The organism is Dorea chungnamensis, assembly GCF_039832125.1.
In the GTDB taxonomy this organism is placed as follows: domain Bacteria; phylum Bacillota; class Clostridia; order Lachnospirales; family Lachnospiraceae; genus JAFBIX01.
In genome coordinates, this window is the sequence record NZ_JBDOHT010000011.1 from 56,896 (window position 1) to 110,799 (window position 53,904).

Sequence of the window (53,904 nt, forward strand, 5' to 3'; positions counted from 1 at the left end):
CAGGACAGGCTGGCGTAGAGTGGAAGGGAATCGCATATGAACCATTTAAAGTAAACGATAAGATTAAAAAATAGTATTTTAACGTAAAGGAGAATAATTATGAATTTAGCATTTGTTGGAATGGCAGCTGCACTCGGTTTGTCCGCTTCAGGATCAGCATTCGGTGCAGGCTTTGCCGGAATGGCATCAGTTGGAGCATGGAAAAAATGTTATGCAAGTGGAAAACCAGCACCGTTCATTATGATCGCATTCTCTGGTGCGCCTCTTACACAGACAATCTACGGATTCCTTCTTATGAACTTTATTAAATCTGCAGTAGCAGGCGGCGGAGATGCCGGTCTTGCTTTTGGAGTTGGTGTTTTTGGCGGTCTTGCAATTGGTCTTTCAGGATTGTTCCAGGGGAAATGTGCTGCAGCAGCTGCAGATGCATTGGGAGCAACAGGAAAAGGTACAGCGAACTACTTTATCGTAGTAGGTATCGTAGAGACAGTAGCCCTCTTCACACTGGTATTCAGTTTGTTGCTTTTGGGCTAAGAATGAATTTGAAAAAGATCATTGATAGAAATGAAAAAGGCATCTTTCATCATGAAAGATGCCTTTTCCATTAACCCATTGCCTAATCAAATAATAGGTACCGGAATATTGTTTGACAGGAACAAATAACGGGAGGAATTATGAAAACAAATTGTGGGAAGAAAAATATTACATGTATAGCACTGGATCTGGATCAGACTACATTAAATCATCAGGGCAGACTGAGTGAAAAGAACCGACAGGCGATTGAGTCTGCAATTCGAAAAGGAGTTCAGATTGTGGTAGCAAGTGGACGGGCGATATCTGCACTTCCAGATGATATCTGTAGTATCAGGGGGATTCGCTATGCGGTTACATCCAATGGGGCGGCGGTTTATGATATACATACGAAAGAATGCCTGCAGCAATATAAGATGACGGAGCAATCTATTGAAAAGATATTGGATTATGCAAAAGACTTGGAAGTGGCATTCGAGACCTTTATTGACGGTAAAGCATATGCACAAAGAGAATATGTGGAAGATCCGGTTTCATTTGGGGCAAGCCCAAGGGCAATTTCCTATATTCAGACAACCAGAGAACCGGTGGATGATATCAGGAGTTTTTTAATGGATCATAAGAAATGTATCGAAAGTGTAGATGTTGTGGTAAAAGAAGAAAATCTTAAGAAAGAATTGTGGAAAACCTTTGAAGAGAATATACCCCAGGTATATGTGACATCTTCCGTGCAGCAGTTATTGGAACTCTCTTACGAAAAGTCAGGTAAACATTCCGGAATAGCATATATTCTGGAGCACCTTGGACTATCAAGGGATGGACTGGCAGCCTTCGGGGATGGAGATAATGATGCAGAGCTTTTAAAATATGCAGGGATAGGGATTGCTGTGGAGAATGCTTCTAAAGCCTGCAGGGAAGCAGCGGATGTTGTAACATTATCTAATGATGAAGACGGTGTTGCGTATGGGATTGAGAAGCTTTTGGGATTGTAGTTTTGAAAATATAAGAAAGGCAGATATAGTTTTAGTAGACAAAAGTGATATATTCAAGTAAAATAAAAGAAATATGATTAAAAAAACAGAGTATGCTCTATAATTACTGGACGAATGATATCTCGATCAGCATACAATTTCAAAGAGAAAGGAAGATAGAAGGAAGATGAGTAACCATACAGAAATCAGATGGCATGGCCGCGGCGGTCAGGGTGCCAAAACTGCTGCTTTGCTTCTTGCAGATGTAGCATTCAAGACAGGAAAATATGTCCAGGGCTTTCCAGAGTACGGCCCGGAACGTATGGGAGCGCCAATTACGGCATACAATCGAATCAGTGACACACCGATTCGTGTACATTCAAATATTTATGACCCACAGTATGTAGTCGTTGTGGATGAATCCCTCCTGGAATCGGTAGATGTTACCAGCGGATTGAAGGAAGATGGAGCAATCCTGGTGAATACACAGAGGGCAAAAGAAGAGATTATTCCGCATTTAAAAGGATATAAAGGAAAGGTATATACGATTGATGCTTATAAAGTATCCATGGCAACAATGGGAAAGTATTTCCCGAATACACCGCTTCTCGCAGCAATTGTGAAGGTTGCAGGTATCATGGATGAAGAGACATTTTTACGAGAGATGAAAGCGTCATTCTCTCACAAATTTGCCAGCAAGCCGGAGGTCATTGACGGTAACATGGCTGCGCTTGAGATGGCACTGAAGGAGGTACAGTAATGGCAACAGATATCACAAAATTAGGAGTAAAGACCAAGTGGCAGGATCTGACAGAAGGTATGATCGTTGCCGGAGCAGGAACCTCCAAAGACTTTAACACTGGAGAATGGTCGACACATAAGCCGGAATTTATGGAAGAAAAATGTAAGCAGTGCTTGCTCTGCGTGCCGGTATGCCCGGACAGCTGTATTCCGGTAAAGGATATGAAAAGAGGCGCATTCGATTATGATCACTGTAAAGGATGCGGTATTTGTGTAAAAGCATGTCCATTTGGGGCAATTACGATGGAAGGGGTGAAGTAAGATGGCAAAGAGAGATCGTTTATCAGGAAATGAGGCAGTAGCAATTGCCTTAAGACAGATTAATCCGGATGTATTCCCGGCATTCCCAATTACACCATCTACAGAGATCCCACAGTATTTTGCTTCTTTTGTGGCAAATGGACAGGTAGATACAGAGTTTATTCCGGTAGAAAGTGAGCACAGTTCTATGAGTGCGGCAATCGGAGCTTCTGCAGCAGGTGCACGAAGCCTTACTGCAACTTCCTCCTGTGGCCTTGCTTATATGTGGGAGGAATTATACATAGCAGCATCGAACAGACTTCCGCTGGCACTGGCATTGGTGAACCGTGCGTTATCTGGTCCGATCAATATCAACTGTGACCATTCTGACAGTATGGGAGCAAGAGATGCAGGATGGATTCAGATCTATGCAGAGAACAATCAGGAAGCCTACGATAACATGGTACAGGCTTATCGAATCTCAGAACATAAGGATGTAAGACTTCCGATCATGATCTGTCAGGATGGTTTTATCACCAGCCATGCAGTGGAGAATATTGAACTTCTGGAAGACGAAGAAGTCAAGAATTTTGTGGGAGAATACGAGCCGGAGAATTATCTCCTGAATCCAGAGTGCCCGATGGCAGTCGGCCCTTATTCTATCACCGATTATTATATGGAAGCAAAACGGAATCAGGCAGAAGGAATGAAGCATGTAAGCCAGGTAGTACTGGATGTGGCAAAGGAATTTGCAGAGCTTTCAGGAAGAGAATATGGCCTGTTTGAAGAGTATTGCATGGAAGATGCAGAAAGAGCAGTCATTATAATCGGTTCCGCGGCAGGTACAACAAAGGATGCCATTGATAAACTGCGCGCACAGGGAGAAAAAGTCGGAATGATCAAGATTCGTCTGTTCCGTCCATTCCCGGCAGATGAGATTGCAGAAGCATTAAAAGATGTAAAGGCGGTTGCAATCATGGATCGTGCAGAGAGTTATACCAATCACGGCGGTCCATTGGGAGCAGATGTGATGGCAGCATTGTTCCGCGCAAGATCACAGGCTCTGGCGATCAATTATATCTATGGACTTGGTGGAAGAGACGTACGTGTGGAAGATATGGAAGCAGTCTATGAGACCCTGAAGCAGATTATTGCAGACGGTGATGCAGGCGAGACTTATCGTTATATGGGAATCAGAGAATAGGGGGCGAAGAAGATGAGTTATAATTTTAAAGAGACAATGAATAAACCGGAACGTCTGGCTCCGGGCCACAGAATGTGTGCCGGCTGTGGCGGAACGATTGCAGTAAGAAATGTACTTCGCGGCCTTCATGAAGGAGATAAGGCGGTCATCGGTAATGCGACAGGATGTCTGGAAGTATCTACTTTTACTTATCCATATACGGCCTGGGAAGACAGTTACATTCACAATGCATTTGAAAATGCAGGTGCGACCTTAAGTGGTGTAGAAGGTGCCTACAAGGCATTAAAGAGAAAAGGAAAATTAGACGAGACCTACAAATTCATCACATTCGGCGGTGACGGCGGTACTTATGATATTGGTCTTCAGTCCTTATCTGGTGCGATGGAGAGAAATCAGGACATGGTCTATGTGTGCTATGATAACGGCGCGTATATGAACACCGGTATTCAGCGTTCTTCTGCGACACCGATGTATGCCGATACTACAACAACTCCGGTTGGAAGCCAGAGTAACGGAAAACCGCAGAACAGAAAAGATTTGGCGGCAGTGATTGCAGCACACGATATTCCGTATGTTGCACAGACTACATTTGTACAGAATTTTAAAGATCTGCATATAAAATCTGAAAAGGCTATTTACACACCTGGTGCTGCTTTCCTTAATATTATGGCTCCGTGTCCTCGTGGATGGAGATATAACACACCAGATATTATGGAGATCTGCAAACTGGGTGTTGAGACATGTTATTGGCCGTTATTCGAAGTAGTGGAAGGAAAATGGATCTTGAATTATGAGCCGAAGAAAAAACTTCCAATTGAAGATTTTCTGAGACCACAGGGAAGATTCAAACATCTATTTAAAAAAGAAAATGAATATCTGATCGAAGCGTTCCAGAAAGAAGTTGACAGACGATGGGAAGAACTTCAGTTCAGATGTTCCAGATAAAGGAGAGTTAACAAGTGAAACGAGAAAAGTTTGGTTCCCGTCTGGGGTTCATACTTGTATCGGCAGGATGTGCCATTGGGATTGGTAATGTGTGGAAGTTCCCTTATATGTGCGGGGAGTTTGGAGGAGCAGCATTTATCCTGATCTATCTGGTATTCCTTCTTATTCTTGGTATTCCTGTATTAGTATGCGAATTTGCAGTGGGACGAGGCAGCCGTCACAGCGTGGCAGCTGGTTTTGAAGCACTGGAGCCGGAAGGAACACGATGGCATGTGATGAAATGGATCGGTATTATCGGCAGTTATCTGTTGATGATGTTCTACACAACGGTCGGTGGCTGGATGATGTACTATTGTTATCGTAGTATCAAAGGTGAATTTTCCGGTGCTTCCTCAGAAGCAGTCACGGAAGGTTTTACAGACATGTTGGGCAATGTATCAACGATGACCTTCTGGACGATTCTTATCTGTATCATTGGTTTTGCGGTTTGTATTTTTGGAATTCAAAATGGTATAGAAAAAGTATCGAAGGTCATGATGTCTTCACTCCTTCTGATCATGATCGTGTTGGCAGTACATTCTGTATTCCTGGAAGGTGCAGGAGAAGGAATCCGGTTTTACCTGGTTCCTGATTTTAAACAGATGCAGGAGATTGGGATTGGCAATGTGATTTTTGGAGCCATGAGTCAGGCGTTCTTTACTCTTTCTATTGGAATTGGTGCTATGCTGATCTTCGGGAGTTACATTGGAAAAGAAAGAAGCCTTACCGGAGAGGCAATCAGTATCACAGTATTAGACACCTTTGTTGCATTGATGGCTGGATTTATTATTATTCCATCCTGCTTTGCGTTTGGAATTGAACCGGGAGCAGGTCCCAGTCTGATATTCATTACCATTCCGAATATATTTGCGCAGATGCCAGGAGGACGGTTGTGGAGTGCATTATTCTTTTTGTTCCTGACATTTGCAGCATTTACAACAATCGTGGCAGTATTTGAGAATATTATATCTTTTGATATAGATTTGTTTGGATGGTCTCGCAGAAAAAGTGTATTGACAAGTGCTGTGCTAATTATTCTGCTGAGTATGCCATGTGTATTAGGATTCAATCTTCTGGCAGGATTCGAGCCATTAGGAGCAGGAACGAATATTATGGATCTGGAAGACTTTATCGTATCCAACAATCTTCTTCCGCTTGGAAGTCTGGGTTATGTATTGTTCTGTACAAGAAAGAATGGCTGGGGCTGGGATCATTTCCTGAAAGAAGTAAATACAGGAAAAGGAATCAAATTTCCGACCATGTTAAAAGGATATGTATCTTATGTACTTCCACTGATTATTATCGTGATTTATCTTAAGGGGTATTATGATAAGTTCGTCAGTCTTGGAAAGACTGCGTTGGCAGGATGGATGGCAGCAGCCATACTATTCCTTGGTTTTGTATTATTCTGTGCATTGACACACAAAAAAGAAAAATAAAAGAAGTTTGTGAGATGAACTGGTGTAATAACGAAAATCAAGCTGTTACACCAGTTTTTAATATGCGATTTGTTCTAATTTATCAACATGCTTTTCAAGATTAGAAATCCGAATCTCATGAAGAGGGATGGTATCGGCATCCAGTTTAATGGTCCGGACAAGAGATTCCAGATTATCCAGGCGGTTTTCAATGCGTGCAAAATGCTCATTCGCCTTTTCCTGTACAAGATCGACTTCTTCCAGAATCGAGTTCATAAGATAGTGATTGTTACTTTCGAACTTCTCATCTACAGCTGTACGATGTTCTTCAAGCTTGTGATCAATATAAGCCTGTTGTTCTTCAAGCTTGTGATCAATATAAGCCTGTTGTTCTTCAAGCTTGTGATCAATATAAGCCTGTTGTTCTTCAAGCTTGTGATCAATATAAGCCTGCTGTTTTGCAAATGACTGTTTTATCCAAGCATCCTGTTCAGCAAACCGCTGTTCAATCCTGGCATCCTGTTCGTTAAAACGTTGATCTAAAATCTCGGATATGGATTGTAATAATTCTTCGTTTGACATGTAATCACCTCCTTGTTTTGGGTATGTGTATAGATTATACCAGTAGAAATTTTAGTGCGCAATGATAAAATATATGAAAAAAATATTCTAAATTTTCTGTGAATTGACATGACCACTATAAGTAGTTATGATGGAATTAATGAAAAAATGGAGGTATGAAAGCATGAGATATCAAATACAAGGGGATACGCTTCCGGTTGTGATCTGCCAGCTTGAAGGTGGCGAAAGGATGATTACACAAGGTGGTGGTATGGCATGGATGTCACCGAATATGTTGATGGAAACGACGACAAATGGAGGATTAGGAAAAGCTTTTGGAAGAATGTTTTCAGGTGAGCATATTTTCCAGAATATTTATACTTCTCAGGGAGGAACTGGAATGATTGCATTTGCTTCCAGCTTTCCAGGATCGATCAAAGCATTTCAGATTGCTCCGGGACAAGAGATGATATTCCAGAAAAGTGCATTTCTTGCAAGTGAAGCAGGTGTAGAACTTTCTGTATTTTTTAATAAGAAATTTAGTTCTGGGCTGTTCGGAGGAGAAGGATTTATCATGCAGAAAGTCAGTGGTCATGGAATTATGTTCGCTGAATTTGACGGACATGTGGTTGAATATGAGCTTCAGCCCGGGCAGCAGATCGTAGTAGATACAGGACATCTGGCTGCGATGACAGGCAGCTGTAGAATGGAGATTCAGAGTGTTTCGGGAGTGAAGAATATGTTGTTTGGCGGGGAAGGAATCTTTAATACTGTGATCAGCGGACCGGGCAGAGTATGGCTCCAGACCATGCCGATCAGCAATGTGGCCGGCGTATTAAGACCTTATCTTCCATCAGGTTCATAGGATAGATAGAGAAGAAAAAACCGCACTTGACTTTAGGGGAAGCCAAGTGCGGTTTGGAAAATGGAGAACAGTAAACTTTAGTCTAAAACCATAAGTTCTTTTGGAAAATGTGTCAATATTTCTATACCGGTTTCAGTGATAAGAACCGTATCTTCAATACGAACACCGCCCCATCCCGGGATATAGATTCCAGGTTCCATGGTAATTACACAACCAGGTTTCATGGTCTTCGTACCGTAATTTCCAAGGAAAGGTTCTTCGTGTAGATCAAGACCGACTCCATGGCCGATTCCTGCATAATAGTATTCTTCATATTTTGCAACTTTGAGAGATGTTAAAATCTCCTTTTTTAGATTTTGATTTTTTCATCCAGATAGCTGCCATGATTGGTCCAAGAATTACACATAGAAGACCATTATAGGAATCGATCCATGCAGTTGGAATCTGGAAATTTCCGATTTTTAAATTAATAAATTCCTGCATATACAGAGCGATTGACATAGACGCCTGGTTATATGCAATCCAGAAAAAGATAGTGAAAAAGGCAAGAATCAGGATTACGCACATTCTGCGCTTTTCTGGCTGAGTAAGTGGGATAGAAGCAAGTTCTTTTTTCTCTTCGAGACTTTTTTGGCAGAATCAGCGTGATGAAGATCCTTCAGGACAAATTTTTGACCTATGGCAAAGAATAATGCACCAGCCCAGATTACAATAGCTGTGATTAAAAATACTGTGCGGTATCCATATTCCAGGATCTCGCCACCCTGTTTGGTCACGAACCATTGATTGGCTACGAGTCCACAGAGGAATGGTCCAAATAACACACCGATATTTGTAAAGGTATAGGTCATTGAAAAAGCACCGTCTCTGCGAGGATCATTATTGCCATAGAGGCTTCCGACTAATGTCTGAGAAGTACTTTTGTACAGACCGCTGCCGATAACACAAAGCACGATCATAATCTGAATGGTCGACTTGCTGTGTGCGGTAAAGGCAAGAAAATATCCAGTTCCAGAAGTAAGCATTCCAAGAATTACACAAAGTTTAGGTCCTAAAAAGCGGTCGCTGATCCAGCCCCCGACTACTGGTGAAAGATAAGAAAATGCCATGAACGATGCCAGCAATGATGTTGCTTCCGCATTGCTTAAGCCAAGACCTCCGCGTGCGGTCTCTTCGGCCATGAATAAAAGTAAGACCAATTTCATTCCGTAATAGGAGAAGTTGGTGAATGTAAAAATTGATCCACAAAAATACACTGCTTTTGGCTGTTTATTTGTGGCGCTTGAGTCAGTCATAATGTTTTCCCTCCTAGGTCATAAATGCTCATGGCTCGTCAGCCTTTTTGAAGTCTAGACAATTAAAAAGTTATACTGTGGTTTAAACCTTAGTCTGTGAACTAAAATAGCAAGACAAGATGAAAATGTCAATAAACAAAAGAATAAAAGATGAAAATTGTTGAAAATGCACAAAAACTGAAGAATCTGAAGATGGTATTAAAAATACCGAGTCCTAAAGGACTCGGTAAAAATGTCAGTTGCTATGAAAAATCTATGAAAAAGACAGACAGTTCTTACTCCATTCTTCGACATAATCCAGGAATTTTATAGTTGCAAGAGTTGGAGGTGTCTTGGTATAAGCTACCCCAAGTGTACGGAAATAGTGCTCCGTAAATGAGCGGATGCAGACATCAAAAGGAGCATTGTATAAAAGCAGCTTTGGCAGAATTGTAATTCCAAATCCTTTTTCCACCATCTTGAGCGTTGCAAAATCTTCGTTTAAGCGATAACGGATTTTGGGAGTGATGTTATTCAGTTCAAAGATCTGCCCCGTCTCGTAATCAAGTCCGTCCGATGAAAGAACGAAATTTTCATGGTTGACGTCTGATAACGATACAGCAACTTTGTCTGCGAGGGGATGATCTTTTGGTGTCACCAGCATCAGTTCATCTTTTCCGATTGGGATGAATGGAAGGTCTGGAACAGAGTAGTGGGAGACAAAGATACAGTCAAGCTTGTTCTCCTGTATTTTTTCTTTTAAGGGATTGAAGCCATCCACAGTCAGTTCAAATCGGATATTAGGATATTTTTCAGAAAAAAGCTTTAAGATATCCGGGAGCCAGTGGTAAGAGACGCTTTGAATCGTACCGATACGGATGTATCCGCTGTCAAGGCTGGTAAGATTGGCAGCAATCTGGGAGATGCGGTTTTCTTCTGCGCAGATGATTTTCAGAGATTCCAGGATTTCCTCGGTGTTTGGCATTAATTCCATGCCATGTTTGGAGCGCTTGAACAAAGGGAATCCCAGCTCTTTTTCATAGCCTTTGATTGCCTGGCTGATAGCAGATTGCGTGTAATTCAATTGGGCGGCTGTTTTTGAAATGCTGTGGGTTTCGCAGACATTTAAAATGATTTCGTACTTGTTCATGATGGATTCCTCGCTTGTGTATAATGAATGTGGGTTGCTCGATCTGTAATATTAAGAAAACTTACTATATATATAAGTAAAACTGATTTCTCGTTTATGTTATGACATATTTACGTATATATAAGAAAAACTGAAGGATGACTTTAGCAATATGTTCTTTTCTGATATTTTCTGATGCTTTATTATATACATAACTGATAAAAATTTGTCAAGCTATATAGTAAAACAGGACAGGAAAATGAAAAGGAGGACATGCATATGGGTACTGAATTCTGGAATGGTGCGGAGGCTGCACACAGAAGAGTTATGATGAAAGCGGCCGGATATTCTGATAAGGATATTCGCAAAAAGCCACATATTGGTGTGCCAAATTCTTTTATGGAAGGCTCACCTGGATCTGCACATCTTCGTCAGATCGCAGAAGCGGTAAAGCAGGGAATCTGGGCAGCAGGCGGAATCCCGGTTGAGTTCGGAATTCCGGCAACATGTGGAAATATTGCCAATGGAGCGGAAGAATTAAAGTATGAGCAGGTAGGACGAGATATTGTAGCAATGTCAGTTGAGTTTGTCACTCGTGTACATAATTTTGACGGACTTGCAATGATAGCGTCATGTGATAATATTATAGCAGGATGCTATATGGCAGCAATGCGGCTGGATATTCCATCTATGGTTGTAACAGGAGGTTCTATGCAGCCGGGCCAGTATTGCGGTAAGACAGTAGTGGAAGCGGATCTGGATGCAGCTCGTTTCTCCGGTTCTACGGAAGAAGAACTAATGGAGATGGAAGATAATGTGTGCCCGTCTTTTGGCGCATGTCCTTCCATGGGAACGGCAAATACGATGCAGATGTTAGGAGAAGTAATGAATCTGGTCCTTCCCGGAACATCTACGATTCCGGCATCTGATAACGCAAAGCTTAGAAAAGCCAGAGAGGCCGGAAAATATATTGTTGAGATGGCAAAAGCCGGAAGAAAACCATCTGATCTGATTACGAAAGAGACTCTTTTAAATGCGATTATGTTCGATATGGCGGTTGCCGGATCTACCAACGCGGTGCTTCATATTCTTTCCTATGCGTATGAACTGGGCATCAAACTTACGCTGGAAGATTTTGAAACATATGCAAAAGAGATTCCGTGTATCAATGCAGTTGTTCCAAGCGGTCCGTACACGGTAGTAGATTTCCATTATGCCGGTGGTGTCATGAATGTCATGAAGATGTTGGAGACTAAACTATATACGGATGTTCCAAGCATGTATGGAACTACATGGGCAGAGATGCTTACAAAAGTAACACCTCAGGAAAATAAAGTAATCCACTCATTAGAGCGCCCGCTGTTCAATGAACCTGGTCTTAAGATCTTAAGAGGAAATCTCTCTCCAAACGGTGCAATCGTAAGACCGACAGCTGTATATGAAGAAGTGAAGTACATGAAGGGAAAAGCAAAAGTATTTGACGGTGACAGGGCTGCATTTGAAGCAATTCAGGCTGGTGAGATTGTTCCTGGAGATATCATCGTCATCCGATATGAAGGCTGCAAGGGTGCGCCTGGTATGAAGGAACTGATGCTTAGTATTGATGCATTGATCGGTCTGGGTCTTCATAAGAGTGTAGGGCTTATCTCAGATGCAAGATTTTCAGGATTTAACTTTGGAGCTATTATTGGACATGTGTCTCCAGAAGCATATGATGGAGGAAATATCGCTCTTGTAGAGAATGGGGATGAGATCGTCATTGATATTCCAAACGGAGAAGTATCTATGCTTGTATCAGATGAAGAGCTTGCAAGGAGAAGAGCAAACTGGGTATGTCCACCATTGAAGGAAGAAAAAGGATGTCTTAATATTTATGCAAAGATGTGCCGCCCGGCAGAGGAAGGCGGAGCAATGCAGCCATGGGATCTGGATGCAAAATTCCACAGATAAGAAAATAATTGGAGGAAAAAGATATGTTATTATTATCAAGAGAGGATATCAAGAAAGTATTTACGATTAAAGATGCGATTGAAGCTGATAAAAAGGCATTTCAGCTGGTAGTTGAAGGAAAATGTAATGCACCGCTTCGTACCAACATTCAGGCACCGAAATATGACGGATGTTTCTTATTTATGCCGGCATATGTAGAAGAGATGGATACAGCTTCATTGAAGATTATCAATATCTTTCCACATAATATTGACAACGGAATCCCGTCTTCTCCGGCGCAGGTGTTGTTGATTGATGGTAAGACCGGTGTTGTGACGGCAGTGTTAGATGGTACTTATGTTACACAGCTTCGTACCGGAGCAGCTTCCGGGGCAGCGTTTGATGTGCTGGCAAAGAAGGAGTGCAGAATCGGTGCACTGATCGGTACCGGGGGACAGGCAGCAACACAGCTGGAAGCAATGATCGCAGCCAGAAAATTAGAAGAAGTAAGAGTGTATGATCTGAATCTGGAACGTACACATGCATTTGCAGCCCGTATGCAGGAAGAGCTGAAAGATTACGGAACAAAAATTGTTGCAGTAGAATCATCCGATGCAGCAATTGATGATGCAGATCTGCTGATCACAGTCACACCATCTTCAAAACCAGTATTTGATGGAACAAAGATTAAGAAAGGATGTACCATCAGCTGTGTAGGTGCATATCAGCATCATATGCAGGAGATGGATCCAGCGATTCTTCCTCGTGCTTCTAAGATATATTTTGATTCTGAAGATGCAGTTTTATCAGAATCCGGTGATATTCTGATTCCATTGGAAGAAGGAATCATTACCAAAGAAGACTTTACCGGTGACCTTGGAAATGTAATCAAAGGAGAACTGGTCGGACGTGAAAATGATGATGAAATCATTGTTTTTGAAACGGTTGGTGTTGCAACTCAGGATCTGGTAGCAGCAAAAGAAATCTATGAAAAAGCCCAGGCAGCAGGAGTAGGAACCAATTGGGGCTAATCAGATAGATTTTTGCGGTATTGACTGGGAGAGCATCCCATATATCTTTTAAATATTTGTCCATAGTAAGCCGGCGTGGAGAAACCAACCATGCCGGCTATCTTTGTGACACTTTCTCCTTCCTTTAATAAGGAAAGACTGTTTTGAATCCTCAAAAACAGAATATATTCGAAAATAGTCATTTTCATGTATCTTTTGAAGAAGCGACAACATTCACTTTTGCAGATATTGATATGGTCGGCTACATCATCCAGAGTAATATCCTGTGCATAATGTTCCTGGATGTATGTCAGGATATCTTTCAGACGCTGCAGATGCTTGGGTGTGTATTGTTCATCGGCAGGAAGAGATGCGTAGTGAAGATATAATTTCTGCCAGATGCCAGTTAAAATCAGATGTAGCTGAAGCTCATAATCAGAAGGAGGGAGCTGAGACAGTTGGTAGATTCTCTGTATCTGCCAAATGATATCCTGCTGCCAGTCAATTGTCATTCCCAGCTTTAAAGAATGCCAGGATTCATGAGAAGTGATATAATCAACGTACTTTGTCTGAAGCAGGCTGTTCTCATATCCATAGATAAATCTTGGATGAAATGTAATCGAGAGGTAATTGCAGTCTTGTCCGTCTATCATGTAGCCAGAGTGAAGTGAATTACTATTGCAGAATAAACCTTCTCCTTCAGAAAGGAGATACTTTTGATCGTTTACATAATATTCGATCTGGCCGGACATGATCCAGGTCAGTTCGATTTCGGGATGCCAGTGCCATAGAAAAGAACCCTGTTCGTATGACTGTATTTTTTCGAGACTTATATGAACAGGAAATTCATAATTTCCGTGCTGTTTGATTTCTTTTTGGTCCTTTTTGGTATGTATCTGCATAAATAGTCCCCATTTCCTCAATATCCTTATAATTCTTTCTAATATCTTTATTGTGTCAAATGTATAATCTCATTATAATCATAAATTAAGGAAGGTAATTATGCAAGCGTAATATAAGCAATGGAGGTTGTGAGGATGACGGAGAAGCTGATTCAGAGATTTAAAGAGTTGTATGGAAAGGAAGGAGAAGTGCGTGCATATTTTGCACCAGGACGCGTAAATCTGATCGGAGAACATACCGATTATAATGGCGGGCATGTATTCCCATGTGCACTGACCCTTGGAACTTATGGAATTGTAAGAGACAGAGAAGACAGAGTGTTACGGTTTTATTCTGCAAATTTTGAAAAACTTGGTGTGATTGAGACAAGTCTGGATGATTTGATCCCAGATAAGGCTGCTGGCTGGACCAATTATCCGAAGGGAGTTATGTGGGCCTTTGAAAAAAGAGGATATCAACTGACTCACGGAATGGACATTCTGATATATGGTAATATCCCGAATGGATCAGGGCTTTCTTCATCTGCATCACTGGAGGTACTTACCGGATTGATCTTAAAAGACACTTTTGGATTCGAACAGGTATCTATGATTGATGTGGCACTTATCGGCCAGGATTCTGAGAATAATTTTAATGGCTGTAACTGTGGAATCATGGATCAGTTTGCAAGTGCCATGGGCAAAAAAGATCATGCTATTTTCCTGGATACAAATACATTAAATTATGAGTATGCTCCGGTTGTTCTGGAAGATGCTAAGATAGTCATTACGAATAGTAAGGTAAAGCACAGTTTGGTGAATTCTGCATATAACGATCGAAGAAATGAATGTGAGACGGCATTAAAAGAACTTCAGTCTGTAGTTAATATTAAGACACTGGGAGACCTGACAGAGGAAGAATACGAAGCACATAAGGACGCAATTAAAGATCCGGTCAGACAGAAAAGAGCAAAGCATGCAGTCTATGAAAACCAGCGGACCATCCGTGCAGTAGAAGCCTTAAAGAACAACGATGTAGAACTTTTTGGAAAATTGATGAACGCTTCTCATAAATCCTTGAGATACGATTATGAAGTGTCATGCGGAGAAATTGATATTCTTGTGGATCTTGCGCAGGCGATGCCAGGGGTAATCGGCTCCAGAATTACAGGCGGCGGATTCGGCGGCTGTACAGTCAGCATTGTGAAAAATGATACTGTGGATGCTTTTATCCGTGAAATCGGCAAGACATACCAGGAAAAAGTAGGACATGAGGCAGAATTTTATGTGGTAGAGATTGGCGACGGAGCAAAGATTATATAAATATGGAGGAAGAAAGATGTTATCGGAAAATATCAAAAAACTGGTCGAATATGGAATACAGACAGGCCTGACACCGGAAGCGGAACGCATCTATGCTACCAATCTTTTGCTGGATGTATTCCAGGAGGACAATTATGAAGATGTTGAGATTGGTGAAGGAGAGATTGAGCTGGAGCCTGTATTGAGAGATTTGTTGGATGAAGCCGTAGCGCGTGGCTTGATTGAAGACAGCATCGGATACAGGGATCTGTTTGATACAAAATTGATGAATTGCCTGATGCCAAGACCTGCACAGGTGCAGGATACATTTGCAAAGAAGTATGAAATCTCTCCAAAAGAAGCAACGGATTATTTTTATAAATTAAGTCAGGACAGTGATTATATCCGTCGCTATCGTGTGAAGAAAGATATGAAGTGGAAAGTAGATTCTCCATATGGGGAGATTGATATTACGATCAATCTGTCAAAACCGGAAAAAGATCCGAAAGCGATTGCGGCTGCAAAGAATGCAAAAGCAAGCAGTTATCCGAAGTGCCTGTTATGTATGGAAAATGAAGGATATGCTGGACGTCTGAATCACCCGGCCCGTGAGAACCACAGAATCATCCCGGTCACAGTCAATGACAGCAAATGGGGATTCCAGTATTCTCCATATGTATATTATAATGAGCATTGCATTGTATTTAACGGACAGCATGTGCCGATGAAAATAGAACGTGCGACATTTGTGAAATTATTTGATTTCATCAAACAGTTTCCACATTATTTCCTCGGATCGAATGCAGATCTTCCAATCGTAGGCGGCTCAATTCTTAGCCATGACCATTTTCAGGGTGGAAATTATACCTTTGCCATGGCAAAAGCACCTATTGAGAAAATTGTAACTATTTCAGGATACGAGGATGTAGAGGCCGGTATCGTAAAATGGCCTTTGTCTGTTCTTCGAATCAGAAGCAAAGATGAAAAACGCCTGATTGAGCTGGCAGACCATGTACTGACAGTATGGAGAGGGTATACAGATGAATCGGCTTTCATCTATGCCAATACCGATGGAGAACCACACAATACCATCACACCGATCGCAAGAAAGGTCGGAAATGTCTATGAACTGGATCTGACTCTGAGAAACAACATTACAACCAAAGAACATCCCCTTGGAGTCTACCATCCACATGCACAATATCATAACATTAAAAAAGAAAATATCGGTTTGATCGAGGTTATGGGTCTTGCAGTATTGCCAGCCAGATTAAAAGAAGAATTGGAAATCTTAGCAGATTATCTTGTGAATAAAAAAGATATCAGAAGCAATGAAAAGATTGAAAAGCATGCCGAGTGGGCAGAACAATTCCTTCCAAAATACGATCATATTACAGAAGAAAATGTAATGGACATCCTGAAAAAAGAAGTGGGAATTACATTCACCCACGTACTCGAAGACGCAGGCGTATACAAATGCACACCAGAAGGAAGAGAGGCATTCCTGCGATTTGTTGCGGAATTGTAATGGTATTGGGGACGAAGAAAAGTGAGATAGTATCTCCTTCCTCGCCCCGTACCCATTCTACTTATTCAAACATCCCCATCAAAATCCTATAACAAAGACCGGAACAGGGCAGCGATATCTTCCACGGAAGTCTCTTTTGGATTACCTGGGCGGCAGGCATCTGCATATGCGGATGCCGCCAGGAATGGAATATCTTCTTCTTTTACAATGTCTTTTAGATCTTTTGGAATTCCGACGTCTTCGGCCAGTTTCTTAACTGCATCGACGGCAGCTTTTCTGTATTCTTCCTGAGACATATTTTCGACACCTTCAACACCCATAGCGATTGCGATATCTCTATATTTAGTTCCAGTTGCTTCTGCATTGTATTCCATAACGGTTGGAAGCAAAATTGCGTTTGCAATTCCATGTGGAGTATCATATTTTGCGCCAAGTGTATGAGCCATGGAATGAACAATTCCAAGACCTACGTTGGAGAAGCCCATACCGGCAACATACTGTCCCAGAGCCATATCAGCACGTCCTTCCGGAGTATTTGCAACAGCACCTCTCAAAGAGCGGGAGATGATTTCAATAGCCTTGATGTGGAACATATCGGATAATTCCCATGCGCCAGCAGTAATGTATCCTTCGATGGCGTGTGTCAGAGCATCCATACCAGTTGCAGCAGTCAGTCCTTTTGGCATACTAGACATCATATCTGGATCAATAATTGCAATTACAGGGATATCATGTGGGTCAACACACACGAATTTTCTGCTTTTTTCAACATCTGTAATAACATAGTTAATAGTGACTTCGGCAGCAGTTCCAGCTGTAGTAGGAACTGCAATAATTGGAATAGATTTATTGGGTGTATTAACGGCACCTTCCAGACTTCTCACATCTTCATGCTCTGGGTTCGCAATGATAATGCCGACTGCTTTTGCAGTATCCATGGAGGAACCACCGCCAATAGCGATAATATAATCTGCATTAGATCTTTTGAAAGCTTCCACACCTGTCTGAACATTTTCGATGGTTGGATTTGGCTTGATGTTGGAATAGAGTATATATTCGAGATCATTTTGATCTAATACATTCAGTACTTTCTGGGTAACACCAAATTTTACGAGATCAGGATCCGAACATACAAAAGCTTTTTGGAATCCTCTGGTTTTAGCTTCGGTTGCAATGTCATTGATTGCACCAGCTCCATGATAGGATGTTTCATTTAAAACAAACCTGTTTGACATAATGCATCTCTCCTTTATAATTGCTTTGTCATAATTATAACAATGTGCTGAAATCAAGAAAAGTTACAGAAAAAGCCACCTGTCACAAAAGTGACAAGTGGCTAAATGTGTAACGTATAGATTTAACAAATATCAGAAAATAATTCTTCCAAAGGTCTTGGAAGTGCGAGAATCAGTAGATTGGCAATCTCTTCTGGTTCCATATTCATGTTTTTTCGCACCCATTCGACCGTCATATCAATCGAACCACGACAATACATTTCTAAGAGAAAGACAATGTCACGATTGGGGGATTTTCCGGTTTTTTCTTTAATTATATTGGTATAAAATTCCAGAATACATTCATAGTCATATTGCATCAGTGAATTGTAGTCACGGGATTGAAAGGCGGAAATAAAGAAACGTTTTTCATTTTGAATAAACTGGAATTTCTTAATAAGCCCTTCTTTTAATGTGCAGCCGGAACCCATCTGACGAAAAGAACGATCGGCGAGCTGGCTAAAATGCCAGTTGACCAGATCATACTTGTCTTTAAAATTTCTATAAAAAGTTTGGCGTGTCATGCCACTGGTCTCGACAATCTCTTTTACAGTTATTTTGTCTAGTGGCTTTTTTCCCATTAGTTGTTTTAAAGAATCGATGAATCTATTTCGAGTTTTATCTAAGTTGTCCATTATGCATAATCTCCGATGTCAAAAATAATAAATCTAAAATCATTATAGGATTTTTGAAAAGGAAGTGCAATAAAAAGAGCATTATTTTGACGAAGGAATTCACAGAATAAACATAAAATCATCACATACTTTTCAAGGGATTCCCTTATATTGGTAGAAGATTTTGTTTGATAGGAGGAGAGACATTGATAGAAGTAAAGAATCTTACGAAGAGATATGGCAGGCATCTGGCAGTGGATCATCTGAATTTTACAGTGAAAAAAGGGCAGATCTATGGCTTTCTTGGACCAAATGGGGCTGGAAAATCAACTACAATGAACATTATGACAGGATATTTGGGAGCTACAGAAGGGCAGGTACTGATTAACGGGCATGATATTTTGAAAGAGCCTGAAGAGGCTAAAAGGTGTGTTGGCTATCTGCCAGAGATACCACCTCTGTATACAGAGATGACGGTAATGGAATATCTTCGATTTGCCGCAGAGTTGAAAAAGATACCGAAGAAAGAGAGAGAAGCACAGATCGGGGCAGTTATGAAACTTACGAAACTGCAGCCTGTGAAGGATCGTCTGATCAATAATCTATCCAAAGGATACAAGCAGAGAGTAGGGCTGGCACAGGCTATCTTAGGATTTCCAGAGATTATTATTCTGGATGAACCTACGGTAGGTCTGGATCCAAAGCAAATTATAGAGATTCGTGAACTGATTCGTAAACTCGCTAAGAATCATACGGTGATCTTAAGTTCGCATATTCTTGCTGAGGTAAGAGAAGTGTGTGATTATATTTTGATTATTGCAAATGGGCACCTTGTAGCGAGTGATACTCCTGAGAATCTGGAAAATTTGATGAGTGGGACGAATCATGTTGAGATAGAAGCAAAAGAGACGGAAGAAGCAGTAAAGAGAATTTTGAATAAGATACCGGAAATAAGAAAAGTAAAATATAAAAAGACGGATCATCAGACCTTGATTGCGGAGATTGAAGTAAAGGGGCAGATAGATATCAGGGAGAAGCTCTTTTTTGCATTTGCCGGAGAAAAATTACCGCTTTTAACATTAAAACTGAATAAATCTTCATTAGAAGAGATTTTCCTTGAACTGACACAAGAAGGAAACAGTAGTAAGTTTAAGAAAGGGGATAAGAGACAATGAGGGCAATCTATAGACGAGAACTGAAATCCTATTTTCATTCCATGATAGGTTATGTATTTATCGCATTTTTAGTGGCATTTACCGGAGTGTATTTTATGGCATATAACCTGAATTATGGATACCCGTATTTTTCATATGTATTGTCTGCAACTATATTTATCTATCTAATTGCAATTCCGATTCTTACCATGCGAAGCTATGCTGAGGAACGTAAGAACAAAACGGATCAGATGCTATTGACTGCTCCGGTTAGTTTGTTTCAAGTTGTAATGGGAAAATATCTGGCTATGGTAACTATTCTGTCGATTCCATGCGCGATTTATCTGATTTTTCCGCTGATTATTAAGACACAAGGGACAGCGTATATTGTGATTGATTATCTTTCTGTCTTTTTACTGTTTTTATTGGGATGTGTATATATCGCTATCGGGATGTTTATTTCCTCGTTGACGGAGAGTGTTATCATAGCAGCGATTGGGACGTTTGGAGTATTGATGGTGTTGTACCTTTGGAGTGGAATCCTAGATTTCCTTCCGACCTCTGCGCTGGCAAATATGCTTGGAATCATTGTGATTTTGTCCTGTGTGGTATTTGCTGTATGGCAGATGACGAAAAACTGGGTGATCAGTGTAGCGTTGGAACTGGCTGCAATGGTCGGATGTGTGATTACCTATATGATAAAGTCGACCCTGTTCGAGAGCCTGTTGTCTGAGATACTGGGAAAAGCAGATCTTACGAATGTATTTAATAGTGTGGCATCTAATCATCTTCTGGATGTAAGCGGAGTAATATTATATCTGACGCTCATTGCAGTATTCCTTTTCTTTACCATGCAGATGATACAGAAAAGACGTTGGAGTTAGGAGGAAATTATGCTGGAAAAAATAAAGAAGATTTTTAGAAGTGGGACTTCCAGGAATGGAAGTTACAGTGTTGGCATGATTGCACTGGTGATTGCGATTACAGTTGTAATAAATCTAATAGCCGGACAGCTGCCAGAAAGTATTCGCAGTATTGATGTCAGCGACAATAAGATATATGAGATTTCAGATACAACAAAAGATTTGCTGAAAAAATTGGACCAGAAAATTTCCTTTCAGGTATTTGCAGAGAAAGATTCCACAGATGAACGTATAAAAACGTTTCTTAAGAAATATGCTGAATTATCTGACAATATTGAAGTGGAATGGATTGATCCGGTATTGCATCCTTCTGAACTTACAGAAAACAATGTGGATTCAGATACGATCTTGATTACCAGCGAAAAGACAGGGAAAAGTACTTCCGTTTCCTTTGGGGACATTTTAGTGTATGATGAGTATTCCTATTATATGACGGGCAGTGTTTCTGCGACTGAATTTGACGGAGAAGGACAGCTTACCAGTGCTGTCAATTATGTGACCAGTGATACGATAAAAAAAATATATTATACGACAGGACATGGAGAGAATACATTCTCTACATCAGTATCAGATCTGCTGGGAAAGAATAACATGGCAGAAGAAGAGTTGAATCTGATGATGCAAGGTGAGATACCAGAGGATTGTGATTTGTTGTTTCTATATGCTCCAATGAAAGATATCACAGAAGATGAAAAGACGTTGATTGAAAATTACATGTCAAAAGGTGGAGATGTGTTCCTAATGCTGGGAGAGACAGATGATGCGACTCCGAATCTTGATACACTTCTTGAAGAATATGGCATGGAGTGTGAGGATGGCTATATTGCTGATATGCAGAGATGTTATCAGGGAAATTATTACTATATTTTCCCTCAGATCAATGGATCAGAAGAAATGATGAAAGGAATGTCTTCTGGAATGGTACTTTTGGTAAATGCACATGGATTTCATGTGACAGATCCTGCAAGAGAGACAATCACTGTGACATCATTCATGACTACATCTTCTGAGGCTTATGCTGTCACCGAAGATGAAGAAAAGCAGGGAACATATACGTTGGGAGCTGTCGCTGTTGAAAGTGTCGGAGCAGAGGATGAAGAAGACAGTGAAGAGACGAACAAGGAAAAAGATATTGAGAGCCGTCTTACAGTAATCTCTGCTGACAGTATGATCGATGCTCAGATTACAGATAGCTTTTCGACATTGGAGAACCTAGATTTATTCATGAATGCATTGTCTGCTAATTTTGATGATGTGCAGAATGTGGCAATTGAGCCAAAGAGTCTGGAAGTAACTTATAATACCATGCAGCATGCCGGAATTATAAGCCTGCTTGTGATTTTTGGAATTCCACTCATTATATTGGTGTTTGGATTCGTGCGTTGGTGGAAGAGAAGAAAAGCATAGCATAGGAAAGGAAAGATTCATGAAGCAGAAAAAAAGTATGTTAATATTAGTAGGAATTCTTGTGGTTTTAGCAATCTTGTATATTGGTCTTCGCTTCTGGAATCAGAAGAATTCCAGGGAAGAGGAAGAAAAGATTGCTGTCACCGAGGAAGTGAAATTGTTGGGATTGTCTTATACAGATGGGACAGATACTATGGCCTTCAAAAAAGAAGATGGAATATGGTATTATGAAGCAGATCAAGAGATTCCGATGAATCAGACCACAGTAGAGGATATTGTATCGAAAGTGGAGAATCTGTCAGCCGTTCGAGAGTTAGACAACCCAGATGATCTTGCGGATTATGGATTGGAGGAGCCGGCATATACCATTCGTTATACCACAGAAGACGAAGAAGAAAGCATTCTGTACATTGGAAATACTACTGGTGAAAATTATTATGTGACTATTAATGATACAAAGAAAGTGTATACGATTACCAGTGATTTGGTAACCAGCCTTCAATTTGATCTGTCTGGACTCGTAGAGAACGATTCAGTTCCGTCTATTGGAAGCGGTAATCTGAAAAAAGTAGAAGTTACAGAAGATGGAATGACCGATACATATGAAGAAGAAGGAGAGTTAGGAGAGCTGGCAGGTGGATTCGGGACCTTGTCTCTGACAGAATGTGTAGATTACCACGTAACAGAAGAAAAGCTTCTACAATACGGTCTGGACGAAGAAAACAGGATTACGGCAGTTGCAACTTATCAGGACTCTTCAACAGAAAAAGAAGAAACATTTACTGTATATATTGGGAATGTAGAGGAATCTGGTACATATCGTTATATTATGGCAAAGGATTCCAAAATGGTATATCAGGTGAATAAAGATATTGTGAAAAATATGATTACAGTTGAAGAAAAGTAAAATGGGACGGGGATTTTTCAAAAACCCCCGTCCCCATATTGCTTGAAGATACTTTTTTGTGACGTGAAAATGGAATTATTAAAGTTAAAGATAAATGAAATAAAGCATACGACTGAGAAAAATGGAAGCATAGAATAGCCGAAGCTTTCTACGCCTACCAAAATTGCGGCTAACAATGTATTGGTTCCACTGCTGAAGACAGCAGCAAATCCCAGTGCAGCACCAAACATCGGATCTAATCCAAGCATTGGAGCAATCACATAACCGAGGCAGGAACCGATGGAAAAAAGTGGAGCAACCTCTCCGCCCATAAATCCAGAAGATAATGTCAGAATTGTGAGCAGCATCTTCAAAAGCCAGTCGTAAAAATATATGACATTTTCATCTCCACCAAAACAGAGAGCAGTTAGATTAGATCCTGTACCGCAATATCTTCCCTGATGAAGAAGTGCCATTAAGACGGCAAGAATAATGCCCATGATGATGGCTTTCTTCAATGGAGAAGAAAAAGCAAACATTAATTTCAATCGCATATAACGCAGAAGCAAGGCAAACAGAGATCCAACAGCACCAAAGATCAGTCCCATAAGGGCGATTTTTAGAAGTAAAACAATATCATAATTTGAAGGATGGATGTTCAATGTGTCTAAAATATTGATGTAGAATTTGCGAAGTCCCAATGCACGGGAAGTATAGGCAGCACTTAAAGAGGCAACCGTTGCCGGAATCAGTGCGTGATATTCCAGCTTTCCGGCGACGAGGACTTCCAATGCAAAAAAGATGGCGGCAAGTGGAGTGCAGAATAGTCCTGCAAATCCAGCAGCCATACCCGTGATCAGGAACATTTTCTGACTGTCCTTTATATTAGTTACTTTATCAATCAGGCGACCGACATTATTAGAGACAGCAGCTCCGATCTGTACCGCAACGCCTTCTCTTCCGGCACTTCCGCCGAACAGATGAGTTAACCAGGTGGCAATCATTGACAGTGGAACCATCCGTATCGGAAGACCTACTTTATGACCAAAACCGACTTCAAAGACCAGCTTCATTCCTTTGTTGGCATTTTTCCCAAAGCGCTTATAGATCAGACAGATAAAGGCCCCTGTGGCTGGCAGAAATGGAAGAAGATACCAGAAGTATCGTTCTCTGATGGCGGTACATTTAAAAAGAATGGTTCCAAAAGCAGCATCAATAATACCTACCAGAATTCCAATGACCAGACCGGCAACTGCAAGCAAAAAGGTGTCTTTATAATATTTTGAAATATGTTTTATTAATGTTTTTAACACGGTGATAACCCTCATTCCTTGATATTCTCTCTATTTCATTATATCTTTCAGTAAAAAATGTGCAAGTATGATTTTTTGCTTGCAATCAGAAAATACATGTGATAACATATATAACAAATTTTAATTTATTAAAGTAAAGCGTTGAAAGAGACTCTGTTCTTTGGAACTTGACAGGAATGAGGCGTCACCGACTGAGAGCGCCCCTTGAGGAATAAGAACGATAGGGAACACTCTGGAGCAGACTGGTTGAACTTAAGTAGGTCAGTACGTTGGCGCACGTTACGCGTAAGAGAGGAACCTGATACAGGTTCAATGCGGGTGGTACCGCGGATAGCGAAGATGATATCCGTCCCGGAATACGTATGTATTCCGGGACGTTTTTTTGATATTTATCGGCTGTTCGTCCCGGGAAGAAAAGGAGGAAAAAAGCATGGATTATTTAACAGGAGTAAAACCAAAAGAAACGCTAGAAATCAGTGAATTGCTAGAACAGGTAAAACCTGGACAGAAAGTAAAAGTTAAAGGTGCGGTTCATACAATTCGTGATATGGGCACAGTGGCTTTTGTAGTTCTGAGAAAAAGAGAAGGACTTCTTCAGGGAGTGTATGAAGAAGGAATTGCCAAATTTGATTTGAAAGATATCAAAGAAGCAGCAACGATAGAAGTAGAAGGTGTGTTGGAAGAGAATGAAAAGGCTCCGAATGGAATTGAGATTCGTATGGAGACGCTTCGTATCTTGAGTGAACCTGTTGATGAGATGATGCCTTTGGCTATTTCTAAATGGAAACTGAATACTTCTCTGGAAGCAAAACTTAACTATCGTTCGATAGCACTTCGTAATGTCAGAGAACGTGCCAAATTCAGAATTCAGGAGGGACTTACCAGAGCATTTAGAGATTTCTTGTATAGTCAGGGATTTACAGAGATTCATACACCAAAGATTGGAGCAAAAGGTGCAGAAGGCGGTGCCAACATCTTTAAACTGGAATATTTTCATAGACCGGCAGTACTTGCCCAGAGCCCACAGTTCTATAAACAGATGATGGTAGGAGTGTTTGACAGAGTGTTCGAGACGGCTCCTGTATTCCGTGCTGAGAAACATAATACCAAGCGCCATCTGAATGAATATACCAGTCTCGATTTTGAGATGGGGTATATTGACGGATTTGAAGATATTATGGCGATGGAGACTGGATATCTTCAATATGCTATGGAATTGTTAGAAAAAGAATATGCAAAGGAATTGAAAATATTAGGCGTTACGCTTCCAAAAGTTGACAAGATTCCGGCGGTTCGTTTCAGCGAAATCAAAGAAAAAGTTGCTAAGAAGTATCAGCACAAGATGAGAAATCCATTTGATCTGGAACCGGAAGAGGAACAATTGATCAGTCAGTATGCGAAAGAAGAATGGGGCAGTGATTTTGTATTTGTGACTCATTATCCGTCAAAGAAACGTCCGTTCTATGCAATGGATGATCCAGAGGATACCAGATATACTCTGAGTTTTGACCTTTTGTTCCGTGGTATGGAGATTACGACCGGCGGACAGCGTATTCACGATTACAAGATGCTGACAGATAAGATTGAGGCAAGGGGAATGTCTCAGGAGGGAATAGAACAGTATCTTGCAACATTCAAGCATGGAATGCCGCCACATGGTGGAATCGGAATCGGGCTGGAACGTCTGACAATGAAACTGATCGGGGAAGACAATGTAAGAGAGACCACATTGTTTCCACGAGATTTAAGCAGACTGGAACCATAGTATTTTAATAGGATAAAAGAAAAAGGGGCCAGGTATTCAAGAGAGGAAAGTATATGTTTGGAAGAAAATGTACGTTATGTGGGGGAAAGTTAGACAGAAGAGGAATCTGTACGGAGTGTGGACTGGATAATAACAAATCAGAAAAAAACTATCATGTCAATCAAAGCAGCTGTGATAACATGCCGATGACACATGTCCATGAAGATGAGAAGAAGCCTTCTTATGTTAAGAAGAATACACAGGATCGACAGGCCCAGAAGGTTCAGAAAAAGAAGAAGTCAAAGCGGCCCAGAATTATCGCTTTTGCAATGCTGATAATCATTGCGGGGATGATTATCTTCAGTGTTGTAAGTTATCTTATGCAGACAGTGCTTTTTGATTCCGATGACTCTTATTATACTGACTATGAATATGATCCATATGCAAGCCTGGATAAGGAAAATCCTGAGTCTGGGGATGAGGCAGAATATGAACTGCCTTCAGGGACTTATATAGTAGGTCTTCATATCCCGGCCGGTGATTATGAAGCAGTTGTTCAGTACGATTTTGATGCGATTCAAGTGTCTGATTATGAAAATGGAATATATCTATATGAGTATGCGGGACAGGATGAAGAGAATTATCTGGATGATCTTAGGTTGTTCGATCATGCAATCCTGACCATATCATCTGAAACCAGCGTGACACTGAAAACGGAAAATGCACAGCCGCTCTCTGTAAATGGAATTGCAAATCCAGTCATAGATTCCTACGAAATCACAGATAGTGGAACCCGGACGGCAGGTGTGGATTTTGCTGCGGGAATATACGATCTGGAACTTCTGGAAGGGACAGGTGCGATTAATCTTGTAATCTATGCCGAAGATGGAAATGAATATAGTTATGAAAGCATCTATCTTGGTGAGGATCAGTCAGATGGTAAAGAGTATAAGTACATGGTAATTCCAGAAAACACCCAGATTACCTGTGAAGAAGGTATGAGACTTATAATGACCCCGAGCGAGACGATAGAATCGACAGATTATCTTGGCTTCTATACGAGATATTAAGGAGGAGAATTATGGCAAATAAAATATCAGATGAGACAATAGAATATGTTGGCATTTTGGCAAAGTTAGAATTGTCTGGTCAGGAAAAAGAAGATGCCAAGGCTGATATGGAAAAGATGTTGGATTATATTGATACATTGAATGAACTGGATACAGAGGGGATAGAACCAATGTCTCATGTATTTCCGGTCAATAATGTATTTCGAGAGGATGTTGTAGAAAATGGCGATGGCAGTATCGATACTCTTGCCAATGCACCACTTAAGAAAGACAACAGCTTTAAAGTACCGAAAACTATTGGATAGGAGGAAAACAGCAAAATGGATATTACAAGTTTGACAGCCGTAGAATTAGGAAAAAAGATAAAAGCAAAAGAAATATCTGTTGTGGATGCTGTGAAGGCTTCTATCGAACAGATTGAAAAAGTAGAAAAAGATGTCCACAGTTTTGTGACGATTGACCGAGAAGGTGCGCTCGAACGTGCCGAAGAAGTACAGAAGTTAATTGATGACGGAACATTGACAGGTCCACTGGCTGGTGTCCCGGTTGCTATTAAAGATAACATGTGCACAAAAGATATGCTGACGACTTGCAGTTCTAAGATCTTAGGTAATTTTAAACCGACATTTACTGCGGAAGCAGTGAGAAATCTTGAGAAGGCAGGAGCTGTAATTATTGGAAAGACGAACATGGATGAATTCGCCATGGGAAGTACTACCGAGACTTCTTATTATGGAGAGACAAAGAATCCATGGAATCTTAAACATGTTCCGGGAGGCTCGTCCGGTGGTTCCTGTGCAGCAGTGGCAGCAGAAGAATGTCCGTATGCATTAGGGTCTGATACGGGTGGTTCGATTCGTCAGCCCAGCTCTTTCTGTGGAGTTGTCGGAATAAAGCCAACTTATGGAACGGTATCCCGATATGGACTGATCGCTTATGGTTCTTCTCTGGATCAGATTGGACCAATTGCCAGAGATGTAACGGATTGCGCAACGATTCTGGAAGCTATCGCATCTCATGATCCAAAAGACAGTACTTCGATTGCAAGGGAAAAATATGATTTTACCAGTGCACTGGTAGAAGATGTAAAAGGTATGAAGATTGGTATTCCAAAAGATTATTTTGGAGAAGGACTAGATCCCGAAGTAAAAGAAAAGATTCTGGATGCTGTGAAAGTACTGGAAGAAAAGGGAGCCATTGTAGAGGAATTTGATCTGAACCTTGTTCAATATGCAATCCCGGCATATTATGTCATTGCATCTGCAGAAGCAAGCTCTAATCTGTCACGTTTTGATGGCGTAAAGTACGGATACCGTACCGAGGAATATGAAGGACTTCATAATATGTACAAAAAAACACGTTCCGAAGGGTTCGGCCCAGAAGTAAAACGTAGGATCATGCTTGGATCATTCGTGTTAAGCTCTGGTTATTATGATGCATATTATCTGAAAGCATTAAGGACAAAAGCGTTGATCAAGCAGGAATTTGACAAAGCATTTTCAAAATATGATGTCATCATTGCACCGGCAGCGCCGACGACAGCTCCAGAGCTTGGTAAGAGCTTAAGTGATCCGTTGAAAATGTATCTGGGCGATATCTATACGATTTCCGTTAATCTTGCAGGCCTTCCGGGAATCAGTCTCCCGGTAGGAACAGATTCCAAGGGACTTCCGATAGGAATGCAGATTATTGGAGATTGTTTTGAGGAAAATAAGATTATCCGCGCAGCATATACACTGGAACAGACCAGAACTTATGAGAGACCAGAACTTGTGAAAGGAGGCAGATAATTATGGCAAAACAGTATGAGACAGTCATCGGACTGGAAGTCCACGTAGAACTTGCAACCAAGACCAAGATCTTCTGCTCCTGCAGCACAGAGTTCGGAGGTGCGCCGAATACCCATACCTGTCCGGTATGTACCGGTATGCCAGGATCTCTTCCTGTTTTGAATAAGCAGGTTGTAGAGTATGCAATGGCTATTGGTCTGGCAACTAATTGTGACATTACAAAGGTATGTAAATTCGACCGTAAGAATTACTTTTATCCTGATAACCCACAGAATTATCAGATTTCTCAGTTGTATCTTCCGATTGCAAGAAATGGTTATGTTGAGATAGAAGTGGGAGATACGAAGAAGAAAGTCCGCATCCATGAGATGCATATGGAAGAGGATGCCGGAAAACTGATCCATGATGAATGGGATGACACTTCTCTGGTAGATTATAACCGAAGTGGTGTTCCGTTGGTAGAGATCGTATCAGAGCCAGATATGCGTTCTGCAGATGAAGTCATTGCTTATCTGGAAAAATTGCGTATGATTATCCAGTATCTGGGAGCATCCGATTGCAAATTGCAGGAAGGTTCCATGAGAGCGGATGTGAACTTGTCTGTCAGAGAAGTCGGAACAGAAAAGTTCGGAACCAGAACGGAGATGAAGAATCTGAATTCATTCAAGGCCATAGCAAGAGCTATCGAAGGAGAGCGGGAACGTCAGATTGAACTTCTGGAAGACGGCAAAGAGGTGGTGCAGGAGACCAGAAGGTGGGATGATAATAAGGAATCTTCACATGCAATGCGCTCCAAAGAGGATGCGCAGGATTATCGTTATTTTCCAGAACCCGATCTGGTGCCGATCGTGATCAGCGATGAGTGGATTGAGAAGATTAGATCCCAGCAGCCGGAATTCCGTACGGAAAAACTGGAAAGATACAAGAAAGAATTCGATATTCCACAGTATGACGCTGAGATCATTACCGGCTCAAAGCATATGGCAGATATCTTTGAAGCAACAACTGCCATATGCAAGAAACCGAAGAAGGTATCGAACTGGCTGATGGTGGAGACTTTACGTCTATTGAAAGATAACGATATGGAGCCGGAAGATATTCGATTCTCACCGGAAAATCTTGCAAAACTGATTGAGCTGACAGAAGCAGGAACCATTAATAGTTCTGTCGCAAAAGATGTGTTCGAAAAGATATTTGCAGAAGACATTGATCCGGAGAAATATGTAGAGGAACATGGACTGAAGACTGTCAATGATGAGGGTGCTCTGCAGGAAGTTCTGGAAAAAGTCATTGCAGATAATCCGCAGGCAGTAGCTGATTATAAAGGCGGCAAAGAAAAGGCTCTTGGAGCTCTTGTCGGACAGACTATGAAGGCCATGAAAGGAAAGGCCAATCCCGGAATGGTAAATCAGAAGTTAAAAGAGATGTTAAGTTAATATTAGACAAGGCTATCTGCCTGTGTTACAATTGTACCGGAGAGAAATACCATCGGTGTACAGAGATGTCAGTACACCGATGTTGTTGACAAAATACATATTCAGAAAAGGAGAGGTCATATGGGAGGATTTTTTGGTGTAGCATCAAAAAGGGACTGTGTTCTGGAGCTTTTTTATGGAGTAGATTATCATTCACATCTTGGAACAAGACGAGGAGGAATGGCAACTTATGGGGAAGAAGGTTTTAACCGTGCCATTCATAATATTGAGAACTCCCCGTTTCGTACAAAGTTTGACCGAGATGTCAGCGAGATGAAAGGACATCTTGGAATTGGCTGTATCTCAGATTTTGAACCACAGCCATTATTGATTCGTTCAAAACTTGGAAGTTTTGCAATTACAACGGTAGGAAAAGTGAATAATTATGATGAATTATTGAATCGTTTGTATGAAAGTGCAAATTCTCACTTCCAGGAGATGACGAATGGACAGATCAATGTCACAGAATTGATGGCAGCATTGATCTGTGAAAAAGATTCTATCTTAGAAGGAATCAAATATGTTCAGGAGCTGGTAGACGGTTCTATGACGATGTTGGTTATGACAAAGGATGGAATCTATGCGGCCAGAGACCGTTATGGGCGGACTCCGCTGGTGATCGGTCATAAGGACGATGCTTATTGTGTATCTTTTGAAAGTCATGCGTATATCAATCTTGGATATACAGACTATAAAGAACTGGGACCTGCAGAAATTGTTTATATTACACCGGAAGGTGTTGAAGTATTAAGTGAACCACAGAAAGAGATGAAGATCTGTTCATTCCTGTGGGTATATTATGGCTATCCGACTTCATCTTATGAAGGTGTCAATGTAGAAGAGATGCGTTACAAATGCGGAAGCATGCTGGCAAAAAGAGATGGAGATTCCGTGCATCCGGATATTGTGGCAGGAGTTCCGGATTCTGGTATCGCCCATGCAATTGGATATGCCAATGAATCGGGGATTCCGTATGCAAGACCATTTATCAAATACACGCCTACCTGGCCAAGATCATTTATGCCGACGAATCAGAGCCAGCGTAATCTGATCGCGCGTATGAAACTGATTCCGGTTCATGCATTGATTGAGAATAAGAAGCTTTTATTGATTGATGACTCCATTGTACGTGGAACACAGTTGAGAGAGACGACGGAATTCTTGTATCAGAGTGGAGCTAAAGAGGTACATGTCCGTCCGGCATGTCCGCCGATCATGTACGGCTGTAAGTATCTGAACTTTTCCCGTTCCAAATCAGAGATGGAACTGATCGCCAGACAGATGATCAAGAAACGGGAAGGGGAAGATGTCCCTAAGGAAGTATTAGAAGAATACTCCAATCCGTGCAGCTGCAAATATGCACAGATGATTGAAGATATCCGCAAGCAGCAGAATTTTACAACACTTCGATATCACCGACTGGACGACTTGCTAGCATCTATCGGAATTGAACCATGTAAAGTATGCACCTATTGCTTTGATGGAAAAGAATAGAATAAGATATTGTATGATAAAATGACTCATGGCAAAACAGCTATGAGTTATTTTTTTACTCTAATTTTTAGATTTCTTTAAGAATTGTTTTATAAATCAACATTTTTCTTTCCTTATTGTACGTGATATAATAAATACAATAATTCATTTTCGGAGGTATGGTATGGGTGAATTTGTCTCATTAGAGAATGTAAAAAAGATATATAAGATGGGAGAAGTTGAGATTATGGCGGCAGCCGGAATCGATTTTCAGATAGAACGAGGGGAATTCGCGGTTGTTGTCGGACCCAGCGGTGCCGGTAAGACGACAGTCTTAAATATCCTTGGAGGAATGGATACAGCGACATCGGGGAAGGTTATGGTGGATGGAGAGGATATTGCCAGATATTCCCAGAGGCAGTTGACGGCATACCGGCGGGATGACATTGGTTTCGTTTTTCAGTTTTATAATCTGATTCCGAATCTGACGGCATTGGAAAATGTAGAATTAGCACTTCAGATCTGTAAGGATCCCATGGACGCGGCAGAAGTATTAAGAGAAGTGGGGCTGGGCGAAAGGCTTGATAACTTCCCGGCACAACTGTCTGGAGGGGAACAGCAGAGAGTGTCTATAGCCCGTGCACTGGCAAAGAATCCGAAGCTGTTGTTGTGTGATGAGCCGACAGGAGCATTGGATTATAATACGGGAAAATCCATTTTGAAACTTCTGCAGGATACCTGCAGAGAGAAAGGGATGACGGTTATTCTGATTACGCATAATCAGGCAATCGCACCGATGGCAGACCGGGTCATTAAGATTAAGAATGGAAAAGTATCCGATGTGGTGATAAATGAACATCCGGTATCGGTAGAAACAATCGAGTGGTAGAAATCATTTTTCTAGAGGAATATCAATGAAAGTATTAGTACTGTGCGGAAGTCCGCATAAAGATGGAACAACTAATGCATTGGACTTCGACAGGAATGTTTATAAAAAGTTTATAATTTTAACAGAATTGTTAGCACTCTTTTTGAAAGAGTGCTAATTTTCTATTGACATTTAAATTTATCGGTATTATCATATCTTTTGAGCAAAACAAACGGGGTATTCCCTGTTTCAAAAATATATAGAAAATAATCTAAAATAATAACAGGAGTGGTGAAGATGGAAGCAAAAAAAGGAAGTTTATCAATCAGTAGTGAGAACATATTCCCAATTATCAAGAAATGGGTTTATTCAGATCATGACATTTTTGTCCGTGAGATGGTATCTAATGGATGTGATGCGATCACTAAGCTGAAAAAATTAGATATGATGGGTGAATACCAACTGCCGGATGATTATAAACCATCCATTCAGGTAGAAGTAAACCCGGAAGAAAAGACCCTGAAATTCTCAGATAATGGTCTTGGTATGACTGCAGAAGAAGTGGAAGAATATATCACGCAGATTGCATTTTCCGGAGCAACAGAGTTTCTGGAGAAATACAAAGACAAGACAACCGAAGATGATATGATCGGTCACTTCGGACTTGGATTCTATTCCGCATTCATGGTAGCAGATGAAGTCCATATTGATACTCTTTCTTATAAAGAAGGTGCGGCTCCGGTACACTGGGTAAGTAACGGCGGTACAGAGTATGAGATGGAAGACGGGAATAAAGAAACTGTAGGTTCAACGATGACATTGTATCTGAATGAAGACAGTCTGGAATTCGCGAATGAATATCGTATGAGAGAAGTCATTGAGAAATACTGTTCTTTCATGCCGGTAGAGATCTTCCTGGCAAAAGAGAATGCTGAGCCGGAATATGAGACCATCGATGAGGCAGATCTGAAAGAAGACGATGTTGTCATTGAACACATCCATGAAGATGCCAAGATGGAAGAGAAGGAAAATGAAGATGGCGAAAAAGAAATGGTAGAGGTTGAAGCGGCAAAAGAGAAAGTTAAGATTCAGAAACGCCCGGTTCCTTTGAATGATATTCATCCACTTTGGACAAAACATCCAAACGAATGTACTGATGAGGAGTATCAGGAATTCTACCGTAAGGTATTCATGGATTATAAAGAGCCTCTGTTCTGGATTCACTTGAATATGGATTATCCGTTTAACTTAAAGGGAATCCTGTACTTCCCAAGAATCAACACAGAGTATGATTCTATCGAAGGAACGATCAAGTTATATAACAATCAGGTATTTATTGCAGATAATATTAAGGAAGTTATCCCTGAATTCCTCATGGTATTGAAGGGAGTCATTGATTGCCCGGATCTGCCATTGAATGTATCACGTAGTGCATTACAGAACGATGGATTTGTTAATAAGATTGCAGATTACATTTCCAAAAAGGTTGCAGATAAGCTTTCTGGCATGTGCAAGACCAAGAGAGATGAGTATGAAAAATACTGGGATGACATCAGTCCATTTATCAAGTTTGGTTGCTTAAAAGATGAAAAATTCTGTGACAAGATGAAGGATGCCGTTCTCTTTAAGAACATTGATGGAAAGTACCTGACATTAAAAGACTGCATTGAAGAAAATGGCGGAGAAGTCGTTGAACCAAATGACAAGAAAGAGGATGCTGACAGTGCTGAGAATACAGATGAAAATAACGTAGAAGAGATTAAGACTACCATCTACTATGTAACGGATGAGATTCAGCAGAGCCAGTATATCAATATGTTCCGTAAGCAGGGCCAGGATGCAGTTATCTTAGGACATAACATCGACTCTCCATTTATTACACAGTTAGAACAGCGCAATCCAAAGATTCGCTTCCAGAGAATTGACGCCGATGTGACAGAACATATTAAGGAAGAAGTGGCTGAAGAAGATAAGGAATCATTTAAGACAATTTCTGACAGCCTGATTGAAATCTTCCGCAAAGAACTTGGAAACGATAAGTTGGATGTCAAGATTGAGAAATTAAAAGATGATAAAGTTGCTTCTATGATTACCCTGTCTGAGCAGAATCGCCGTATGCAGGAAATGATGAAGATGTACGGTATGAGCGGCATGGATATGGGCGGAGATACGACCCTGATACTGAATGCAAACCATCCACTGGTAAAATACGTGGTAGATAACAAAGAAAATGAAAACGTATCTATCATCTGCAAGCAGTTGTATGATCTTGCAATGCTGGCACACAAGCCACTGAATCCAGACGAAATGACTGCATTTGTAGAGAGAAGTAATGAGATCATGATGATGCTGACGAAGTAAGAGAATTCAATATTAAGCTATAGAATAGCCGTTACTGGACTTTGACGAGAGCAGGACGGCTATTTTTTGCTGTCATTATTCAATCATCTCTGCCAGCAATGTCTGTGCATATTCATCCCATTCGTGCTCCAGTGTCTTGTCCAGTGTAAAGGTATGCATGGAGATTCCGGTAATGCACTGCAGGGTAGAACCATCATAATGGAAGTTCAGATAGAGTCCCTGGATCTCTTCCGGGCGATAACCGTCAAGCTGATGATCCGCAAGAAAGGCAGCAAAGGTTTCCTGGGCAAGGGAGAGAACGATTTTAAAATTCAATGGGGTACGTTTGCCGCGGATGATACTGAAGCAATATTCGCGAACATCCTTCCAATAAGCATAAGACCGTTCAGGGGCTTCATCATAGAAGTCTTTGTGAAGGTATCCGTCGATGGTGAATTTATTAAAGGTTGTAATCTCGCTTTCGATAAAAGAGAACCGGTCGAAGGTATCTTTTAAGAGTAGATGAGACATACAGGATTTGGCTGATAATGTGAATATATTCATATGAAAAACTCCTTTTTGACTTTGGTTAATAGTATAGCATATGTTTGACTTTTATAGGGAAAAACAGTACAATATCTTTGAACTGTTTTTATAGGGAGAGCACAGTTAACGTGAAAAAAGAGAACAAAAGAAAATCTGTAAAAATTGAAGAAAAAGACCATGTTCTGCGCATTGCAGTGACTGTCGTGATTGCACTGCTCATTGTCGGTGCGATTATTGTTGTGGTAAGGCTTATGAATCCAAAGGCAGATACAGAAGCTGGAATTCAGAGACTTCATCAGATGGAGAAGACGGATATAAGTGAAGTGGACAGACAGATTCAGGAGCTGGAAAAAGCAGAACAGGAAGCAGATGAAGAGTGGGCCAGCCGGCCGGCCAGTGAGAAATTTGCCAATGCTTTTGTAATCGGTGACTCAGTGACACAGGGATTATATGAATATGGTGTATTGAATCAGGAAAATGTTCAGGCAGACAGAGGAGCCGGGGTATGTGATTCAGAAGTCAACAAGATAGAAGAGCATCTGACGAAGGCAATTGAGTTACAACCACAGGTATTGTTTCTTGCGTATGGGATGAATGATATTGAAGCATCCAGAGGGGATGTAGATCTTTTTATAGAAAAATATAAGAGTGTGTTGGATAGATTAAGAGAGGCTTTGCCGGATACTCGTATATATGTAAACAGTATCCTTCCGGTTCAACAGTTTGTGATAGACAATAATGAGTGGTATGGCAATATTACGGAGTTTAACGAAGAACTGGAAAAACTGTGTGAAGAGGAAGATGTGATATTTATTGATAATACGGATCTGGTAAAGGAAGAGTATTATTCGGAAGATGGAATCCATATGGCACCGGATTATTATACGGAATGGGTAGATCATATGGCGGAGGTTGCAAAATTATAATGAAAAAGCACAGGATAGATTTGCTGAATATATTGAAATATGCGATGGTGATCGTTCTTCTTGTTTATATCGGATTCTTGCTGTCACAAGAAGGCGGCAAAGATGTCTCGGTAAAAACGATACGCGAGAATATTCTGGCGGTTACTGAAACAAAAGGGATGACCAAAGGAACTACGCAGGATTTGAAGAAGTATTATGGCTTGAATGCTAATGATTATGAGGGAGTAATGCTGTATGTCCCGAATGATGTTATGAGTGTCAATGAGATTCTGGTCATTAAGCTTAAGGATAAATCACAGGCTGAGAATGTTGAAAAAGCTATTCAGAAGCGCCTGCATACGCAGAAGAACAGTTTTGAAGGATATGGAGCAGAGCAGACAAAACTGATTAATTCGGCGGTGACAGACAGCAGAGGATATTATGTATTATTAGCGATATCGAAGGATGCGGATCAGATATATGAAGCATTCAGAAAGAGCATATAGAGAAGGAAACATACAGAATGTTATTTAGCAGTATTGTATTTTTATTTACGTTTTTACCAATTGTGTTGATTTTATATTATCTGGTACCAAGACAGCTTAAGAACGCTGTTTTGCTTTTCGCAAGTCTGATATTTTATGCATGGGGAGAACCGGTCTATATATTTTTGATGATATTTTCCATTCTGTTTAATTATGTCAGTGGGCTGGATATTGCGAGAAACCTTCAGAACCGACGCGCGGCAAAGAAAAGTCTGGTGTTTAATCTGGTGGTAAATCTATGCGTTCTGGGATTCTTTAAATACGAAGGATTTGTGTTAGACAGTCTGAATGCAGTACTCCCGGTTCAGATACCATATCAGGAACTGGCTTTGCCGATCGGCATTTCTTTTTATACATTTCAGATATTGTCCTATATTATAGATGTTTATCGAGGTAATGTAAAGGTGCAGAAGAATCTTATGGATTTTGCACTGTATGTTACGATGTTCCCACAATTAATTGCCGGGCCAATCGTAAAGTATTCCGATATAGAGAGACAGCTTCATGTCAGAAAAGAATCCTGGGGAAAGTTTGGGGAAGGAACGATGTTTTTTATTCGCGGCCTTTCAAAAAAGGTGCTGCTTGCCAATACGATAGGAATGGTGCACACAGAAGTCTTAACTTTACAGCAGGGAAAGGTTTCCGTTTTAACGGCGTGGCTTGGGTGCCTGGCGTATACATTTCAGATATATTTTGATTTTAGCGGATATTCAGATATGGCTATTGGTCTTGGGAAAATGTTTGGATTTGAATTCCTGAAGAACTTCAATTATCCTTATATTTCCAAAAGTATTACGGAATTCTGGCGCAGATGGCATATTTCTCTTGGAACATGGTTTCGGGAATATCTCTATATTCCTCTGGGAGGAAATCGTGTCAACGTCGCGAAACACATTCGCAATTTATTGATCGTCTGGCTTCTTACAGGACTTTGGCATGGTGCTGCCTGGAATTTTGTTGTCTGGGGAGTCTATTATGGAGTGATCTTGATTATAGAGAAATATTTTCTGGGTGCGATTTTGGAAAAATTACCCAACATAGTAAAACGTATCTATAGCATTCTGCTGGTAATGATTGGATGGGTATTCTTCTTTAGCCCAAGTCTTGGAGGAGCGGCTGATTATCTAAAAGTAATGTTTGGAGCAGGTGCCCATGGACTGGTGGATCAGGAGAGCCTGTATCTTTTGAAAACGAATCTCATATCGTGGGTTGTACTGATACTGGGATCTACTCCGGTTGTTCATCGTACCTATGAGCAGATCCTGCGTAGAATGGGTGGCAAGAGTGTTGTTGTAAATTGTGTGGTGTATGCAATTTTGTTTTTGTTGTGTGTGGCATATCTGGTGACAGAGACATACAATCCATTCTTGTATTTTAGATTTTAGGAGCAGTTATGGAACAGAAAGACAGTAAGAAGAAAAAACTGCATAAGAAGAAAATGACAGCCATGACATTCCTGGGAATTCTGGTATTGATCTGTCTGATGAATCTGATTTCCCAAGATAAGGAATTCTCAGAGAAAGAGAATCGGATGCTGGAGCAGAAGCCAGAGTTTACATTAAGTAGACTTGAAAGCGGAAGATTCATGGAACAGTATGAATCATACAAATCAGATCAGTTTGTGGGAAGAGACTTTTGGGTATCCCTCAAGAGTCATGTGGATCTGATTGTCGGAAGAAGAGAGTCAAATGGTGTATTCAAAGGGAAGGATCATTATCTTCTGGAGGATATTGCCAGGCCGGATGAAGAACAGATGCAGCAGAATATCGAAGCAATCCAAGCGTTCGAGAATACTTATAATGATATTCCAATGTATATGATGCTCGTGCCAAATGCTGCAAATATTCTGGAAGATAAGCTTCCGCAATTCGCGGTAACAGAAGATCAGAATCAGATTTTTCTGGAAATACAGAAGTCACTGGAAGATCAACTGACTTGGGTGGATGTAAGTAAAGTGTTAAAAGCTCACAAAAAAGAGAATATATATTATCATACAGATCATCACTGGACGACATTGGGAGCATATTATGCCTATCAGACACTGATAGATGCCATGAAACTGGATTCATCCAAAGCACCAGAATTAAAGGCATATGCAGTAACCAATGAATTTAACGGGACGTTATCTTCTACCAGTGGGTATGAGATGGGATATGAAGAGCCAATTTATATCTATACATCAGAAGATGAAGGAGCAGGGCCGCAGATTGTGGTGAACTATGTAGAAGAGAAGCGTAAGACCGCAACCTTGTATGATGCATCTAAATTGGAGGAAAAGGACAAATATGCATTGTTCCTTGGAGGTAACTATGGGACAGTTGATATTCGGACAACTGCAGATACCACAGATCGTTTGCTGTTGTTCAAGGATTCTTATGCGAACTGTCTGATCCCGTTCCTGACTCCATATTATCGCGAGATCATCGTGATTGATCCACGGTATTATTATGGGGATATTCATGAAATTATGGAAGAAAATAAGATTACTAGTGTACTCTTTTTGTATAATGGAAATACCTTTGTAGAAGATAATAGTATCAGTGGAGTATTGCAAAATGGTGAGACTGAATAAATATCTAAGTGATGCTGGTGTATGTTCCAGAAGAGAGGCTGACCGATTGATTGAGAGCGGTCGAGTGACCGTTGATGGGAAAATGGCAAGTCCTGGAACAAAAGTAGAGCCGGGACAGGAAGTACGGATTGGAAAGAAAGTAATTAAAAATCATACAGAAAAGATAGTCCTGGCGGTAAACAAACCTGCCGGGATTGTTTGTACAGAAGATAAAAAAGAAAAAAAGAATATTATTCGTTATCTGAACTACCCTGTCCGAGTGACTTATGCCGGACGTCTGGATAAGGACTCGGAGGGACTTCTGATCATGACCAATGACGGAGACTTGATCAATGGAATGATGCGGGCGAGATACGGGCATGAAAAAGAGTATAAAGTTACAGTAAATCAACCGATTACGGATGAATTTGTGTATAAAATGGCATCGGGTGTGAGGATTATTGACCGAGAGAAAAAAATGGATGTTATCACACGTCCATGTAAAGTGGAGAAGATAGGGAAATATACATTTACAATAATATTGACCCAGGGATTGAACCGTCAGATCCGCAGAATGTGTGATGCTTTGGGATATAAGGTGACCAGACTGGTTAGAGTAAGAATTATGAATGTAAAACTTGGCGGCCTGAAAACAGGTGCTGTAAGAAAATTGACAGAGCAGGAGTTAAAAGAATTATATGAACAAGTCAAAGAAAGCCAGGATGCAGGAACTGGTAGAATTATTGAATAATGCGAGCCGTGCATATTATCAGGAAGCAGAAGAAATCATGAGTAACTATGAGTATGACCAGTTATATGATGAACTGCAAGAACTGGAGCAAGAATTAGGCATTACGTTATCTAACAGTCCTACAGTAAATGTCGGATATGAAGTGTTAAGCGAGTTGCCGAAAGAACGGCATGAAAGTCCGATGCTATCTTTAGATAAGACGAAAGATGTGGAAGAACTGAAGAGATTTGTGGGCAATCAGAAGGCTTTGATGTCGTGGAAGATGGATGGATTGACGATTGTCCTTACTTATCGGGAGGGAAGATTGTATAAAGCAGTTACCCGAGGAAATGGTGAAGTAGGTGAAGTCATTACCAATAATGCCAAAGTGTTCAAAAATATTCCTCTTCAGATCGCATATCAGGGAGAATTAATTTTGCGTGGTGAAGCCATTATCGGATATCGGGATTTTGAGAGAATCAACGAGGCAATTGAAGATGTAGATGCAAGGTACAAAAATCCGCGTAATCTTTGCAGTGGTTCTGTTCGTCAGTTGAATAACGAGATTACAGCGAAGCGAAACGTTAAGTTTTATGCATTTACCCTTGTGCAGGCAGAAAATGTGGATTTTCATAATTCCAGAGCTTGTCAGATGAATTGGCTGAAAGAACAGGGATTCGAGGTGGTGGAATACCATGAGGTGACTTCGGACACAGTAGAGCAGGAAGTTATTAAATTTTCAGAAAAAATTGCCGAGAATGATTTCCCATCCGATGGACTTGTGTTAGTATATGATGATATAGCGTACGGTCAGTCCCTGGGGCGAACTTCCAAGTTTCCAAGAGATTCATATGCCTTTAAGTGGGCGGATGAAGTTCGGGAGACGAAGCTTCTCGAGATTGAGTGGAGTCCTTCCAGAACGGGGCTGATTAATCCGGTCGCTATCTTTGAACCAGTGGAATTAGAGGGAACGACGGTAAGTCGCGCAAGTGTCCATAATATCAGCATCATGGAAGAACTGGAATTAGGAATTGGAGATACCATAGAAGTATATAAAGCGAACATGATTATTCCACAGATTGCAAGAAATCTGACACGCAGCGGGGTGAAGGATATTCCTGCACAGTGCCCGGTCTGTCAGGGAAAAACGGAGATTCGACAGGTCAGTAATGCCAGAGCACTCTATTGCACGAATCCAGAATGTCAGGCAAAACACGTAAAATCATTTGCTTTGTTTGTCAGTAGAGATGCTTTGAATATAGAGGGGTTATCTGAAGCAACACTGGAGAAATTTATCGCATTAGGTTATATCAAGGAATATGCAGATATATTTCATCTTGATCGTTATCAGGAAGAGATACAGACGTTGGATGGATTTGGCAAAAAATCATATCAGAATCTGATTGCAAGTATAGAGAAGGCCAGAACAACAACACTGCCAAGAGTCATCTATGCACTTGGGATTGCCAATATCGGTCTTGCGAATGCGAAGATGATCTGTAAGGAATTTCAGTATGATGTAGAAGCGATGCTTCAGGCTACGACCGAAGATCTCAGTGCAATATCAGGAGTAGGAGAAGTGATTGCAAGGGCATTCGTAGATTATTTTTCCGCAGAACGTCATGTAAAGCAATTGAGAGATCTGTTGGCAGAGTTAGATATTCCGAAGGAAGAGGCAGAATCAGGGAAACAGATATTTGCAGGAGTGAATTTTGTGATTACTGGAAGTGTCGAACATTTTGCAAATCGTGGAGAAGTAAAAGAATTGATAGAAAGTCTTGGCGGCAAGGTGACAGGTTCCGTTACTTCTAAGACCAATTATTTGATTAATAATGATGTGACGTCTACATCATCCAAGAATAAGAAGGCCAATGAACTTGGAATTCCAATCATATCGGAAGAGATGTTTCTAAATATGATACAAGAAGATCAGGAGGGCTAGAAAGAGGGAAATAACATGTCTGAACAGGATAATAAGAATGATATTGAAAAGGTAGAGGCTACAGTGGAAGATGTAGAGAATACCAAAGACCATGAGGATGAATATGAGAAGATCTGCTTTGTCTGCAGACGCCCAGAGAGTATTACGGGCAAGATGATTGATCTGCCGAATGGAATCTGTGTATGTAATGATTGTATGCAGAAGAGCTTTGATGCTATGACGAGTGGACAGATTGATTTCAGTCAGTTGATGAATATGCCGGGAGTGCAGATTCTGAATATGGCAGATCTGGAACAGGCTGTTCCAAAGAAGCAGAAAGTAAAGAAGAAAAAAGAGGGAGAGGAGAGAAAACCTCTGATTGACATTCAGAATATACCTGCTCCTCATAAGATCAAAGCCAAATTAGATGATTATGTGGTTGGTCAGGAATACGCGAAAAAAGCGATGTCTGTAGCAGTCTATAATCATTATAAGCGTGTGGCAACGGATACGATGGATGAGATTGAGATTGAGAAGTCCAATATGTTGATGATCGGACCTACAGGTTCTGGTAAGACTTATCTGGTCAAGACACTGGCAAAATTATTGGATGTGCCGCTTGCGATTACAGATGCTACATCTCTGACAGAAGCAGGGTATATAGGAGATGATATTGAAAGCGTGGTATCCAAGCTTCTGGCGGCCGCAGATAATGATGTGGAGAAGGCGGAGCAGGGAATTATCTTTATCGATGAGATTGATAAGATTGCGAAGAAGAAAAATACCAGTCAGAGAGATGTCAGTGGTGAATCTGTACAGCAAGGAATGCTGAAACTTCTGGAAGGAAGTGATGTTGAAGTTCCGGTGGGAGCAAACAGTAAAAATGCGATGGTGCCATTGACTACGGTAAATACAAAGAATATCCTCTTCATCTGTGGCGGAGCATTCCCGGATCTGGAAGGAATTATTAAAGAACGTCTGACGAAGCAAGCGACGATTGGATTCGGTGCAGATCTGAAGGATAAATATAATAACGATAAGAATATTCTGAGTAAAGTGACGACAGAGGATCTGCGAAACTTCGGAATGATTCCAGAATTCCTGGGACGTCTTCCAATCGTCTTCACCCTTCAGGGGTTAAATGAAGAGATGATGGTCAAGATCTTAAAAGAACCTAAGAATGCGATCTTGAAGCAATACCAGAAACTTCTGGCGTTGGATGAAGTGAAACTTGAATTTGATGACGGAGCTCTGCAGGCAATTGCCAAAAAAGCGATGGAGAAAGATACTGGCGCCAGGGCACTTCGGGCAATCATCGAAGAATTTATGCTGGATATTATGTATGAGATTCCAAAGGATGACAATATTGGTCAGGTCATTATTACAAAGGAATACATAGAAGGAACCGGCGGACCGATCATTATGCTAAGAGGTCAGGAGGTCGCAAGAATAGAATAATCAGGAGAATACCTCATATATTTTATAAAAAGTATATGGGGTATTTTTATGAACAGAGAAGAATGTAGAGAGAGGATTCTCTCGCAAGATTATCGGGATTTTCTCGTGCCGTTCTATCGCGGGGAAGAGACTCTGAATGTACAGACAGAAGATGCATGTGTCCAGAATGCAGATTTTGGTTATCGTGTAATCTATGCTGATCATACGCTTCTGAAACCGCTGAATTATAGTAATTACTGGTATAACTCGATACCAAATTGTTATTCTCTTCTTGATATGGAGGCTTTGAATGCTGCCGGAATCAGTGCAGTACAAAATTATCCTACCCTGCAGCTGATGGGAAGTCAGATTATGATTGGATTTGTGGATACAGGAATTGATTATCGTAATTTGGTATTCCGGAATATTGATGGCTCTACAAGGATTGCAGGAATTTGGGATCAGACAATTCAGACCGGAAATCTTCCGGAGAACTTAGACTATGGAAGTGAATATACAGAAGATATGATCAATGAAGCTCTTCGTACGGAAGATCCTCTAGAGGTTGTTCCCAGCATGGATGAAGATGGACATGGAACCTTTCTTGCAAGTGTTGCAGCTGGTAGTGCGGATGTGCCTAATCGCTTTCTTGGCGCTGCGCCAGAGGCGTCAATCGGTGTAGTAAAATTAAAGCCAGCCAAGAATTATCTGAAAGAATTCTATGCGGTACGTCAGGATGCAGTTTGCTTTCAGGAAAATGATATTATGTTGGGAATGAAATATTTAAATCAATTGGCAAATAAAAAAAATATGCCGTTGGTTATATGTGTGGCCTTGGGAACGAATTTCGGCGGACATAATGGTACGACCCTTTTGTCATCCATGATTGATATATATGCTTCTATTTTGAACCGAAGTGTGGTGATCGGAACGGGAAATGAGGCAGTACAGAGGCATCATTATTATCATCAATTTCAGAGTATGAATGAGCAGACAGATGTTGAATTACGTGTAGGTTCTGGTGTAGGAGCGTTTGCAGCAGAGCTTTGGACGACACTTCCCAATGTAATGACCATCTCTATCACATCGCCGACGGGAGAACGCACAGGGCACATATCATTGAGGCAAGGCTATACTTATAGTGTCAATTTTATATTTGATAAGACAGAAGTGAATGTGGAGTACAGATTATTATTGGAAAATAATGATTCCCAGCTGATATTTCTTCGATTCAGGAACCCTTCTGCCGGAATCTGGACCATTAATGTGGAACCTGTACAGATGTTGGAGGGAGAATTTCATATATGGCTTCCAGTCGAGGAATTTCTGGCAGGTGAGGTGTATTTTCTTGAAGCAAATCCAGACACGACGCTGACGGAACCCGGAACAAGCAGAAATGCTATGACTGTAGCATACTATAATGGGAGGGAGAATGGAGTTGATATTAATTCTGGAAGAGGTTATACTAGAGATGGATTAATAAAACCAGATTATGCGGTGCCTGGAGTCGAAGTAACCGGAGCTGGGTTGAATGGAAGCTTTGTAACCAGAACAGGATCTAGTGTAGCGACAGGAATTGCTGCGGGAGCAGCAGCACTTTTGATGGAATGGATCTTAGAACAGCCGGAAGCGCGGGGAGTGAATTCCAGTCAGATAAGGAATATTATTCTTCTTGGAACAGATCAGCGTGCGATGGTAGAATATCCGAATCGAGAGTGGGGATATGGAACGATGAATCTATTCCAGTCGTTGGATACGCTCAGACGGTTAAAATGATGGCAGGATTCAGAAGATAAGAAGGAGACGATGAATATGGCAGATTTTTTTGAAGATTTAGGAAAGAAAATATCAGATGTAGCAGGCGAGATTGGGAAAAAGACAGAAGATACTCTGGAAATCCAAAAGATTAAAAGTAATGTACGTTCGTTAAAACGTGCGAATGAAAGAGATCTGATGGACATTGGACGTATGGTATATGACAAATTCCAGAAAGGTGAAGTCGCAGACACTGATTACATTACTTTGTGCGAAGAGATTGAAAAGCGCGAAGAGGAGATGGAAAAGCAGGAAGAAGAGATTGTAAGAATCAAAGAGGGAATGTAGATGCTTTCATGGATGACAGGGCTGTTTGCCGGTTTGCTTGGATTGGATGAACTGTTCAAACAGTATGTAGAAGAGAATCTGGAACATGGCGAACAGAAAGAATTTTGCGGTGGAAAGCTAGTTGTCCGCAAGGTCTATAACAGAGGATTCCTGTTGAATGCATTAGACCATCATCCAAAGGTCGTAAAAGGAGCTTCTGCTTTTGCCGGGCTGTCACTTTGGGGATATGATATCTTTGCTTTCTTGAGAAGAGGCCATTATCTGGAAAAGTTAGGCCTTGCTATTGCAAGTGCAGGTGCGGCAAGTAATATATTTGACCGACTGGTAAGAGGAAAAGTCATTGATTATATAGGTTTTCGTGTGGAAAATTCGTTTTTGGCGAAGCTGACGGCTAATCTTGGAGATTTCTATCTTGCAATTGGAGCATTCCTTACTGCGATAGGTAATATAAGAAAATAAAACACAGGCGGCATGATGCAATCGGTATTGCATCGTGGCGCCTGTTTTGTTATGCAAAATATTCTTTGATCTGTTCCAGAATAATATCCATTAATCGTGTTCTTGCTTCAATGCTTGCCCATGCGACATGTGGAGTGATAAACAGTTTTTTACTGTCCTTGATAGCAAGAAGCGGATTATCGGGACTCATCGGTTCTACACATAATACATCCAGACCTGCAGCAGCAATCTCTTTGCAGTTCAGTGCATCTGCCAGAGCTTGCTCGACGACGATAGGTCCTCGACCGAGATTCAAAAATATGCAGGTTGATTTCATCTTGTGGAACGCTGCACCGTCCATCAGATTCTCTGTATATTGATTCAATGGGGCATGGACGGAGATGATATCAGAGGTCATCAGTAAGGTGTCCATGTCTACCTGATGATAACCGTCTTGTGGAGCACTTCCAGATGGAGATGCGTAGATGATATGACAACCAAATGCTTCAGCAATGGAGGCAACTCGTCTGCCGATATTGCCCAGTCCGATAATACCCCAGGTCTTTCCTTTTAATTCATAAAAATGTTCGGCAAAATGTGTAAAAATCGTATCATTTACATAGTGTCCTTTTTTTACATAGTCATCATAATAGCGCAATTTCTCTAATAAGTAGAAAAGCATGGCAAAAGTATGCTGCGCAACAGATTCTGTGGAATATCCAGCTACATTACGCCAGGCAATGCCGCGACTGTCCAGATAATCTTTATCCAGGTTGTTAGTTCCTGTTGCAGTTACACAGACAAGTTTCAGGTTTTTTGCCTGTCCAATCGTAGTTTCGTTAATCTGAACTTTATTGACAACAAGAACATCAGCATCAGTGACTCTGGCAGGTACCTCATCAGAAGTAGAAAAAGCGTACTTTACAACTTCTCCCAGTTGGTCGTAGCCAGACAGATCAATATCATCTCCGATTGTTTTGGCGTCTAGAAATACAATCTTCATACATGTGCCTCCTTTTAATATTATTGATAATTTGAGCCCGTTGTAAAAAAGAGCATGAAAAAAGCGGGTGATGGGAATCGAACCCACGTATCCAGCTTGGAAGGCTGGTGTTCTACCATTGAACTACACCCGCATGTTGTTATAAATATCGGGGTGACAGGATTCGAACCTGCGACCTCCTGGTCCCAAACCAGGCGCTCTAGCCAAGCTGAGCCACACCCCGATGAAATTGTTAATTGAAATCACTCTCGTGAACGAGTTATATAATACCATCTTTTTTGAAAAAAGGCAAGAGGAAATTATCAAAGAATGTTAAAAATTTTTCAAATTTTTTTCTGGGACGGATTAAGAATTCTTTAAGTTGTCACATAACCACGGGTGGAGTATAATTACTGTCATGAAGTTTTGCAAACTGAGATTATGTCATCGGACATAGTTATGATATAGATTCATTGAATGATTTAGATCAACGAGAGGATGAATAACTAGATGTACCAGCAAAAAAGAAGAAAGAAATATTCTAAACGCAAGCAACAAGTAAGGCGTCAATTGCTAGTGATAGCGGGAGTCTTGTTAATGATTATCGTGGCTCTGGTAAGCTGCCAGATCCAAAGACATAAAAAAGAAGCAGAAGTAAAGGAAACCACGAAGATTACACAACAAGAAAAAGAAGAGAAGGAGACTGTAGAAACAGAAGCCCAGAGATTGGAGCGTGTAAAAAGGGAAGCCAAGGAAAATGGATATCCGGAAGGTGTCATCGATCTTCTGGGCAAGAATAAAGAAACGATTGATTTTGTAGAGGATTATGGCGAGAAAAAGGATGACCCCAGTGCTGATACCATAGGGGATGATCTGGAAGCAGGAGAGATTCCACAACTGATCCAATGGGATGAACGTTGGGGATATGCACCTTATGGAACAAGTATCGTGGCCGTCAGCGGCTGTGGACCTACTTGTCTTTCCATGGTAGCGGCAGGACTTAATGAAGACCCGTCGATTACGCCTGCCAAAGTGGCGGCATATGGTACGGAGAATTCTTATGTAGATGAGAATAATGATACTTACTGGAAATTCATGAGTGAGGCCGGAGCAAACTGGAATCTGTCCTGCTACGAGGGGTTGCTTTCGGAAGAACAGGTGAGCGCAGAACTAACAGCCGGACATCCAATTATCTGCAGTGTAGGGCCAGGAGATTTTACGAAAATTGGACATTTCATCGTGTTAACGGGGTATGAAAGTGGAAATGTTACGGTCAATGACCCGTTTAGCCAGAAAAACAGTGATAAGACTTGGGTATATGCAGAGATTGCAGACCAGATAAAAGCAATGTGGATTTATTCTTTGAAGGAATAGCTTTACATGATTTCCAAAAAAACTGAAAATATTAGCACTCAACACTTGACAGTGCTAACAAAAAGCGTTATTGTTATATCGTAAATAGAACAATAACGCTTTTTATATAGGAGGTTGTCAGTATGAATATTAATAAATTTACGCAAAAATCATTACAGGCTGTTCAAGGCTGTGAACGTGTGGCATTGGATTATGGCAACCAGGAGATTGCACAGGAACATCTGCTCTACACATTGCTGACGCAGGATGACAGTCTGATTCTCAAGCTGATTGAGAAGATGGGACTCGATAAAAGCAGCATGATCAATCGGGTGGAAGAAGCACTCGGGAAGCGCCCGAAGGTTCAAGGCGGACAGCAGTATGTAGGACAGGATCTGAACAATGCACTGGTTCATGCGGAAGATGAGGCAAAGCAGATGGGAGATGAATATGTTTCTGTTGAACATCTGTTTTTGTCCATTATGAAGTATGCAAGCAAAGAGATTAAGACGATTTTCCGGGAGATGGGAATCAGCAGGGAAGGATTCCTGCAGGCATTATCTACAGTCAGAGGCAATCAGCGCGTGACCAGCGATAATCCAGAGGATACGTATGACACTCTGAATAAATATGGTTCTGACCTTGTAGAACGTGCCAGAGAGCAGAAGATGGATCCAGTCATTGGACGTGATTCCGAGATCCGTAATGTGATTCGTATTCTGTCTCGTAAAACGAAGAATAATCCGGTTTTGATCGGAGAACCGGGAGTAGGTAAGACGGCAGTAGTTGAAGGCCTTGCTCAGCGTATTGTGCGTGGAGATGTACCGGAAGGCTTGAAGAATAAGACCATATTCTCACTGGATATGGGTGCGCTGGTAGCAGGTGCGAAATATCGTGGAGAGTTCGAGGAACGTCTGAAAGCAGTGCTGGAGGAAGTAAAGAACAGCGACGGCAGAATTATTCTTTTCATTGATGAGCTCCATACGATTGTAGGTGCAGGTAAGACAGACGGTGCCATGGATGCCGGCAACATGTTAAAACCAATGCTGGCAAGAGGAGAGCTGCACTGTATCGGTGCTACGACCCTGGATGAATATCGTCAGTACATTGAGAAAGATGCTGCACTGGAACGTCGTTTCCAGCCGGTAACCGTAGATGAGCCTACCGTGGAAGATGCCATTTCTATTCTGCGTGGACTGAAAGAGCGGTATGAAGTATTCCATGGCGTGAAGATTACAGATGGTGCTCTGGTAGCAGCGGCAACATTGTCAGATCGCTATATTTCCGATCGTTTCTTACCAGATAAGGCGATTGACCTGGTGGATGAGGCATGTGCCCTGATTAAGACAGAACTGGATTCTATGCCGACAGAGCTGGATGAACTGCGGCGTAAGATCATGCAGATGGAGATTGAAGAGGCTGCACTTAAGAAAGAAGATGACCGTCTCAGTAAGGAACGGCTGGAACACCTGCAGCAGGAGCTTGCAGAGCTTAGAGAAGAGTTCGCAGGAAAGAAAGCGCAATGGGATAATGAGAAGGTTGGAATCGAACGAGTTCAGAAGATTCGTGAAGAGATAGAACAGGTCAATAAAGAGATTGAGAAAGCGCAGCATTCTTATGATCTGGAGAAGGCAGCTGAGCTTCAGTATGGAAGGCTGCCTCAGTTGCAGAAGCAGTTAGAAGCGGAGGAAGAGAAGGTAAAGGATGAAGATATGTCTCTGGTTCACGAAAGTGTAACCGATGAAGAGATTGGGCGAATTGTATCTCGATGGACTGGGATTCCTGTGGCTAAGCTGAATGAAAGTGAGAGAAGCAAGACTTTACATCTGGCAGATGAACTGCATAAGCGTGTTATCGGACAGGATGAAGGTGTGGAGCTGGTAACCGAAGCAATTATCCGTTCAAAAGCCGGAATTAAGGATCCGACAAAACCGATTGGTTCTTTTCTGTTCCTTGGTCCTACCGGTGTAGGTAAGACAGAGCTTGCCAAGGCGTTGGCAGAAAGCCTCTTTGATGACGAGAACAATATGGTACGAATCGATATGAGTGAGTATATGGAGAAGTACTCGGTGTCTCGACTGATCGGAGCGCCTCCGGGATATGTTGGATATGATGAAGGCGGTCAGCTTACAGAGGCAGTTCGCAGAAAACCATATTCTGTAGTGCTTTTTGATGAGATTGAGAAAGCGCATCCAGATGTATTTAATGTATTGCTTCAAGTATTGGATGACGGACGGATTACGGATTCACAGGGACGTACCGTGGACTTCAAGAATACGATTCTGATCATGACCTCTAATATCGGCTCTTCTTATCTGCTGGACGGTATTGATGAACAGGGAAATATCAGTGAAGCAAGCCAGCAGGCAGTTATGGAAGAATTACGGGCACATTTCAGACCGGAATTCCTGAATCGTCTGGATGAGACGATTATGTTCAAACCATTGACGAAAGATAATATTTATGACATTATTGACTTATTAATAGCAGATGTCAACAAGCGTCTGGATGACAAAGAGATTCAGATTGCACTTACGGATGCGGCAAAGAGTTATATCGTGGATGCCGGTTATGATCCAACTTACGGAGCACGTCCGCTGAAGCGTTATCTGCAGAAGAATGTGGAGACTCTTGCTGCAAAATTAATGCTTCAAGGGGATGTGGGTGCACAGGATACGATTGTGATAGACGTGGAAAATGGCAGACTAACGGCAAGGAGTTAGGTCGAAAGTGTCAATCATATTTCATATCGATGTAAATTCCGCTTATCTTAGCTGGACAGCGGTAGAACAATTGAAAAATGGCGCAGAAGTAGATCTTCGGACCATTCCGTCCATTATCGGCGGAGATCAGAAGTCCCGGCACGGAGTGGTTCTGGCGAAGTCTGTTCCTGCGAAGAAGTATGGCATTCGTACGGGAGAACCTGTTGCGAATGCCTTTCGCAAGTGTCCTAATCTTGTGACAGCGCCGCCAGATCATAAGTTATATCATCAATATAGTGAGCGGCTGATGGTTTTTCTGAGAAGTTACACGGATCAGATTGAACAGGTCAGTGTGGATGAGTGTTATATGGACTTTACAGAGATCGCCGGAAATTACAGTTCCCCGGTAGAGGGAGCCATGGAGATCAAGAATGAAGTGTACCGAAGATTTGGCTTTACTGTCAATGTGGGAATATCCAGTAATAAGCTGCTGGCGAAGATGGCATCTGATTTTGAAAAACCGAATAAAGTGCATACGTTGTTCCCGGAAGAGATTCCGGTGAAAATGTGGCCGCTTCCGGTACGAGAATTATTCATGGCGGGCCGCTCCAGTGTGGAGACACTGAATAAACTGGAAATCCATACGATCGGAGACCTTGCCAATACAGATCCCGCCATATTAGAATTGCATTTGAAAAGCCACGGGAGAAAACTGTGGGAATTTGCCAATGGGATGGACGAGTCCAGGGTAGAGAAGGAGAAAGCAGAGGCCAAGGGAATCGGAAATTCCGTGACGTTGCCAAAGGATGTCGAGACGGAAGAGGAAGCCGGTAGGATTCTGAATGAACTGGCGGAAAGTGTTTCCAGAAGACTTCGGAATGCCGGACAAAAGGCAGGAATGCTGAGTGTGGAGATCAAATATCACACATTTACAAGCGTATCTCATCAAAAGCAGGTGGAACAGGCTATCAATCAGAAGAAAGACATATATATGGCGGCAATGCAATTGTTCCGAGAGTTGTGGAATGGCGAACCAATCAGATTATTGGGAATCCGAAGCTCGAAGCTTGTCGAAGAGAGCGAGCCGCAGCAATTAAGTATTTTTGACATTCCCGTCAAATCCGAAGAAGAGATCCGGCGAGAGAAAAAAATTGCCAGATTGGATGCCGCTTTAGATAAAGTGCGCAAGAAATATGGAAAAGAGATTGTACAAAAAGGACAAACTTCTGCTGGTGGTGTTGACAAAAAAATTTGATAAAGATATACTGATAATCAGAAGAGCAGATGCGAATTATATTTATTATAGTTTGTAGCTGTTCTTTTTTGCGTTAATATGGGTATTTTGCTATGAAATAGAAGGAGGTTTTCGCATGAATCAGACAAAAGTAAAAGAGCTGGCGATGGATATTTTGGTGGATGTTGTGGCTGGCATGGTTATTGCAATTGGAGTTTATAATTTCGCATTAAATGCGAATTTTCCGGTGGCCGGATTTTCCGGAATCGCAATTATTCTCTATCACTTATTCCGAATCCCGGTAGGTATCGGAACAATCTTACTGAACATTCCGGTTTCCATCTTCTGTTATAAATTTTTAGGAAGAACATTTTTCTTAAAATCCGTGAAAAGTATGATTATATCATCTATCTTAATGGATTATGTAGCACCAATGTTCCCTGTATACAATGGAAGCCGTCTGCTTGCTGCGTTATGCATGGGGGTTTTATGTGGGATTGGCTACGCTGCAATATTTATGCGTGGTTCTTCCACCGGCGGCCAGGACTTTATATCAATGGCAATCAAGAAAGTAAAGCCGCATATGACACTTGGAGTCATCACATTCGGTTTTGATATCTGTACGATTCTCCTGGGAACGATTCTGGTCTTTAAAGATGTAGACGGACTGATTTATGGAATCATAGTTACCTATTTGATGGCAATTGTGATGGACAGAATCATGTACGGTATCGATGAAGGAAAGATGACGTTGATCGTGACAGAACATGGAGATGAAGTCGCAGAACAAATCGACGAATATTCCGGCAGAGGCTCCACCATTCTTCAGGGAATGGGAAGCTATTCGAAGAAAAAGAAAGATGTTGTAATGTGTGCATGCAATAACAAACAGATGTATACAATCAAAAAGATGGTCCGACAGATTGACCCACAGGCCTTTACGATTATTATGGAGTCAAACGAAGTAGTAGGAGAAGGATTCAAAGAAGAAATAAGCGAAATTTAAAAGTCATCTCTTGACAAATATAAGAAAAAGACCTATACTTCACTGTAGTAAAGAGATAAATCGATGAACAAGAGAAGTAGATAAAGATATTTATTCCCAGAGAGTTGCCGGTGGTGGGATGGCAGCAGTAAGAGTCTTTATTGAATGGACTTGTGAGAGCAGTTTGAAACCGTATTCGGGAGTAGATGCTGACGGGAGCCCTATCCGTTATCAACAGGGTATGTATGATAGTACATAATTGAGAGGCCGGTAATATGGCAATTTGAGTGGTACCGCAGAAGAATTTGAAGCTTTTGTCCCTTGTAGGAGGGATGAAGGCTTTTTTATTATGATAAAAGTCCCCGAGAGTCTATTTATCTCTGAAAAATATATAACTTCTCGGAATCTCAATGAATGAGATTCCAAGCGAAAATTGACAACTGAATATCGTGCAGGAAAAGAAATTTGCGAGAAATGGACATAAACATTGGACATAGAGGATACTATGCCTTG

Annotated in this window: 51 protein-coding genes, 2 tRNA genes and 1 other annotated feature (1 of these 54 only partly in view); of the genes, 40 read left to right on the forward strand and 13 right to left on the reverse strand. The window is 41.2% G+C overall.

Features of this window, described 5'->3' with window-relative positions; genetic code table 11:
• The 8 genes from ABE613_RS10645 to ABE613_RS10680 form a co-directional block, all read left to right on the forward strand.
• Positions 1–74 carry the final stretch of a V-type ATP synthase subunit I gene (locus ABE613_RS10645; RefSeq protein ID WP_347376352.1) on the forward strand. Its footprint begins 1,768 nt before the window's first position, so 74 of the gene's 1,842 nt are visible here — the last part of the coding sequence; its start codon lies beyond the left edge, outside the window; its stop codon occupies positions 72–74.
• A 25-nt stretch (positions 75–99) separates the two neighbouring features.
• Positions 100–534 (forward strand): ATP synthase subunit C-like protein, encoded by a 435-nt coding sequence (locus ABE613_RS10650; protein WP_347376353.1) that lies wholly within the window; start codon positions 100–102, stop codon positions 532–534.
• A 140-nt stretch (positions 535–674) separates the two neighbouring features.
• Positions 675–1,523 carry a Cof-type HAD-IIB family hydrolase gene (locus ABE613_RS10655; protein WP_347376354.1) on the forward strand — a complete coding sequence of 283 codons (849 nt, stop codon included), beginning with the start codon at positions 675–677 and terminating at the stop codon, positions 1,521–1,523.
• A gap of 166 nt (positions 1,524–1,689) precedes the next feature.
• Positions 1,690–2,262: a 2-oxoacid:acceptor oxidoreductase subunit gamma family protein gene (locus ABE613_RS10660; RefSeq protein WP_347376355.1), complete on the forward strand. Its 573-nt coding sequence runs from the start codon at positions 1,690–1,692 to the stop codon at positions 2,260–2,262.
• Positions 2,262–2,564, forward strand: a complete 303-nt coding sequence (locus ABE613_RS10665) for a 4Fe-4S binding protein (protein WP_347376356.1) — start codon at positions 2,262–2,264, stop codon at positions 2,562–2,564. The genes ABE613_RS10660 and ABE613_RS10665 overlap by 1 nt, the downstream gene beginning before the upstream one ends.
• A 1-nt stretch (position 2,565) precedes the next feature.
• Positions 2,566–3,747: a pyruvate ferredoxin oxidoreductase gene (gene porA, locus ABE613_RS10670; protein WP_347376357.1), complete on the forward strand. Its 1,182-nt coding sequence runs from the start codon at positions 2,566–2,568 to the stop codon at positions 3,745–3,747.
• A 12-nt stretch (positions 3,748–3,759) separates the two neighbouring features.
• On the forward strand, positions 3,760–4,692 hold the full coding sequence (locus ABE613_RS10675) for a thiamine pyrophosphate-dependent enzyme (RefSeq protein ID WP_235232643.1): 933 nt from the start codon (positions 3,760–3,762) through the stop codon (positions 4,690–4,692).
• 14 nt (positions 4,693–4,706) lie between these two features.
• On the forward strand, positions 4,707–6,170 hold the full coding sequence (locus ABE613_RS10680; RefSeq protein ID WP_347376358.1) for a sodium-dependent transporter: 1,464 nt from the start codon (positions 4,707–4,709) through the stop codon (positions 6,168–6,170).
• Positions 6,171–6,227: 57 nt separating this feature from the next.
• On the opposite strand, the gene ABE613_RS10685 is transcribed toward ABE613_RS10680, so the two are convergent.
• Positions 6,228–6,731: a hypothetical protein gene (locus ABE613_RS10685; protein ID WP_347376359.1), complete on the reverse strand. Its 504-nt coding sequence runs from the start codon at positions 6,729–6,731 to the stop codon at positions 6,228–6,230.
• A gap of 163 nt (positions 6,732–6,894) precedes the next feature.
• On the opposite strand from ABE613_RS10685, the gene ABE613_RS10690 reads away from it, so the two are divergent.
• A complete protein-coding gene (locus ABE613_RS10690; RefSeq protein WP_347376360.1) occupies positions 6,895–7,575 on the forward strand; it encodes a TIGR00266 family protein in 681 nt (226 codons plus the stop codon).
• A 77-nt stretch (positions 7,576–7,652) separates the two neighbouring features.
• On the opposite strand, the gene ABE613_RS10695 is transcribed toward ABE613_RS10690, so the two are convergent.
• The 4 genes from ABE613_RS10695 to ABE613_RS10705 all read right to left on the reverse strand — a co-directional run bounded on the left by ABE613_RS10695 (position 7,653) and on the right by ABE613_RS10705 (position 9,999).
• The gene (locus ABE613_RS10695; RefSeq protein ID WP_347376376.1) at positions 7,653–7,916 is read right to left on the reverse strand and encodes a M24 family metallopeptidase; all 264 of its coding nucleotides are present in this window, start codon (positions 7,914–7,916) and stop codon (positions 7,653–7,655) included.
• A complete protein-coding gene (locus ABE613_RS15200) occupies positions 7,885–8,142 on the reverse strand; it encodes a POT-type proton-dependent oligopeptide transporter (protein ID WP_510182354.1) in 258 nt (85 codons plus the stop codon). The genes ABE613_RS10695 and ABE613_RS15200 overlap by 32 nt, the downstream gene beginning before the upstream one ends.
• Entirely contained in the window at positions 8,133–8,870 is a 738-nt protein-coding gene (locus ABE613_RS10700) for an MFS transporter (protein ID WP_347376361.1), read from the reverse strand. The genes ABE613_RS15200 and ABE613_RS10700 overlap by 10 nt, the downstream gene beginning before the upstream one ends.
• Positions 8,871–9,123: 253 nt before the next feature.
• Complete coding sequence (locus ABE613_RS10705) at positions 9,124–9,999, reverse strand: LysR family transcriptional regulator (protein WP_347376362.1); 876 nt, start codon at positions 9,997–9,999, stop codon at positions 9,124–9,126.
• Positions 10,000–10,257: 258 nt separating this feature from the next.
• Between ABE613_RS10705 and ilvD the strand changes: the two genes are divergently transcribed.
• Together ilvD and ABE613_RS10715 are read left to right on the forward strand one after the other, a co-directional pair.
• Positions 10,258–11,928, forward strand: a complete 1,671-nt coding sequence (ilvD, locus tag ABE613_RS10710) for a dihydroxy-acid dehydratase (RefSeq protein WP_347376363.1) — start codon at positions 10,258–10,260, stop codon at positions 11,926–11,928.
• A 23-nt stretch (positions 11,929–11,951) separates the two neighbouring features.
• Positions 11,952–12,938, forward strand: a complete 987-nt coding sequence (locus ABE613_RS10715) for an ornithine cyclodeaminase family protein (RefSeq protein ID WP_347376364.1) — start codon at positions 11,952–11,954, stop codon at positions 12,936–12,938.
• Here ABE613_RS10715 and ABE613_RS10720 read toward each other — a convergent pair.
• Positions 12,935–13,819 carry an AraC family transcriptional regulator gene (locus ABE613_RS10720; RefSeq protein WP_235232633.1) on the reverse strand — a complete coding sequence of 295 codons (885 nt, stop codon included), beginning with the start codon at positions 13,817–13,819 and terminating at the stop codon, positions 12,935–12,937. The two genes, ABE613_RS10715 and ABE613_RS10720, sit on opposite strands and share 4 nt — an antisense overlap.
• Positions 13,820–13,954: 135 nt before the next feature.
• Between ABE613_RS10720 and ABE613_RS10725 the strand changes: the two genes are divergently transcribed.
• The gene (locus tag ABE613_RS10725) at positions 13,955–15,121 is read left to right on the forward strand and encodes a galactokinase (protein ID WP_235232632.1); all 1,167 of its coding nucleotides are present in this window, start codon (positions 13,955–13,957) and stop codon (positions 15,119–15,121) included.
• A 16-nt stretch (positions 15,122–15,137) separates the two neighbouring features.
• The gene (gene galT / locus ABE613_RS10730; protein WP_347376365.1) at positions 15,138–16,628 is read left to right on the forward strand and encodes a UDP-glucose--hexose-1-phosphate uridylyltransferase; all 1,491 of its coding nucleotides are present in this window, start codon (positions 15,138–15,140) and stop codon (positions 16,626–16,628) included.
• A gap of 86 nt (positions 16,629–16,714) precedes the next feature.
• Here the strand turns inward: galT and fucO are convergent, their stop codons facing one another.
• The gene (fucO, locus tag ABE613_RS10735) at positions 16,715–17,863 is read right to left on the reverse strand and encodes a lactaldehyde reductase (RefSeq protein WP_347376366.1); all 1,149 of its coding nucleotides are present in this window, start codon (positions 17,861–17,863) and stop codon (positions 16,715–16,717) included.
• Between the two features lie 122 nt (positions 17,864–17,985).
• Positions 17,986–18,537, reverse strand: a complete 552-nt coding sequence (locus tag ABE613_RS10740; protein ID WP_235232629.1) for a TetR/AcrR family transcriptional regulator C-terminal domain-containing protein — start codon at positions 18,535–18,537, stop codon at positions 17,986–17,988.
• Positions 18,538–18,722: 185 nt separating this feature from the next.
• Between ABE613_RS10740 and ABE613_RS10745 the strand changes: the two genes are divergently transcribed.
• The 4 genes from ABE613_RS10745 to ABE613_RS10760 are packed head-to-tail and all read left to right on the forward strand — an operon-like array spanning position 18,723 to position 22,907.
• Positions 18,723–19,691 carry an ABC transporter ATP-binding protein gene (locus ABE613_RS10745; RefSeq protein WP_235232628.1) on the forward strand — a complete coding sequence of 323 codons (969 nt, stop codon included), beginning with the start codon at positions 18,723–18,725 and terminating at the stop codon, positions 19,689–19,691.
• A complete protein-coding gene (locus tag ABE613_RS10750) occupies positions 19,688–20,554 on the forward strand; it encodes an ABC transporter permease (protein ID WP_347376367.1) in 867 nt (288 codons plus the stop codon). Before ABE613_RS10745 ends, ABE613_RS10750 begins: the two co-directional genes overlap by 4 nt.
• A gap of 9 nt (positions 20,555–20,563) precedes the next feature.
• Positions 20,564–22,000: a DUF7088 domain-containing protein gene (locus ABE613_RS10755; protein ID WP_347376368.1), complete on the forward strand. Its 1,437-nt coding sequence runs from the start codon at positions 20,564–20,566 to the stop codon at positions 21,998–22,000.
• 37 nt (positions 22,001–22,037) lie between these two features.
• Positions 22,038–22,907, forward strand: coding sequence for a DUF4340 domain-containing protein (locus ABE613_RS10760; protein ID WP_347376369.1), 870 nt, complete (start codon positions 22,038–22,040; stop codon positions 22,905–22,907).
• A gap of 17 nt (positions 22,908–22,924) precedes the next feature.
• On the opposite strand, the gene ABE613_RS10765 is transcribed toward ABE613_RS10760, so the two are convergent.
• Positions 22,925–24,199: a chloride channel protein gene (locus tag ABE613_RS10765; RefSeq protein WP_235232624.1), complete on the reverse strand. Its 1,275-nt coding sequence runs from the start codon at positions 24,197–24,199 to the stop codon at positions 22,925–22,927.
• Positions 24,200–24,629: 430 nt separating this feature from the next.
• On the opposite strand from ABE613_RS10765, the gene aspS reads away from it, so the two are divergent.
• From aspS to htpG, 9 genes are all read left to right on the forward strand, one after another.
• Positions 24,630–25,964, forward strand: coding sequence for an aspartate--tRNA(Asn) ligase (aspS, locus tag ABE613_RS10770; protein ID WP_347376370.1), 1,335 nt, complete (start codon positions 24,630–24,632; stop codon positions 25,962–25,964).
• 53 nt (positions 25,965–26,017) lie between these two features.
• Positions 26,018–27,013 (forward strand): hypothetical protein, encoded by a 996-nt coding sequence (locus ABE613_RS10775; RefSeq protein WP_235232622.1) that lies wholly within the window; start codon positions 26,018–26,020, stop codon positions 27,011–27,013.
• 11 nt (positions 27,014–27,024) lie between these two features.
• Positions 27,025–27,318: an Asp-tRNA(Asn)/Glu-tRNA(Gln) amidotransferase subunit GatC gene (gene gatC / locus ABE613_RS10780; protein ID WP_235232621.1), complete on the forward strand. Its 294-nt coding sequence runs from the start codon at positions 27,025–27,027 to the stop codon at positions 27,316–27,318.
• 15 nt (positions 27,319–27,333) lie between these two features.
• The gene (gatA, locus tag ABE613_RS10785) at positions 27,334–28,803 is read left to right on the forward strand and encodes an Asp-tRNA(Asn)/Glu-tRNA(Gln) amidotransferase subunit GatA (RefSeq protein WP_235232620.1); all 1,470 of its coding nucleotides are present in this window, start codon (positions 27,334–27,336) and stop codon (positions 28,801–28,803) included.
• Between the two features lie 2 nt (positions 28,804–28,805).
• Entirely contained in the window at positions 28,806–30,239 is a 1,434-nt protein-coding gene (gene gatB, locus ABE613_RS10790) for an Asp-tRNA(Asn)/Glu-tRNA(Gln) amidotransferase subunit GatB (protein WP_235232619.1), read from the forward strand.
• A 120-nt stretch (positions 30,240–30,359) separates the two neighbouring features.
• A complete protein-coding gene (locus ABE613_RS10795) occupies positions 30,360–31,772 on the forward strand; it encodes an amidophosphoribosyltransferase (RefSeq protein ID WP_235232618.1) in 1,413 nt (470 codons plus the stop codon).
• A 163-nt stretch (positions 31,773–31,935) separates the two neighbouring features.
• Positions 31,936–32,640, forward strand: coding sequence for an ABC transporter ATP-binding protein (locus tag ABE613_RS10800; protein ID WP_235232617.1), 705 nt, complete (start codon positions 31,936–31,938; stop codon positions 32,638–32,640).
• 25 nt (positions 32,641–32,665) lie between these two features.
• Positions 32,666–32,797, forward strand: coding sequence for an NAD(P)H-dependent oxidoreductase (locus ABE613_RS10805; RefSeq protein ID WP_235232616.1), 132 nt, complete (start codon positions 32,666–32,668; stop codon positions 32,795–32,797).
• Between the two features lie 119 nt (positions 32,798–32,916).
• Positions 32,917–34,980 carry a molecular chaperone HtpG gene (gene htpG, locus ABE613_RS10810; protein ID WP_235232615.1) on the forward strand — a complete coding sequence of 688 codons (2,064 nt, stop codon included), beginning with the start codon at positions 32,917–32,919 and terminating at the stop codon, positions 34,978–34,980.
• 75 nt (positions 34,981–35,055) lie between these two features.
• Here htpG and ABE613_RS10815 read toward each other — a convergent pair whose 3' ends face one another.
• Positions 35,056–35,523: a DUF5721 family protein gene (locus ABE613_RS10815; RefSeq protein WP_235232614.1), complete on the reverse strand. Its 468-nt coding sequence runs from the start codon at positions 35,521–35,523 to the stop codon at positions 35,056–35,058.
• A 110-nt stretch (positions 35,524–35,633) separates the two neighbouring features.
• On the opposite strand from ABE613_RS10815, the gene ABE613_RS10820 reads away from it, so the two are divergent.
• Genes ABE613_RS10820 through ABE613_RS10865 form a run of 10 tightly spaced genes read left to right on the forward strand, consistent with a single transcriptional unit; the run spans position 35,634 to position 46,156 of the window.
• Positions 35,634–36,431, forward strand: coding sequence for a GDSL-type esterase/lipase family protein (locus ABE613_RS10820; protein ID WP_235232613.1), 798 nt, complete (start codon positions 35,634–35,636; stop codon positions 36,429–36,431).
• Entirely contained in the window at positions 36,431–36,916 is a 486-nt protein-coding gene (locus tag ABE613_RS10825) for a DUF4358 domain-containing protein (RefSeq protein ID WP_235232612.1), read from the forward strand. The genes ABE613_RS10820 and ABE613_RS10825 overlap by 1 nt, the downstream gene beginning before the upstream one ends.
• Before the next feature lie 17 nt (positions 36,917–36,933).
• Positions 36,934–38,340 carry an MBOAT family O-acyltransferase gene (locus ABE613_RS10830; protein WP_235232611.1) on the forward strand — a complete coding sequence of 469 codons (1,407 nt, stop codon included), beginning with the start codon at positions 36,934–36,936 and terminating at the stop codon, positions 38,338–38,340.
• An 8-nt stretch (positions 38,341–38,348) separates the two neighbouring features.
• A complete protein-coding gene (locus tag ABE613_RS10835; protein ID WP_235232610.1) occupies positions 38,349–39,527 on the forward strand; it encodes a DHHW family protein in 1,179 nt (392 codons plus the stop codon).
• Positions 39,511–40,257, forward strand: a complete 747-nt coding sequence (locus ABE613_RS10840) for a pseudouridine synthase (RefSeq protein WP_235232609.1) — start codon at positions 39,511–39,513, stop codon at positions 40,255–40,257. The genes ABE613_RS10835 and ABE613_RS10840 overlap by 17 nt, the downstream gene beginning before the upstream one ends.
• On the forward strand, positions 40,205–42,178 hold the full coding sequence (ligA, locus tag ABE613_RS10845; RefSeq protein ID WP_510182355.1) for an NAD-dependent DNA ligase LigA: 1,974 nt from the start codon (positions 40,205–40,207) through the stop codon (positions 42,176–42,178). The genes ABE613_RS10840 and ligA overlap by 53 nt, the downstream gene beginning before the upstream one ends.
• Positions 42,179–42,193: 15 nt before the next feature.
• On the forward strand, positions 42,194–43,615 hold the full coding sequence (gene clpX / locus ABE613_RS10850; protein WP_347376371.1) for an ATP-dependent Clp protease ATP-binding subunit ClpX: 1,422 nt from the start codon (positions 42,194–42,196) through the stop codon (positions 43,613–43,615).
• Positions 43,616–43,663: 48 nt separating this feature from the next.
• A complete protein-coding gene (locus tag ABE613_RS10855) occupies positions 43,664–45,370 on the forward strand; it encodes a S8 family peptidase (protein ID WP_347376372.1) in 1,707 nt (568 codons plus the stop codon).
• Between the two features lie 36 nt (positions 45,371–45,406).
• Positions 45,407–45,697 carry a hypothetical protein gene (locus ABE613_RS10860; RefSeq protein ID WP_235232606.1) on the forward strand — a complete coding sequence of 97 codons (291 nt, stop codon included), beginning with the start codon at positions 45,407–45,409 and terminating at the stop codon, positions 45,695–45,697.
• Positions 45,698–46,156 (forward strand): signal peptidase II, encoded by a 459-nt coding sequence (locus tag ABE613_RS10865; protein WP_235232605.1) that lies wholly within the window; start codon positions 45,698–45,700, stop codon positions 46,154–46,156.
• A gap of 49 nt (positions 46,157–46,205) precedes the next feature.
• Here ABE613_RS10865 and ABE613_RS10870 read toward each other — a convergent pair whose 3' ends face one another.
• The 3 genes from ABE613_RS10870 to ABE613_RS10880 form a co-directional block, all read right to left on the reverse strand.
• Positions 46,206–47,138, reverse strand: coding sequence for a D-2-hydroxyacid dehydrogenase (locus ABE613_RS10870; protein ID WP_235232604.1), 933 nt, complete (start codon positions 47,136–47,138; stop codon positions 46,206–46,208).
• Positions 47,139–47,200: 62 nt separating this feature from the next.
• A tRNA-Gly gene (locus ABE613_RS10875) sits at positions 47,201–47,271 on the reverse strand.
• Between the two features lie 15 nt (positions 47,272–47,286).
• A tRNA-Pro gene (locus ABE613_RS10880) sits at positions 47,287–47,361 on the reverse strand.
• Between the two features lie 266 nt (positions 47,362–47,627).
• Here ABE613_RS10880 and ABE613_RS10885 point away from each other — a divergent pair.
• From ABE613_RS10885 to ABE613_RS10900, 4 genes are all read left to right on the forward strand, one after another.
• A complete protein-coding gene (locus tag ABE613_RS10885) occupies positions 47,628–48,491 on the forward strand; it encodes a C39 family peptidase (protein ID WP_235232603.1) in 864 nt (287 codons plus the stop codon).
• A gap of 122 nt (positions 48,492–48,613) precedes the next feature.
• Positions 48,614–51,193, forward strand: coding sequence for an ATP-dependent chaperone ClpB (clpB, locus tag ABE613_RS10890; RefSeq protein ID WP_347376373.1), 2,580 nt, complete (start codon positions 48,614–48,616; stop codon positions 51,191–51,193).
• 7 nt (positions 51,194–51,200) lie between these two features.
• Positions 51,201–52,427, forward strand: coding sequence for a Y-family DNA polymerase (locus tag ABE613_RS10895; protein WP_235232601.1), 1,227 nt, complete (start codon positions 51,201–51,203; stop codon positions 52,425–52,427).
• 115 nt (positions 52,428–52,542) lie between these two features.
• The gene (locus tag ABE613_RS10900) at positions 52,543–53,412 is read left to right on the forward strand and encodes a YitT family protein (RefSeq protein WP_347376374.1); all 870 of its coding nucleotides are present in this window, start codon (positions 52,543–52,545) and stop codon (positions 53,410–53,412) included.
• Between the two features lie 54 nt (positions 53,413–53,466).
• Positions 53,467–53,716: a binding site (T-box leader), on the forward strand.
• The last annotated feature ends 188 nt before the right edge of the window (positions 53,717–53,904 follow it).

What these genes read in the sequence shown, in the direction of transcription:
- ABE613_RS10650 (WP_347376353.1), top strand. Translation starts at nt 100, where the DNA reads ATGAATTTAGCATTTGTTGGAATGGCAGCTGCACTCGGTTTGTCCGCT.
- ABE613_RS10655 (WP_347376354.1), top strand. Translation starts at nt 675, where the DNA reads ATGAAAACAAATTGTGGGAAGAAAAATATTACATGTATAGCACTGGAT.
- ABE613_RS10660 (WP_347376355.1), top strand. Translation starts at nt 1,690, where the DNA reads ATGAGTAACCATACAGAAATCAGATGGCATGGCCGCGGCGGTCAGGGT.
- ABE613_RS10665 (WP_347376356.1), top strand. Translation starts at nt 2,262, where the DNA reads ATGGCAACAGATATCACAAAATTAGGAGTAAAGACCAAGTGGCAGGAT.
- porA (WP_347376357.1), top strand. Translation starts at nt 2,566, where the DNA reads ATGGCAAAGAGAGATCGTTTATCAGGAAATGAGGCAGTAGCAATTGCC.
- ABE613_RS10675 (WP_235232643.1), top strand. Translation starts at nt 3,760, where the DNA reads ATGAGTTATAATTTTAAAGAGACAATGAATAAACCGGAACGTCTGGCT.
- ABE613_RS10685 (WP_347376359.1), bottom strand. Translation starts at nt 6,731, where the DNA reads ATGTCAAACGAAGAATTATTACAATCCATATCCGAGATTTTAGATCAA.
- ABE613_RS10690 (WP_347376360.1), top strand. Translation starts at nt 6,895, where the DNA reads ATGAGATATCAAATACAAGGGGATACGCTTCCGGTTGTGATCTGCCAG.
- ABE613_RS15200 (WP_510182354.1), bottom strand. Translation starts at nt 8,142, where the DNA reads ATGTGCGTAATCCTGATTCTTGCCTTTTTCACTATCTTTTTCTGGATT.
- ABE613_RS10700 (WP_347376361.1), bottom strand. Translation starts at nt 8,870, where the DNA reads ATGACTGACTCAAGCGCCACAAATAAACAGCCAAAAGCAGTGTATTTT.
- ABE613_RS10705 (WP_347376362.1), bottom strand. Translation starts at nt 9,999, where the DNA reads ATGAACAAGTACGAAATCATTTTAAATGTCTGCGAAACCCACAGCATT.
- ilvD (WP_347376363.1), top strand. Translation starts at nt 10,258, where the DNA reads ATGGGTACTGAATTCTGGAATGGTGCGGAGGCTGCACACAGAAGAGTT.
- ABE613_RS10715 (WP_347376364.1), top strand. Translation starts at nt 11,952, where the DNA reads ATGTTATTATTATCAAGAGAGGATATCAAGAAAGTATTTACGATTAAA.
- ABE613_RS10720 (WP_235232633.1), bottom strand. Translation starts at nt 13,819, where the DNA reads ATGCAGATACATACCAAAAAGGACCAAAAAGAAATCAAACAGCACGGA.
- ABE613_RS10725 (WP_235232632.1), top strand. Translation starts at nt 13,955, where the DNA reads ATGACGGAGAAGCTGATTCAGAGATTTAAAGAGTTGTATGGAAAGGAA.
- galT (WP_347376365.1), top strand. Translation starts at nt 15,138, where the DNA reads ATGTTATCGGAAAATATCAAAAAACTGGTCGAATATGGAATACAGACA.
- fucO (WP_347376366.1), bottom strand. Translation starts at nt 17,863, where the DNA reads ATGTCAAACAGGTTTGTTTTAAATGAAACATCCTATCATGGAGCTGGT.
- ABE613_RS10740 (WP_235232629.1), bottom strand. Translation starts at nt 18,537, where the DNA reads ATGGACAACTTAGATAAAACTCGAAATAGATTCATCGATTCTTTAAAA.
- ABE613_RS10750 (WP_347376367.1), top strand. Translation starts at nt 19,688, where the DNA reads ATGAGGGCAATCTATAGACGAGAACTGAAATCCTATTTTCATTCCATG.
- ABE613_RS10755 (WP_347376368.1), top strand. Translation starts at nt 20,564, where the DNA reads ATGCTGGAAAAAATAAAGAAGATTTTTAGAAGTGGGACTTCCAGGAAT.
- ABE613_RS10760 (WP_347376369.1), top strand. Translation starts at nt 22,038, where the DNA reads ATGTTAATATTAGTAGGAATTCTTGTGGTTTTAGCAATCTTGTATATT.
- aspS (WP_347376370.1), top strand. Translation starts at nt 24,630, where the DNA reads ATGGATTATTTAACAGGAGTAAAACCAAAAGAAACGCTAGAAATCAGT.
- ABE613_RS10775 (WP_235232622.1), top strand. Translation starts at nt 26,018, where the DNA reads ATGTTTGGAAGAAAATGTACGTTATGTGGGGGAAAGTTAGACAGAAGA.
- gatC (WP_235232621.1), top strand. Translation starts at nt 27,025, where the DNA reads ATGGCAAATAAAATATCAGATGAGACAATAGAATATGTTGGCATTTTG.
- gatA (WP_235232620.1), top strand. Translation starts at nt 27,334, where the DNA reads ATGGATATTACAAGTTTGACAGCCGTAGAATTAGGAAAAAAGATAAAA.
- gatB (WP_235232619.1), top strand. Translation starts at nt 28,806, where the DNA reads ATGGCAAAACAGTATGAGACAGTCATCGGACTGGAAGTCCACGTAGAA.
- ABE613_RS10795 (WP_235232618.1), top strand. Translation starts at nt 30,360, where the DNA reads ATGGGAGGATTTTTTGGTGTAGCATCAAAAAGGGACTGTGTTCTGGAG.
- ABE613_RS10800 (WP_235232617.1), top strand. Translation starts at nt 31,936, where the DNA reads ATGGGTGAATTTGTCTCATTAGAGAATGTAAAAAAGATATATAAGATG.
- ABE613_RS10805 (WP_235232616.1), top strand. Translation starts at nt 32,666, where the DNA reads ATGAAAGTATTAGTACTGTGCGGAAGTCCGCATAAAGATGGAACAACT.
- htpG (WP_235232615.1), top strand. Translation starts at nt 32,917, where the DNA reads ATGGAAGCAAAAAAAGGAAGTTTATCAATCAGTAGTGAGAACATATTC.
- ABE613_RS10815 (WP_235232614.1), bottom strand. Translation starts at nt 35,523, where the DNA reads ATGAATATATTCACATTATCAGCCAAATCCTGTATGTCTCATCTACTC.
- ABE613_RS10825 (WP_235232612.1), top strand. Translation starts at nt 36,431, where the DNA reads ATGAAAAAGCACAGGATAGATTTGCTGAATATATTGAAATATGCGATG.
- ABE613_RS10830 (WP_235232611.1), top strand. Translation starts at nt 36,934, where the DNA reads ATGTTATTTAGCAGTATTGTATTTTTATTTACGTTTTTACCAATTGTG.
- ABE613_RS10835 (WP_235232610.1), top strand. Translation starts at nt 38,349, where the DNA reads ATGGAACAGAAAGACAGTAAGAAGAAAAAACTGCATAAGAAGAAAATG.
- ABE613_RS10840 (WP_235232609.1), top strand. Translation starts at nt 39,511, where the DNA reads ATGGTGAGACTGAATAAATATCTAAGTGATGCTGGTGTATGTTCCAGA.
- ligA (WP_510182355.1), top strand. Translation starts at nt 40,205, where the DNA reads ATGAACAAGTCAAAGAAAGCCAGGATGCAGGAACTGGTAGAATTATTG.
- clpX (WP_347376371.1), top strand. Translation starts at nt 42,194, where the DNA reads ATGTCTGAACAGGATAATAAGAATGATATTGAAAAGGTAGAGGCTACA.
- ABE613_RS10855 (WP_347376372.1), top strand. Translation starts at nt 43,664, where the DNA reads ATGAACAGAGAAGAATGTAGAGAGAGGATTCTCTCGCAAGATTATCGG.
- ABE613_RS10860 (WP_235232606.1), top strand. Translation starts at nt 45,407, where the DNA reads ATGGCAGATTTTTTTGAAGATTTAGGAAAGAAAATATCAGATGTAGCA.
- ABE613_RS10865 (WP_235232605.1), top strand. Translation starts at nt 45,698, where the DNA reads ATGCTTTCATGGATGACAGGGCTGTTTGCCGGTTTGCTTGGATTGGAT.
- ABE613_RS10870 (WP_235232604.1), bottom strand. Translation starts at nt 47,138, where the DNA reads ATGAAGATTGTATTTCTAGACGCCAAAACAATCGGAGATGATATTGAT.
- ABE613_RS10885 (WP_235232603.1), top strand. Translation starts at nt 47,628, where the DNA reads ATGTACCAGCAAAAAAGAAGAAAGAAATATTCTAAACGCAAGCAACAA.
- clpB (WP_347376373.1), top strand. Translation starts at nt 48,614, where the DNA reads ATGAATATTAATAAATTTACGCAAAAATCATTACAGGCTGTTCAAGGC.
- ABE613_RS10900 (WP_347376374.1), top strand. Translation starts at nt 52,543, where the DNA reads ATGAATCAGACAAAAGTAAAAGAGCTGGCGATGGATATTTTGGTGGAT.